Source organism: Providencia sp. PROV032, from assembly GCF_028484875.1.
GTDB lineage: Bacteria > Pseudomonadota > Gammaproteobacteria > Enterobacterales > Enterobacteriaceae > Providencia > Providencia rettgeri_E.
Genome location: NZ_JAMPSX010000002.1, coordinates 57,672 through 115,342, shown reverse-complemented (window position 1 = coordinate 115,342; position 57,671 = coordinate 57,672). Strand labels below are relative to the sequence as shown.

General features: G+C 39.1%; 50 protein-coding genes and 4 tRNA genes (1 of these 54 only partly in view). 35 read left to right on the top strand and 19 right to left on the bottom strand.

Features of this window, described 5'->3' with window-relative positions:
• Together nanR and PSF42_RS01160 are read left to right on the top strand one after the other, a co-directional pair.
• A protein-coding gene (gene nanR, locus PSF42_RS01165; RefSeq protein WP_272679298.1) for a transcriptional regulator NanR crosses the window boundary here: on the top strand, nt 1–493 show its 3' portion. 242 nt of this gene lie to the left of the window's left edge; only the last 493 of its 735 coding nucleotides appear in the window; its start codon lies beyond the left edge, outside the window; the stop codon is at nt 491–493.
• Nucleotides 494–520: 27 nt separating this feature from the next.
• Entirely contained in the window at nt 521–1,447 is a 927-nt protein-coding gene (locus PSF42_RS01160; protein ID WP_272679297.1) for an ROK family protein, read from the top strand.
• Nucleotides 1,448–1,524: 77 nt separating this feature from the next.
• On the opposite strand, the gene PSF42_RS01155 is transcribed toward PSF42_RS01160, so the two are convergent.
• Nucleotides 1,525–2,691: an MFS transporter gene (locus PSF42_RS01155; protein ID WP_272679296.1), complete on the bottom strand. Its 1,167-nt coding sequence runs from the start codon at nt 2,689–2,691 to the stop codon at nt 1,525–1,527.
• A gap of 618 nt (nt 2,692–3,309) precedes the next feature.
• Here PSF42_RS01155 and PSF42_RS01150 point away from each other — a divergent pair.
• Nucleotides 3,310–4,023 (top strand): RNA polymerase sigma factor FliA, encoded by a 714-nt coding sequence (locus tag PSF42_RS01150; RefSeq protein WP_166266941.1) that lies wholly within the window; start codon nt 3,310–3,312, stop codon nt 4,021–4,023.
• A 337-nt stretch (nt 4,024–4,360) separates the two neighbouring features.
• Here the strand turns inward: PSF42_RS01150 and PSF42_RS01145 are convergent, their stop codons facing one another.
• On the bottom strand, nt 4,361–4,810 hold the full coding sequence (locus tag PSF42_RS01145; protein ID WP_272679295.1) for a GNAT family N-acetyltransferase: 450 nt from the start codon (nt 4,808–4,810) through the stop codon (nt 4,361–4,363).
• A 208-nt stretch (nt 4,811–5,018) separates the two neighbouring features.
• Here PSF42_RS01145 and cbpA point away from each other — a divergent pair, with 208 nt between their 5' ends.
• The 4 genes from cbpA to PSF42_RS01130 all read left to right on the top strand — a co-directional run bounded on the left by cbpA (nt 5,019) and on the right by PSF42_RS01130 (nt 7,156).
• Nucleotides 5,019–5,957, top strand: coding sequence for a curved DNA-binding protein (gene cbpA / locus PSF42_RS01140; protein ID WP_125890840.1), 939 nt, complete (start codon nt 5,019–5,021; stop codon nt 5,955–5,957).
• Entirely contained in the window at nt 5,957–6,250 is a 294-nt protein-coding gene (locus tag PSF42_RS01135; RefSeq protein WP_125890841.1) for a chaperone modulator CbpM, read from the top strand. The genes cbpA and PSF42_RS01135 overlap by 1 nt, the downstream gene beginning before the upstream one ends.
• A gap of 90 nt (nt 6,251–6,340) precedes the next feature.
• Entirely contained in the window at nt 6,341–6,643 is a 303-nt protein-coding gene (locus tag PSF42_RS20785; RefSeq protein ID WP_369474591.1) for a hypothetical protein, read from the top strand.
• 9 nt (nt 6,644–6,652) lie between these two features.
• The gene (locus tag PSF42_RS01130) at nt 6,653–7,156 is read left to right on the top strand and encodes a contact-dependent growth inhibition system immunity protein (protein ID WP_272679294.1); all 504 of its coding nucleotides are present in this window, start codon (nt 6,653–6,655) and stop codon (nt 7,154–7,156) included.
• Between the two features lie 298 nt (nt 7,157–7,454).
• On the opposite strand, the gene PSF42_RS01125 is transcribed toward PSF42_RS01130, so the two are convergent.
• Both PSF42_RS01125 and PSF42_RS01120 read right to left on the bottom strand, forming a co-directional pair.
• Entirely contained in the window at nt 7,455–8,072 is a 618-nt protein-coding gene (locus PSF42_RS01125) for a bifunctional 4-hydroxy-2-oxoglutarate aldolase/2-dehydro-3-deoxy-phosphogluconate aldolase (RefSeq protein ID WP_272679293.1), read from the bottom strand.
• 12 nt (nt 8,073–8,084) lie between these two features.
• Nucleotides 8,085–9,044 (bottom strand): sugar kinase, encoded by a 960-nt coding sequence (locus tag PSF42_RS01120; protein ID WP_125890848.1) that lies wholly within the window; start codon nt 9,042–9,044, stop codon nt 8,085–8,087.
• 203 nt (nt 9,045–9,247) lie between these two features.
• Between PSF42_RS01120 and kdgR the strand changes: the two genes are divergently transcribed.
• Nucleotides 9,248–10,030 carry a DNA-binding transcriptional regulator KdgR gene (gene kdgR, locus PSF42_RS01115; protein WP_125890849.1) on the top strand — a complete coding sequence of 261 codons (783 nt, stop codon included), beginning with the start codon at nt 9,248–9,250 and terminating at the stop codon, nt 10,028–10,030.
• A 174-nt stretch (nt 10,031–10,204) separates the two neighbouring features.
• Nucleotides 10,205–10,564, top strand: coding sequence for a hypothetical protein (locus PSF42_RS01110; RefSeq protein WP_248468223.1), 360 nt, complete (start codon nt 10,205–10,207; stop codon nt 10,562–10,564).
• Between the two features lie 52 nt (nt 10,565–10,616).
• Here PSF42_RS01110 and PSF42_RS01105 read toward each other — a convergent pair whose 3' ends face one another.
• Nucleotides 10,617–12,659 (bottom strand): choline transporter, encoded by a 2,043-nt coding sequence (locus PSF42_RS01105; protein WP_004255510.1) that lies wholly within the window; start codon nt 12,657–12,659, stop codon nt 10,617–10,619.
• A gap of 209 nt (nt 12,660–12,868) precedes the next feature.
• On the opposite strand from PSF42_RS01105, the gene betI reads away from it, so the two are divergent.
• The 3 genes from betI to betA are packed head-to-tail and all read left to right on the top strand — an operon-like array spanning nt 12,869 to nt 16,691.
• Nucleotides 12,869–13,471, top strand: a complete 603-nt coding sequence (gene betI, locus PSF42_RS01100) for a transcriptional regulator BetI (RefSeq protein WP_213913323.1) — start codon at nt 12,869–12,871, stop codon at nt 13,469–13,471.
• A gap of 22 nt (nt 13,472–13,493) precedes the next feature.
• The gene (betB, locus tag PSF42_RS01095; RefSeq protein ID WP_125890853.1) at nt 13,494–14,972 is read left to right on the top strand and encodes a betaine-aldehyde dehydrogenase; all 1,479 of its coding nucleotides are present in this window, start codon (nt 13,494–13,496) and stop codon (nt 14,970–14,972) included.
• 39 nt (nt 14,973–15,011) lie between these two features.
• Nucleotides 15,012–16,691 (top strand): choline dehydrogenase, encoded by a 1,680-nt coding sequence (betA, locus tag PSF42_RS01090; RefSeq protein ID WP_125890854.1) that lies wholly within the window; start codon nt 15,012–15,014, stop codon nt 16,689–16,691.
• 262 nt (nt 16,692–16,953) lie between these two features.
• Here betA and cutA read toward each other — a convergent pair whose 3' ends face one another.
• Nucleotides 16,954–17,301, bottom strand: coding sequence for a divalent-cation tolerance protein CutA (cutA, locus tag PSF42_RS01085; RefSeq protein ID WP_125890855.1), 348 nt, complete (start codon nt 17,299–17,301; stop codon nt 16,954–16,956).
• Between the two features lie 639 nt (nt 17,302–17,940).
• On the opposite strand from cutA, the gene PSF42_RS01080 reads away from it, so the two are divergent.
• The 3 genes from PSF42_RS01080 (at nt 17,941) to PSF42_RS01070 (ending at nt 21,475) form a co-directional block, all read left to right on the top strand.
• Nucleotides 17,941–19,413, top strand: a complete 1,473-nt coding sequence (locus PSF42_RS01080) for an anion permease (RefSeq protein WP_102139301.1) — start codon at nt 17,941–17,943, stop codon at nt 19,411–19,413.
• Nucleotides 19,414–20,051: 638 nt separating this feature from the next.
• Nucleotides 20,052–20,924, top strand: coding sequence for a DMT family transporter (locus PSF42_RS01075; protein ID WP_125890857.1), 873 nt, complete (start codon nt 20,052–20,054; stop codon nt 20,922–20,924).
• A gap of 230 nt (nt 20,925–21,154) precedes the next feature.
• Nucleotides 21,155–21,475, top strand: a complete 321-nt coding sequence (locus tag PSF42_RS01070) for a hypothetical protein (RefSeq protein WP_213913320.1) — start codon at nt 21,155–21,157, stop codon at nt 21,473–21,475.
• Nucleotides 21,476–21,528: 53 nt separating this feature from the next.
• Here PSF42_RS01070 and PSF42_RS01065 read toward each other — a convergent pair whose 3' ends face one another.
• Nucleotides 21,529–22,620: an NADH:flavin oxidoreductase/NADH oxidase gene (locus tag PSF42_RS01065; RefSeq protein ID WP_125890859.1), complete on the bottom strand. Its 1,092-nt coding sequence runs from the start codon at nt 22,618–22,620 to the stop codon at nt 21,529–21,531.
• A 541-nt stretch (nt 22,621–23,161) separates the two neighbouring features.
• On the opposite strand from PSF42_RS01065, the gene PSF42_RS01060 reads away from it, so the two are divergent.
• Nucleotides 23,162–24,478: a CitMHS family transporter gene (locus PSF42_RS01060; RefSeq protein ID WP_125890860.1), complete on the top strand. Its 1,317-nt coding sequence runs from the start codon at nt 23,162–23,164 to the stop codon at nt 24,476–24,478.
• Nucleotides 24,479–24,578: 100 nt separating this feature from the next.
• On the opposite strand, the gene PSF42_RS01055 is transcribed toward PSF42_RS01060, so the two are convergent.
• The gene (locus PSF42_RS01055) at nt 24,579–25,358 is read right to left on the bottom strand and encodes an LEM-3-like GIY-YIG domain-containing protein (RefSeq protein WP_272679292.1); all 780 of its coding nucleotides are present in this window, start codon (nt 25,356–25,358) and stop codon (nt 24,579–24,581) included.
• 347 nt (nt 25,359–25,705) lie between these two features.
• On the opposite strand from PSF42_RS01055, the gene PSF42_RS01050 reads away from it, so the two are divergent.
• Both PSF42_RS01050 and PSF42_RS01045 read left to right on the top strand, forming a co-directional pair.
• Nucleotides 25,706–26,416: an RNA ligase family protein gene (locus PSF42_RS01050; RefSeq protein ID WP_272679321.1), complete on the top strand. Its 711-nt coding sequence runs from the start codon at nt 25,706–25,708 to the stop codon at nt 26,414–26,416.
• Complete coding sequence (locus PSF42_RS01045) at nt 26,413–27,552, top strand: AAA family ATPase (RefSeq protein ID WP_125890861.1); 1,140 nt, start codon at nt 26,413–26,415, stop codon at nt 27,550–27,552. The genes PSF42_RS01050 and PSF42_RS01045 overlap by 4 nt, the downstream gene beginning before the upstream one ends.
• A gap of 38 nt (nt 27,553–27,590) precedes the next feature.
• Here the strand turns inward: PSF42_RS01045 and PSF42_RS01040 are convergent, their stop codons facing one another.
• The 8 genes from PSF42_RS01040 to citC all read right to left on the bottom strand — a co-directional run bounded on the left by PSF42_RS01040 (nt 27,591) and on the right by citC (nt 35,723).
• Nucleotides 27,591–28,649, bottom strand: a complete 1,059-nt coding sequence (locus tag PSF42_RS01040) for a 4-oxalomesaconate tautomerase (protein ID WP_272679291.1) — start codon at nt 28,647–28,649, stop codon at nt 27,591–27,593.
• 168 nt (nt 28,650–28,817) lie between these two features.
• On the bottom strand, nt 28,818–30,251 hold the full coding sequence (locus PSF42_RS01035) for an anion permease (RefSeq protein ID WP_125890862.1): 1,434 nt from the start codon (nt 30,249–30,251) through the stop codon (nt 28,818–28,820).
• A 249-nt stretch (nt 30,252–30,500) separates the two neighbouring features.
• Nucleotides 30,501–31,391, bottom strand: a complete 891-nt coding sequence (citG, locus tag PSF42_RS01030) for a triphosphoribosyl-dephospho-CoA synthase CitG (RefSeq protein ID WP_272679290.1) — start codon at nt 31,389–31,391, stop codon at nt 30,501–30,503.
• Nucleotides 31,378–31,917: a citrate lyase holo-[acyl-carrier protein] synthase gene (gene citX / locus PSF42_RS01025; protein WP_125890864.1), complete on the bottom strand. Its 540-nt coding sequence runs from the start codon at nt 31,915–31,917 to the stop codon at nt 31,378–31,380. Before citX ends, citG begins: the two co-directional genes overlap by 14 nt.
• A gap of 3 nt (nt 31,918–31,920) precedes the next feature.
• Nucleotides 31,921–33,447, bottom strand: a complete 1,527-nt coding sequence (citF, locus tag PSF42_RS01020) for a citrate lyase subunit alpha (RefSeq protein ID WP_272679289.1) — start codon at nt 33,445–33,447, stop codon at nt 31,921–31,923.
• A 10-nt stretch (nt 33,448–33,457) separates the two neighbouring features.
• Nucleotides 33,458–34,354, bottom strand: a complete 897-nt coding sequence (gene citE / locus PSF42_RS01015) for a citrate (pro-3S)-lyase subunit beta (RefSeq protein WP_140170675.1) — start codon at nt 34,352–34,354, stop codon at nt 33,458–33,460.
• Entirely contained in the window at nt 34,354–34,650 is a 297-nt protein-coding gene (gene citD, locus PSF42_RS01010; RefSeq protein WP_125890867.1) for a citrate lyase acyl carrier protein, read from the bottom strand. Before citD ends, citE begins: the two co-directional genes overlap by 1 nt.
• Nucleotides 34,647–35,723: a [citrate (pro-3S)-lyase] ligase gene (gene citC, locus PSF42_RS01005; protein WP_185746844.1), complete on the bottom strand. Its 1,077-nt coding sequence runs from the start codon at nt 35,721–35,723 to the stop codon at nt 34,647–34,649. The genes citD and citC overlap by 4 nt, the downstream gene beginning before the upstream one ends.
• 368 nt (nt 35,724–36,091) lie before the next feature.
• On the opposite strand from citC, the gene dpiB reads away from it, so the two are divergent.
• Nucleotides 36,092–37,720 (top strand): sensor histidine kinase DpiB, encoded by a 1,629-nt coding sequence (dpiB, locus tag PSF42_RS01000; protein ID WP_213913314.1) that lies wholly within the window; start codon nt 36,092–36,094, stop codon nt 37,718–37,720.
• 1 nt (nt 37,721) lies between these two features.
• Nucleotides 37,722–38,402, top strand: coding sequence for a two-component response regulator DpiA (gene dpiA, locus PSF42_RS00995; RefSeq protein ID WP_125890870.1), 681 nt, complete (start codon nt 37,722–37,724; stop codon nt 38,400–38,402).
• 113 nt (nt 38,403–38,515) lie between these two features.
• On the opposite strand, the gene PSF42_RS00990 is transcribed toward dpiA, so the two are convergent.
• A complete protein-coding gene (locus PSF42_RS00990; RefSeq protein ID WP_125890871.1) occupies nt 38,516–39,544 on the bottom strand; it encodes an SEL1-like repeat protein in 1,029 nt (342 codons plus the stop codon).
• A gap of 948 nt (nt 39,545–40,492) precedes the next feature.
• Between PSF42_RS00990 and dtpA the strand changes: the two genes are divergently transcribed.
• Nucleotides 40,493–41,959 carry a dipeptide/tripeptide permease DtpA gene (gene dtpA, locus PSF42_RS00985; RefSeq protein ID WP_125890872.1) on the top strand — a complete coding sequence of 489 codons (1,467 nt, stop codon included), beginning with the start codon at nt 40,493–40,495 and terminating at the stop codon, nt 41,957–41,959.
• A gap of 74 nt (nt 41,960–42,033) precedes the next feature.
• Here the strand turns inward: dtpA and glpX are convergent, their stop codons facing one another.
• A complete protein-coding gene (gene glpX, locus PSF42_RS00980) occupies nt 42,034–43,011 on the bottom strand; it encodes a class II fructose-bisphosphatase (RefSeq protein ID WP_185746858.1) in 978 nt (325 codons plus the stop codon).
• A 161-nt stretch (nt 43,012–43,172) separates the two neighbouring features.
• Nucleotides 43,173–44,096 (bottom strand): AEC family transporter, encoded by a 924-nt coding sequence (locus tag PSF42_RS00975; RefSeq protein ID WP_125890874.1) that lies wholly within the window; start codon nt 44,094–44,096, stop codon nt 43,173–43,175.
• Between the two features lie 593 nt (nt 44,097–44,689).
• On the opposite strand from PSF42_RS00975, the gene PSF42_RS00970 reads away from it, so the two are divergent.
• The 14 genes from PSF42_RS00970 to PSF42_RS00905 all read left to right on the top strand — a co-directional run bounded on the left by PSF42_RS00970 (nt 44,690) and on the right by PSF42_RS00905 (nt 57,590).
• The gene (locus tag PSF42_RS00970; protein ID WP_272679288.1) at nt 44,690–47,518 is read left to right on the top strand and encodes a DUF2339 domain-containing protein; all 2,829 of its coding nucleotides are present in this window, start codon (nt 44,690–44,692) and stop codon (nt 47,516–47,518) included.
• On the top strand, nt 47,515–48,999 hold the full coding sequence (locus PSF42_RS00965; protein WP_125890876.1) for a DUF3999 family protein: 1,485 nt from the start codon (nt 47,515–47,517) through the stop codon (nt 48,997–48,999). The genes PSF42_RS00970 and PSF42_RS00965 overlap by 4 nt, the downstream gene beginning before the upstream one ends.
• A 164-nt stretch (nt 49,000–49,163) precedes the next feature.
• On the top strand, nt 49,164–49,427 hold the full coding sequence (locus tag PSF42_RS00960; protein WP_272679287.1) for a hypothetical protein: 264 nt from the start codon (nt 49,164–49,166) through the stop codon (nt 49,425–49,427).
• Between the two features lie 79 nt (nt 49,428–49,506).
• On the top strand, nt 49,507–49,920 hold the full coding sequence (locus PSF42_RS00955; RefSeq protein ID WP_272679286.1) for a GFA family protein: 414 nt from the start codon (nt 49,507–49,509) through the stop codon (nt 49,918–49,920).
• Between the two features lie 184 nt (nt 49,921–50,104).
• A complete protein-coding gene (psiE, locus tag PSF42_RS00950; RefSeq protein WP_172412229.1) occupies nt 50,105–50,512 on the top strand; it encodes a phosphate-starvation-inducible protein PsiE in 408 nt (135 codons plus the stop codon).
• Nucleotides 50,513–50,806: 294 nt separating this feature from the next.
• Complete coding sequence (locus PSF42_RS00945) at nt 50,807–52,360, top strand: AbgT family transporter (protein WP_125890879.1); 1,554 nt, start codon at nt 50,807–50,809, stop codon at nt 52,358–52,360.
• A gap of 71 nt (nt 52,361–52,431) precedes the next feature.
• Nucleotides 52,432–53,664, top strand: a complete 1,233-nt coding sequence (gene pepT, locus PSF42_RS00940) for a peptidase T (RefSeq protein WP_125890880.1) — start codon at nt 52,432–52,434, stop codon at nt 53,662–53,664.
• 196 nt (nt 53,665–53,860) lie between these two features.
• Entirely contained in the window at nt 53,861–54,547 is a 687-nt protein-coding gene (locus PSF42_RS00935) for a LuxR C-terminal-related transcriptional regulator (protein ID WP_272679285.1), read from the top strand.
• Entirely contained in the window at nt 54,514–56,346 is a 1,833-nt protein-coding gene (uvrC, locus tag PSF42_RS00930) for an excinuclease ABC subunit UvrC (RefSeq protein ID WP_125890882.1), read from the top strand. Before PSF42_RS00935 ends, uvrC begins: the two co-directional genes overlap by 34 nt.
• A gap of 57 nt (nt 56,347–56,403) precedes the next feature.
• Nucleotides 56,404–56,952: a CDP-diacylglycerol--glycerol-3-phosphate 3-phosphatidyltransferase gene (gene pgsA, locus PSF42_RS00925; protein ID WP_125890883.1), complete on the top strand. Its 549-nt coding sequence runs from the start codon at nt 56,404–56,406 to the stop codon at nt 56,950–56,952.
• A 165-nt stretch (nt 56,953–57,117) separates the two neighbouring features.
• Nucleotides 57,118–57,193, top strand: a tRNA-Gly gene (locus tag PSF42_RS00920).
• A gap of 23 nt (nt 57,194–57,216) precedes the next feature.
• Nucleotides 57,217–57,290 (top strand) — tRNA-Cys (locus tag PSF42_RS00915).
• Nucleotides 57,291–57,296: 6 nt separating this feature from the next.
• Nucleotides 57,297–57,383, top strand: a tRNA-Leu gene (locus tag PSF42_RS00910).
• A 120-nt stretch (nt 57,384–57,503) separates the two neighbouring features.
• Nucleotides 57,504–57,590, top strand: a tRNA-Leu gene (locus PSF42_RS00905).
• The last annotated feature ends 81 nt before the right edge of the window (nt 57,591–57,671 follow it).

Sequence of the window (57,671 nt, the reverse complement as noted above, 5' to 3'; positions counted from 1 at the left end):
GCCGATAGTCACAACCCCATCAGCAGATACCTTAGTCTCTTTGATGTCTGGTGCTGTTAAGGATTTATTGACTCAACCTGATGGGATTCGATATTTCGAACAGCTAAGAGAGTTATTTGAAATTGGTATTGTTAGGTATGCTGCGGAACATGCAACAGAGGCGCAAATTAATGAGTTATATGATGCTTTAGTTTTAAATAAGAACTCGTTAGAAAATCATGATAAATTTGTTTATACGGATATCGCGTTTCATCGTGTTCTGGCATCAATTCCTAGCAATCCATTATTTTTATCTATTCACTCCGCATTATTAAAATGGCTAATAGAGGCTAGAATTAGGTTTAATAATACAGAAAAAATGATAAAAAATAATACACGAAGCTATCATGAACATGTTGCCATTTATGAAGCGATTAAAAATAAAAATGTTATGGAAGCCGAACGTGCAATTAAGATACACATTGAAAATGTGTTTGAGCACTATTACCCTTAGCCGATAACAAAATTCAGTGAGGAATGTATGTTAAGTATTGGTATCGATATTGGTGGTACTAAAATAGAAGTTATTATAATTGATGAGTGTGGAAATGTTATTCATAAAGAACGGTTTAAAACGATTAAATCGAGTTATGATAACTTTTTAAATTTATTGATTAAAATAATAAAAGATACAGCTTCACTGTATAATGAAGAAATGAGTTTAGGTATTTGCCTCCCTGGGAATTGTGATATTCAGACGGGTAAAATAAGAAACTCAAATATATTAGTTATCAATGGTAGGGTACTGCTTAGTGATTTAGAAAGTCATGTATCTATTCCTATTTCAATAAGTAATGATGCGAATTGCTTTGTACTTTCAGAGCAAGTTGATGGTAGTGCATCAAACTGTCAGTCTGTTTTTGGTGTTATTTTAGGAACTGGATGTGGCGGTGGCTATGTCGTACATGGCAAACTACTCAATGGTATAAATGCATGTGCAGGTGAGTGGGGGCATAACCCTTTACCGAGTTACTCACTAGACGTTGATGGCGAAAGTACGACTTGCTACTGCGGTAGAATAAACTGTATTGAATCGTTTATTTCAGGAACCGGTCTTGAAAGACAGTATTTATCAAGAACAGGGGAACACTTAACATCACATGAGATAATAGAGTTAATGAGAGGGAATGATCCTGACTCGCTAATGACTTGGGATTTATATAAAAATCAATTACACCGATGCCTTGCATCCATTGTTAACATGTTAGACCCCGAAACCATTGTACTGGGAGGCGGTCTGTCAAACGTGCCTGAAATAATGTTGAACATTAACCAATGTGTTGGTCAATATGTATTCGGTGGTGTTTGTAATACCCATTTCGTTACTGCTAAGCACGGGGACTCAAGTGGAATTAGAGGCGCTGCATGGATGGGACGCCAACTATACAAGCAAAAAAGAACACGTTAGATATTAAGAGTGCTAAAACTAATATTGCATCTGAAGACGTCACAGCCCAAAAGCAATTAAAGGGCTGTCATATAATCTCAGCTACATTCCATATGAGCTTTGGCACAGGCGTAAATTAATATATTTGATATCAGAATAAAAATAATAATAACCAGAGGGGTGTTAACCAGAAAACCAGACTCATAAGCATAGGGTAGGGCAATTCCACCAAAGATATCCCCTGTCAAAAATGCGGTTTGTATTAAACCAAAAATATGCTCGGCATTTCCTTTGCGTGCAATCTCCATCTCAACCAAATTAATTAATAGTGAGCAAACGGTTCTAAACATATACATGGCAATAACCGAGATGGCGAAAACAATCGGGGAGCTAAATTTTATTGACCAAAACATACCATAGAGCATCAGCATGCATAAACCAGAAAAAACGAGTAATGAGACAGGTTTATCTTTGTCAGAAAAAATAAACATAAAAAGGTTCTTGAGTACTAGCCCGGTGATCACACCTAATGATAGTACTAGGCCAACATTTGTATCTGAAAAGTGCATGTTTTTTAAATACACCGGAATAATGGGTAAGATCAGTGCCCAACTGGCGCCACTGATAATAAATGCAATAAATAAAATTAAATCTGCTTTACTGAGAAAAGGGAAAAATGAAGTGTTTTTTTGGGAGCCTTTTTTTACTAATGGTTTCTCAGTTTTTGGTATTTTTAATGAAGGAATGGCTACAATGGCGATTAATACCATGACCCCACTAATCAATAAGGCGGAACGATATGGGGTTTGATCGATAATTGATAAAATCGTCACTAGCCCTCCTGCAATAAAAGCCCCAAGGCTTTGTGCAATTGTGCTTAAATTATCGGTGTGTAGCAGGACTTTATTTTGTTCCTGTTTATCAATATTAAAAATCAGTGATTTAAGTGCAATAGCGATAATACTTGCCCCCATCCCTGCCATCAAACCTGACGTGACAGCGATAGCCATGCCTGTGGGATAGGCTCTAAGAACAAGGCCGCCTCCATATAGAAAAAAGCCCACCATTAACCCATGCTTAGTGCCAATTTGGGACAGTCCTTTGGCATAAAGTAGTGAGCAGGCCCCCGCAATTGCCATCATTACGTACGAAATTGAAAATAACGTTAATTGCGCCTGCTGTTCCCAATAGATGGGCTGCAATGTTTTGGATATCCACATTGGGAAAAGATAGAAAAAATAAAAGAAATATATTTTGTATATCATTTTTATTCTTAATTATTTAAGTTTAAATTAAAAGATAATAACCTCAAAATATCTATATGCTATTTTACTTTTTAATTAAACTAATATGCCATTGCATTAGTGAATGTAAAAATACATTATATAAGTTAAATCTGTCAAATAATAAGTTGTTTACCTTGTTAGTTCGAATTAACTTAATGTTTAATTAATATTAATTGTATTTAATAATGATATTATTTATATATAATCCATTAGTCTGATTATTTTCATTGTCATTATTTCCCATATCTAGTGCTATGTTTACTTTGGTTATCATGCTTAGTGTTAAGCTAGCTTGCTGCTTACCGATAACTTTACTTGCTTTAAGAAGGCTAATTTAGTCAATAACAAAGTCTAAAGCCCAAATCTGCAATTTAATGACAACATCACATCTCAACAAAACAACTACTCCCACTTGTATCACCAGTAAAATTCCCTAAAAATTGTGTTAAAACAATCGGTAACATTGCAATCATTCAAATTTTACCTATTTAGGATAAGGCAAATAAAGCTATATTTAGTGCCTTACTCTACGGATTGAATTCAAAACCAACACAGATAATGAATACCTTTTATAGAGCTTGAAGGGTGATTCAGGTTGTGAGTGATTTGTATACTGCCGAAGGTGTGATTAATAAAAATAGCCTATGGGAGCGTTATTACCCTCTAATACGCCATGAAGCCCTGAAACTGCAAGTCAGACTACCCGCCAGTGTTGATATCGACGACTTAATTCAAGCGGGGGGCATCGGTTTACTGCATGCATTGGAACGTTTCGATGTGACCCAAGGGGCGTCATTTGCCACTTATGCGGTGCAAAGAATTCGGGGTTCGATGCTAGATGAACTGCGTAGCCGTGACTGGGTGCCGCGCAGTGTGCGCCGCCAAGCGCGTGAAATGACCAAAGCCATTGGTGCGCTGGAACAATCGTTAGGCCGCAGTGCCACTGAACCGGAAATTGCTAAAGCGCTGGATATCGACCTTGCGGAGTATCGCCAAGCATTACTGGACACCAACAATAGCCAACTGTTTTCTTATGATGAGTGGCATGAAATTCATGGGGAAAGCTGTGAGCCGCAAATGGATGAGGACGATGGCGGTAACCCGTTGAGTCTGTTGCTAGATTCCAGCTTGCGTGACCAAATTGCTGCGGCAATCAATCAGTTGCCAGAACGCGAAAAAATGGTGCTGACGCTGTATTACCAAGAAGAGCTAAATCTGAAGGAGATTGGGGCGGTGCTGGAGGTTGGGGAGTCGAGGGTGAGTCAGCTTCATAGTCAGGCTATTAAGCGTCTCCGCGGCCGCCTCAGATAGATGCTCGTCATACTTCGCATTGTGGGGGTGTCGACTGCGCTCGGCTACTCGGGTCACATACTTATGTATGCTCCCCGAGATATCCTCTCTGGTCTTCTACCCACAATACGAATTATTTAGAGCATCAGCATCGAGGGATTTTTAATAAAACCTAAATTGAAACTGTTTTTTAGATATTTCCAGTGTTTTTCATACTGATGTATGCTATTAGGGCTAAACTAGCTTGCCGCCTAGCTGTAGCACGAATTATTTAGAGCATACGCATAGGGGTATTTTAAAGCTCATTTAAATTTTTTTTTCTACTATATTTTTACGCTTTTAACGATGTTACTTTCTATTATTCATCCAGCTCTGCCGATCTAACCAAATAATTCCCTGCCGTGGTGTGCCAAGCTCTCGGGGATTGGGTGAAGCCCAGTTTTAAATATTCGGTGAGGTTGCTGTCGGTGGCGAAAAATAAAATCTGGCAGTCGGTGGGGAGTTCTTCAGCGACGAGGCGCATTAATTGGCGGTCGATGCCGTGTTTTTGATACTGAGTATCAACGGCCAGTTCGCAGATATAACAACAAGAACTAAAATCCGTTACCGTGCGGACAAAACCGACCACCTGTTCCTCATCCCATGCACTAACCAATAAATCCGCGTTATTTAGCATTGCATCCAATTGAGTAAGGTTATCGGTTGGCACCATTTCCTTAAATGGAGACTGGCGAATTAACCGAATAAAATCCTCGATAGAGATGGCAAAATTGACTTTATAGTTCAGGCGATTGGCGAGAGTATCCATAGAGTTCCCCTATTAATCAAACGACACTCTTATAGGTTTAGCTTGAAATAGCGTAATTTTCCTGTTTTTGTGTAACTTTATCATGGCCTAGCTATTCCAATTAATGCGTAAATGTCCTAAGTTAAATTCAAGGTAATCGTGATGTTTAGCCCAACTGGGTAAATACCATAAGAATTCTATTCAACAGATAAGTGAACGAGATATTACTATGGAACTAAAGGATTATTACAGCATTATGGGTGTTAAGCGCACCGATGATTTAAAAACCATTAAGACCGCGTATCGCCGTTTAGCGCGAAAATATCACCCCGATGTCAGTAAAGAGCCGAATGCTGAAGCGCGATTTAAAGAAATTGCAGAGGCGTGGGCGGTACTCAGCGACAAAGAAAAACGCGCAGAATACGATGAAATGTGGGAGCACAGAAATGACCCCTATTTTAACCAAGCCAATCAAAGCCAACAAAGCCACACATATTCTCAGCAAGGGTTTGATGCAGGTGGTTTTGATGACATTTTTTCATCGATGTTTTCCCAACGTGCACGGGGTGGCACAAGGCAGGCACGCAGCCGTCGCGGGCAGGATTTAGAGGTTGAACTAGCTGTTTTCCTTGAAGAAACCCAAGAACCCCATAAACGTACCATTAGTTATAACTTACCGGTCTATAACGCATTTGGTTTTATCGAAAATGAAATTCCCAAAACACTTAATGTGACTATCCCCGCAGGGGTGATTGATGGGCAACGTATTCGCTTAAAAGGGCAAGGCACTGCGGGGGAGAATGGCGGTGAAAATGGCGATCTATGGATAACCATCCGAATTGCACCGCATCCATTATTCGATATTAAGGGCCATGATCTTGAAGTGGTTGTACCATTAGCCCCTTGGGAAGCCGCTCTAGGGACAAAAGTCACCATTCCAACATTAAAAGACCCGATTGTGATCACCGTTCCTGCTAATAGCCAAGCTGGCCAAAAATTACGCCTTAAAGGTAAAGGGCTGAAACATAAAGGTACAGCAGGGGATCTGTACGCGATTATAAAAATCGTGATGCCGAATAGCAGTAATGCAGAAGCGGATGCACTGTGGCGGAAATTGGCGGAGACTCAACAGAGTTTTGACCCACGTAAAAATTGGGGAGGTAAATAATGGATCAGTTCACATCATTAACCGTTATTGATTTTTGCGTTCATACTGGCATTGCTGAAGATGAATTACAGGAAATCGTCGGCCTTGGGATAATTCAACCCATTGAAACGACTAATGAGTGGTTGTTTGATGACCAAGCGGTGGTCATTATGAGAAGAGCCGTGCGTCTTTACCATGAATTAGAAATTGACTGGCCGGGCATCGCAATGGCAATGAGCCTATTGGATCAAAATGAAATGCTCCGACGCGAAAATGAGATGTTGCGTTTACAGTTAAAACGTTTTATTGGTTAGTTAGCCAATAATTTAATTATTCATCACCACAAGCCTTAATAAGTAAATTAGGTTTGTGGTGGTTATTTATGAGAATGCTATTATTTTCTAATATTTGACTATCTTACAAAAAATAAAGAAGCGATAAGTGTAAAAACATTAGATACGGGAGCTAAAACATATCAAAACCCAGTTAAGATCAGTTCAAAAATCAACGGATATATAAATGATGTGGTTAATTTTAAAGGGATAGACCAATCAAGGTTCACACTATTAAATTCAGATGTCAAACTAAGGACTATAGAAATAGCAATCCCAAGTAAAACAACTTCAGCTCAATGGGTGGAAATTAATAAATCCATAGCTTATTCTATAGAGAATAATATTAATATGAAAATTACAGTAGTAAAATAGGGGGGAGAGATGGAAAACTATGACTCTGGAAATAATATATCCATTCGAGTAAATGATTTTTTTTATTTTATTATGGTTTTGTCTGGGTATCATTTATTTGTAGTAGATGATACGGTTCCTATAGTATCAGTTAATAAAAAAGTCACAAATAGTGAGCTAGGTAAATTATCTAAAGTTGCTCTAAAAAAATGTAGAGTTATAGATCCTCATGTAGATAGCTTTTTTTTTAATAGAGATCGCCTTGCAGAGTGTGAAAAAAAATGGCTCAGTGAAAACTTATCTTCTCTTGGTTTCAAAAATAAAAAAAATTTTTATCAATCAATGATGTTATGTAATATTAGAGAGAAAAATGGTTTTTTAACATTAAGGCCAACACTCCATAAAAAACTAGAAACATGGACGGGGGATGGGTTTACTGAGGATGACTATATTGTTTTGCCGGATAGTGTTTCTGATGAAGAACTCGGTGAAGCCATAAAGGAAGCTATATCTCGTTGCCGAAGTGTTATTTGAATTTTATATTATTAGATAGTTAATAAAATTTTTAATGTGGTATATAAGTAGTATTAATAAAATTAACTTTACTGGTTTTATTCTGCGAAAATAAAATGTATGCAGTTTCATTCAACTCTTATTTATTTGTAAATTATTTAAGTAAATCTATAATTTAAATTATTAGTAAATTGTATTATATTCTTTGACTAATTTGATAAAGATAATAATTAAACAATATTTTAATGAACACGAACAACAAAAAAACCCTTACCATCCAGTAAGGGCGCAATAACAACAACGAAATTTTTATTGTTAATTAAAGAGTTGCGGCTTCGGCAATGAGTTTGCCGAGCTCTTGCCAGTTTTCACTGTCAATAAGGTCATTCGGCACCATCCATGAACCGCCGCACACTAATACAGAAGGTAATGCGGTGTATTCTTTAATGTTTTTCACACCGATCCCGCCAGTTGGCATAAATTTAACCGGGTAAACGGCGCTGAGTGCTTTGAGCATGGCAACTCCGCCAGAGGCTTCGGCTGGGAAGAATTTCAATGTGGTGAGGTTAAATTCAAGGGCTTGCTCCACTAAGCTTGGGTTATTCACCCCAGGAATGATAATTACGTTCTTTTGTTGGCAATAAGCCACAATTTTCGGGTTAAAGCCTGGGCTGACGATAAAATCCACACCCGCTTCAATGGCTTGGTCAACTTGCGCAGTGGTTAATACCGTACCTGCGGCAATCAGTAATTCAGGGTAGGCCGCGCGCATATTTTTAATCGCTTGTACCGCGGCAGGGGTGCGGAAGGTGACCTCTGCACATGGCAGGCCATTTTCCACTAAGGCTTTTGCCAATGGAGCACCATGTTCTGCATTATTAATGGTGATCACAGGAACAACATTGAGTTTCTTAATTCTTTCAACTAATTGATTCATGGTTAAAGCCTCTTAACATTTTACTAAAGCAGTGGTTGGCATGGCCTCGGATGGAATAATCGCTCCCCGGTGTTGGATGACGGTTCCAGCCAGTAAATGACCTGATTTTGCCGCTTCGCATGGGTTGCCACCTAAAATACGGCAAGCAAGGTAGCCGGCACTAAAGGAATCCCCTGCGGCAGTGGTATCTACAACATGGCTTATTTTATTCGCAGGGACTGCAATACGTTCGTTATCAATAACGACGAAGCAAGCCTTAGCACCGCGCTTGATCACGATTTCATTCACGCCATATTGTTGGGTACGTGCAATTGCATCATTTTCATGAATGTCACCATAAAGTAACTGTTCGTCATCAAAGGTCAAAAAAGCGATGTCGGTTAAAGTGAGAATTTGCTGATAAGCCTGTTGAGCGGCTTGTTTGGAAGACCAAAGTGCGGGGCGATAGTTATTATCGAAGACAATTTTGGCACCATGCTGTTTAGCTTGCTGCAACATTTCAAATAACAACTGGCGTGAAGCGTCAGGCAAAATGGCTAAGCTGATGCCACTTAAATAGATAAATTGTTGTGAATTAAGTACTTGCTGTGTGTGGGCTTTGCTATTGCTATCAAGACAGACGGCATCAAGCCAAAATTTTGCCGCGGCATTATCTCGCCAATAGAAAAAGCGACGTTCGCCATCAGCGGAGGTTTCGATTAAATACATCCCGGGCAAATGTTTATCCGAAATAAAGACTTCGTCAGTATTGATGCCTTCTTGTTGCCAACTGCTTAGCATTTGCTGGCTGAATGGGTCCTTTCCTAAACCGGTGATGTAACGGGTTGTCACGCCATGGTCTTTGGTCAAACGAGACAGGTATAGTGCGGTATTGAGTGTATCTCCACCAAAGGTTTGCTTATATAGCTCCCCTGACTTTTGTAATTCAACCATGCATTCGCCAATAACGGCAACTTGCGGATGTGTATTCATTTTCACCACCTGCGTGATTACGACTTAATAAACTATTGCGGACTTAATGATGCTATTAAAACCCATTTCAAATAGAACTTCAATAAAAATGAAACGCTGTTTTAAAAATATTAAATCACCGTTCTTGTTTTTATCATGATAGCCACTTATGCTATCCGCTAGGGTGTAATGTCGATATCAATTTATAGGATGATGGAAAAGTAATGGATAAAACGACTCAAACGGATGCCGTTTCAGCGGTAGTTAAGGTGTTCAGCATTCTTAGTGCCCTTGGTGAGCAAAAAGAGATCGGCGTGTCTGAGCTTTCGCAGCGCTTATTAATGTCAAAAGCCACCACATTTCGTTTTCTGCAAACGATGAAACAGTTAGGTTATGTGGATCAAGAAGGTGAAGCGGATAAATATTCCCTAACATTGAAATTATTCGAGTTGGGAGCGAAGTCCCTTGAGTATGTGGATTTAATTGAAATTGCAGATACAGAAATGCGCCGTATTGGCCAATTGACCCATGAAGCCGTACATTTAGGGGCTTTAGATGAAGATGCTATTATTTATATCCATAAAATCGACTCGAGTTATAATTTACGCATGTATTCACGGGTTGGGCGTCGTAACCCATTGTATTGCACCGCAATCGGTAAGATTTTACTCGCTTGGCAAGATGAAGGATCCATTCGTTTAGCATTGAAAAACGAAACTTTTAGCCAAAAAACGGCAACAACGATTTTAACGTTAGAAGACCTGCTGGTGGAATTAGCCACCGTTCGTGAATGCCATTATGCGCAAGACCGAGAAGAGCAAGAACTAGGCCTGCGCTGTATTGCTGTGCCAGTATATGACCGATTAGGTCATGTGGTTGCAGGGTTATCTATTTCGTTCCCAACCATTCGTTTTGATGAGCAGCGTATTGATGAATACGTCCAATTACTGAAAACAGCGGGGCGCAATATTTCAGAGAAAATGGGTTATCACCAATATCCATTATAGGGGGATATAACAGAATTAAGCCATTTTCAATAATGTATCAATCAATTGATTTAATAACCCAGGTAAATTATTTATTTGAATATTAAGGTTTTATAAATTTCACCTATTATTATTCAACACCATGTGTTGCTGCTGACATATAATATTTGCTTATGGACACAGCAGGAAATAGATATGTTTAAAAAGGTTATTGTTGTTATTTTTCTTTGTTTCACTTCTTATGGCTTTGCCAACGATTTTACATTTAAAGAAAAGTCACCCGCTGATCGCGAGTTTAATCAAGACTACCAAGGAATTAAAAAATTACAGACACAACAAAAGTTTGTCTTTGATCCCAAAAAGAAACTTCCACAAGAAGAACAAAGTTATCAAGCTTTGTTAGAACAGCGAAATGCAGATGAAAATGCGTTTTCAAAACATTTTAATGTGTGTGATGTTAACCCGACGGGAGCGGGGTGCCCTCATTCAATGGCCTGGATGAATGACCGCCAGAAAATGAAGAAAATGCTAGAGCAAGCGGGCCGCCCTTATTGATAAGTTGTTCATTTGTTGACTCTAAGGGAGCATCGCTCCCTTAGAGTTCAAGCTAGACAGATTCAGGGAATGTTAAGGTTGCCCCGGGGGCTTCACGGCTTAAATGAATGAAATTCATATGTTTTTCATATTGGTCTAGAATATCGCTAATCACTTGTTCTTTGGTGTAATCCATTAAATCATTCCCTTGTGAGCCTTCCCATAAGAAGGTTTCTAAGCGGTAATAATGGGATTTCCCTGAACGTGCGCGATAGGTAAAACCGGGAACTGAATAGCGCTGTGGCCACACTTGGTAAATAAAGCTTTGTTCTTCGCCTAGGTCGACCGTTAATTCTAAATGGTCTAATCGCTCATCAGCAATGGGTGGCAAGGTGTTAAATTCCACTTTTGCTCCCCTTAAACTGAGCTCTTTTGCCACTTCTTGCATGGCAGGAATGCAGACCAAATCAAGCATCCGCTGGGTATAAGTCGTTCCCGGGAAATTCATCACTCGTCCCAAACGCTGTTTCCAATTGAGTGTTCCGTTGCCATATAGTGGTGCAGGGGCATTGGTATTTAGCGAACTAACGCGTCTAAAGTCCTCAACTTTTAATGACTTATATAGCCCAGCCATAATAAAAAAGATAACAAAACTAAAGGGCAAGCCCATGATCACCGTCGTATTTTGTAACGCAGCGACGCCATCCGTCATTAACATCCCTAAGGTAAGTAAGCCAATTGCGACAGACCAGAAAATTCGCAACCAATTAGGGGCGTCATTGTTAATATCACTGAGTTTTGAGGTGAAATTGCCTAATACTAATGAACCGGAGTCAGCAGAGGTGACATAGAACAACAGCCCAGTAATGGTTGCAACAGAAGCGGTTAGGCCAAAGCCGGGGTAAAGTTCAAGCAGTGAATAGAAGCCTTTTTCGGGGGCGTCGAGGACGGTTTTTGCAAGTTCACTATTGCCGTGAATGATTTCATATAATGCACTATTACCAAAAATAGATAGCCATAATAGTGTGAAAACAAATGGAATAATTAATGTGCCAATCACAAACTGTCGAATCGTTCGTCCGCGCGAAATACGAGCAAGGAATAACCCAACAAATGGTGACCATGCTACCCACCATGCCCAGAAAAACAGCGTCCAGCTATTCATCCAATCCGTTGGGCGGTCAAAGGCAAAGCTGTTGAGGGTCATACCCATAAAGCGGTTAATATAGTCCCCCACATTCAGCACTAAGGCATTGAGCAGGAACTCAGTATCGCCGACAAATAAGATAAATAAAATCAAACCAAATGCTAAAAGCACATTGAGCTCGGATAACACCCTAATACCTTTATTTACCCCAGATGTGGCGGAAATTACAGCCATAATCACCGATAGCAGGATCAACCCACTTTGCACGGGGAGCCCTTGAGGTAAGTCGAATAAGACTTTGAGACCATAATTCAGCTGAACAACCCCAATCCCCAATGTTGTTGCGATACCGAAAATCGTCCCTAATACCGCAGCAATATCCACAGTATGGCCAATTGGGCCGTCAATCCGCTTGCCAAATATTGGATAAAGTGCGGAGCGAATGGTCAGCGGCAAGTTATAACGATAACTGAAATAACCCAGTGCAATTCCCATTAAGGCATACATAGACCAGCCCGTTAGGCCATAGTGGAACAGTGTCCACACCATCGCCTGACGAGCTGCTTCTAAGGTTTCGCCTTCGCCCGTTGGCGGCAGCATATATTGGGTGACCGGCTCAGCGACGGAGAAAAACATTAAATCGATACCAATTCCTGCGGCAAATAGCATCGCAGACCAACTGAGCACGCTAAATTCAGGTTTAGATTGCTCTGGGCCGAGTTTGATATTACCAAAGCGTGAGGTCGCAACGAAAATGACAAAAACAATATAAAGCGTTGCTGCTAACAGGTAATACCAACCAAAGGTTTTAGATACCCAGCCAAGGGCGGCAACGATCCACTGATTTGCTGTTTCGGTCATCAAGATGGTGAAAAAAGAAAACGCCAGAATAAGACCGGCGGAAGTAAAAAAAACCACAGAATTCAGTTTATCCTTCTGCTTATTTTTTGGACTATTTTGAGTTGTCATTGGACATTCCACATTTTTATTTATTTAACAGGTTAAAATTACTTTCTAAGCTAATTTATTGATTTATCAGCAAAGATTTGGTTTTTGTTATCTTCTCTCTTATGCTAATTGTGAATGGATTGTTGTAAACAATAGTTAATATTGATTGAACATTCAATCAAAAAAACGTTTAATACAAGGGATCAATGTATTTTTTAGGTTCAAATGCCATGCCGAAGATAGGAATGCAGTCGATACGTAAACAACAGTTAATTCAAGCCACATTGGCTGTGATTAATGAAGTTGGAATGCAGGATGCCAGTTTTGTGTTAATTGCCCGTAAAGCCGGGGTTTCTACAGGAATTATTAGTCATTATTTTCGTGATAAAAATGGCTTGCTTGAAGCCGCTATGCGCCATATTCAATACCAACTAGGGTTTGCGGTGGCAATACGTTTGCGGATGTTAACCGGAGCGGAGCCAAAACGACGAATTCAGGCAATTGTTGAAGGCAACTTCGACCCAACGCAAACCAGTGAGGCCGCGATGAAAACGTGGCTAGCCTTTTGGGCTAGTAGTATGCATCAACCGAATTTAAATCGTTTACAGCAGGTTAATGACCGGCGCTTGTATTCAAACTTAAGCTATGAGTTTGGGCGGGTATTAAACAAAGCGGATGCGCGGATGGCCGCGAAGGGGCTGGCGGCGTTAATTGATGGCTTATGGTTACGTAGTGCTTTGAGTAATGAGCAATTTCCTGTTAAGGATGCACTCAAAATCACTAACGAATATATCGATATGCAGCTACAACGTGCTGAGGTTTTAGAAACTTAATAACCAATTCAGAGGAGATAATATGCAACATCCACCGATACATAAGCTTTATATTCATGGTGGTTATGTCGACAGTTCACAACCTGAATGCGGGCAATTTCCTGCAATCAACCCTGCAAATGGCGAAACTATCGCAAATCTGCAATCTGCGACCCTTGAAGATATCCAATGGGCGGTAGAAAGTGCCAAACAAGGCCAAGAAGTCTGGGCGGCAATGACTGCGATAGAACGCTCACGTATTTTACGCCGTGCGGTGGATATTTTACGGGAACGTAACGACGAGCTGGCCTACCTCGAAACTCTTGATACGGGCAAACCACTTTCTGAAACGCGTTATGTGGATATCGTCACAGGGGCTGATGTCCTTGAATACTATGCAGGTTTAATCCCTATGCTGGAAGGGCAACAGATCCCTCTGCGTGACAGCTCGTTTGCTTATACCCGTCGTGAACCGCTGGGGGTTGTCGCTGGAATTGGCGCATGGAATTACCCTATCCAAATCGCATTATGGAAGTCAGCACCTGCTCTGGCTGCAGGTAATGCGATGGTGTTCAAACCCAGTGAAGTCACGTCGTTAACTGCATTAAAGTTAGCTGAAATTTATACTGAAGCGGGGGTGCCTGCCGGGGTGTTTAACGTGGTGACAGGCCAAGGCGGTGAAGTGGGGCAATGGTTAACGGAGCACCCTGATATTGCCAAAGTTTCATTCACTGGGGGGATCGCAACGGGTAAAAAAGTGATGGCGAATGCGTCGGCCTCTTCTTTAAAAGAGGTGACGATGGAACTAGGCGGCAAATCACCTCTAATTATTTTTGATGATGCAGATTTAGATAAAGCTGCAGATATCGCCATGATGGCGAATTTTTATAGTTCCGGCCAAGTGTGTACCAATGGAACACGGGTTTTTGTGCCAGAATCGCTTAAATCACAGTTTGAAGACAAGATCACGGAACGTGTGGCGCGCATTAAAATAGGTTCTCCCATTGACGATAATACTAACTTTGGGCCATTAGTCAGTTTCGCACATATGGAAAATGTGTTGCGTTATATTGAGTTAGGCAAACAACAAGGTGCGAAATTATTGTGCGGAGGTGAACGTTTGATGGATGGCGATTTCGCTCAGGGAGCGTATGTTGCACCAACGGTATTCACTGATTGCCACGATGAGATGCAAATCACACAGGAAGAAATTTTTGGTCCTGTCATGAGTATTTTAAGTTACCAATCAGAAGATGAAGTGATTACCCGTGCAAACAATAGTGTATATGGGCTTGCTGCAGGGGTTGTGACACAGGATCTCACGCGTGCGCATCGTGTTATCCATCAATTAGAGGCTGGGATTTGCTGGATTAATACATGGGGTGAATCACCCGCTCAAATGCCAGTAGGGGGGTATAAGCATTCCGGCGTTGGTCGTGAAAATGGCGTAATGACACTGCAAAATTATACACAAGTGAAATCCATTCAAGTGGAACTGGGGGAATTTGCATCCGTTTTTTAATCACATCATTTTAATTTGACTGAAACAGAGGAGATAACAATGGTCTACGACTATATTATTATCGGTGCTGGTTCAGCCGGTAACGTTCTTGCTACCCGCCTGACAGAAGATCCAGATGTTACTGTGCTGCTCCTTGAAGCAGGAGGACCGGACTACCGGTTCGACTTTCGCACACAAATGCCAGCGGCATTAGCCTACCCATTACAGGGGCGACGTTATAATTGGGCTTATGAAACTGATCCTGAACCACATATGAATAACCGACGAATGGAATGTGGTAGAGGGAAGGGGCTCGGAGGCTCATCATTAATTAATGGGATGTGTTATATCCGAGGGAATGCTCTAGACTTTGACGGCTGGGCTGAGGCGCCTGGCTTAGAAGACTGGCGTTACCTCGATTGCTTACCTTATTTTAGAAAAGCAGAAACGCGTGATATTGGCCCGAATGATTACCATGGTGGAGATGGCCCAGTCAGTGTGACAACACCGAAGAATGGCAATAATGTGCTATTTCATGCGATGGTGGAAGCGGGTGTACAAGCTGGGTATCCACAAACTGATGATTTAAATGGGATCCAACAAGAGGGTTTTGGCCCGATGGATCGCACGGTCACTCCTCAAGGGCGACGAGCAAGTACAGCAAGAGGATATTTGGACCAAGCGAAAAAGCGCCATAACCTGACCATTCGTACCCATGCCACTACGGATACCATTGAGTTTGAAGGGAAAAAAGCGACAGGTGTGAAGTATTATCAAGGTAATAGCACTACGCCAACGGTGGTAAAGGCGCGTAAAGAGGTTCTGTTATGCGCAGGTGCGATTGCATCTCCACAAATTTTGCAGCGCTCTGGGGTTGGGCCTGAAGATGTGCTGACGGAGTTTAATATTCCAGCCGTGCACGTTTTACCCGGTGTAGGGCAAAACTTGCAAGACCACCTTGAAATGTATTTGCAATATGAATGTAAACAACCAGTTTCATTATATCCAGCCTTAAAATGGATAAACCAACCCAAAATAGGCGCTGAATGGCTATTTAAAGGGACTGGAATTGGCGCAAGCAACCAATTTGAAGCGGGTGGGTTTATTCGTACCAGTGAAAAATTTGCTTGGCCAAATATTCAATTCCACTTTTTGCCTGTGGCGATTAACTATAACGGTAGTAATGCCGTTAATCAGCATGGTTTTCAAGCCCATGTAGGCTCAATGCGTTCGCCTAGCCGAGGGCGCGTTCGTTTGAAATCTTTAGACCCAAGGCAGCATCCGAGTATTTTATTTAACTACATGTCATCGGAACAGGATTGGGAAGAGTTTCGTGCTGCTATTCGTATTACCCGTGAAATTATGGCTCAGCCAGCACTTGACCCATATCGTGGGGAAGAAATTAGCCCTGGTAAACAGATTAGTACGGATGACGAGCTAGATGCATTTGTCCGCGAGAGAGCTGAAACTGCTTTTCATCCATGTGGTACATGCAAGATGGGGCACGATGAGATGGCAGTGGTTGATGGTGCAGGACGCGTTCATGGAATTGAAAATTTACGAGTTATCGACGCATCAATTATGCCGCTGATTATTACGGGTAATTTAAATGCAACGACTATCATGATCGCGGAGAAAATCGCCGATAAAATTCGAAACCGACCTCCGTTGCCCACAAGCGATGCTGAATATTATGTCGCTGGTGATAGGCCGGTAAGAAATCAGCCATTAAGAGGCTAACTTTATGCACTAAGGCTTTACGTACAAAGTGATTGATATTTATATCAGTCGCTTTTTTTGTTAGCTAGACAGAATATGTATTGGTGAATTTTAGGCAAAAAAAACCTCCAAATATAAAGGAGGGAAAATAAATATAAAGCGAGCTTATTTATATAGCATTAATTTTCGGTAAACCATAGCCGACCAGTTAAATTTATTTATACAAAACGATTCTAGCTCACAATTTATAACGTTATTGTTATTAAATTCAGATTAATACCTATTATTTAACGGAGCTAATCAGCCATCGTAAGTAATTATCTTCCACTTGGCTTGGGTCTAAGCGAATGAGCTCTGGAGTTTCATATGGGTGTATTTCTTTTATTGCCTTAAACAAATTGAGTTGATTTCCTTGGGTCGTTTTGATCAAAAGCAAAATCTCCTTATCTTGCGTGATATTATCATGCCATAGATAAACTGATGTTATTTCAGGAAGTAGAGAAACGCATGCAGCTAAACGATTGGCTAGTAAATGTTGGGTAATTTTAATTGCGTTTTCATGGCTATTCGTCGTGCATAACACAATACATGGGCTTTTTGCATTTGTGGTATAAATTTCATTAGTGGACATTTCATTTCCTTCTTAGTCATATTTGGATGTGTTTTGTTGCTCATATTTAGATTAGGAATAAAAATTTTATTGAAAAAAGCATAATCACTATAAGTGTTTTTTAGCATGATTAGATTAGATAATAAGTAATGATAATTAAGGATGAAGCATCGTTCCAATGGTGGCTTGTGTGTTTTTTGCTCAGAAACTGCCATTGTTATAATTTTTTATATATTCAATATAATTTAGAGTATTTCTTGATTTTATTTTATTAATTCGATTCAGCAAGCATAAATTGAGGGCAAACTATAAAAATAATTGAAATTTTAGTATATTAAGAAACAAATTAGATTATGAGATAAATGTGAGTGCATGTGCTGCTAGCCGAGTAATAGAACAAATAATAAACCCAACTTTATTTTTACCCTTATTCATTTAAGGGTAGGCTTACCTTTTTATGCAAAAAATATGAAAGATTAATTACTGAAATAATATATTACGTCCCGTTACAAAATAACGTGAATTTGTATTATAAAAGAATCTACGTACTGATAAATATCAAGGTTTTTTAGCTATATATTGTTAACCTAAAGATAAAATTAGAATATATAACTGAAATTACTCTGTATTTCCATCTTTAAACGTGTATGGATAAACCTTATGAATAAACTAACACCTTTAAAACCTGTTCCAACATTAATCGCAGTTGCAATAACATTAATTATTTGGTTCTTAATTCCTGTTCCTGAAGGTGTTAATCCAAATGCGTGGCATCTTTTAGCATTATTTGTAGGCACAATCGCTGCTATTATTGGTAAGGCTTTACCAATAGGCGGAGTTTCTATTGTCGCAATTTCATTAGTTGCAGTTACTGGAGTCACTAATCCTGAATCAACTAAAGGGGCAATTGCGGATGCATTAAGTGGTTTTTCTAATGACTTAATTTGGTTAATTGGTATTTCTATCATGGTTTCCATGAGCTTGAACAAAACAGGTTTAGGGGCAAGGATAGGGTATTATGTCATTTCTTTATTTGGTAAAAAAACATTGGGTATTGCTTATTCATTGGCAATAGCAGAAACAATATTGGCTCCTGTGACACCAAGTAATACCGCTCGAGGTGGGGGAATTATTCACCCAATTATGCGTTCTATCGCTGATAGTTTTGGGTCTAAGGCGGATGATGGTACTGCTGGGAAAATCGGTCGTTATTTGGCTTTGGTCAATTACAATATTAACCCGATTACGTCTGCAATGTTTATTACGGCAACAGCCCCAAACCCACTGATAGTCAGCCTGATTGTCAGTGAGTTAGGGCAAAAAGGGGAGCTAACTTGGGGAATGTGGGCTATTGCCGCATTTGTACCAGCCATTATCTCTTTGATTTTAATGCCGTTGGTCATTTATTTGATGTACAAGCCTGAAATCACCTCTACGCCGGATGCGCCTAATTTTGCCAAAGAACGTTTACAGCAATTAGGGCCAGTTTCATTACCTGAAAAATTAACATTAGCTGTTTTTGGGTTGCTATTACTGATGTGGGCAGGTGTACCAGCAATGATCTTTGGGCCTGCATACAGTGTGAATGCAACTACAGCAGCATTTATTGGCTTAAGTATTTTATTAGCAACAGGTGTCATCAATTGGGATGATGTCTTAAAAAATAAAGGGGCTTGGGATACGGTAGTTTGGTTCTCTGCTTTAGTGATGATGGCATCTTTCTTAGGAAAATTAGGCTTAATTAAATGGATGTCAGTTTCAGTCGAGGGAGCCATTGCGAGTATGGGAATTAGCTGGGTATGGGGGATGTTGATCCTTGTTCTTATCTATGTTTATTCCCACTATTTTTTTGCCAGTACAACAGCGCATATTACCGCAATGTACGCTGCATTTTTAGCCGCGGGATTATCTCTCGGTGCACCACCAATGTTATTAGCATTAACGCTTGCTTTCTCATCATCATTAATGATGTCACTCACTCATTATGGAACAGGTACCGCACCAATTATCTTTGGTTCTGGCTATGCCACATTAGGCGAGTGGTGGAAAACCGGTTTTGTTATGAGTGTCGTTAACTTAGCCATCTGGTTCTTTATTGGTAGCGTTTGGTGGAAGTTCTTAGGTTACTGGTAATTAGCTAAATTAGTGATTAAAGATATTTAATAGAAATCGGGCTATTAGCTCGATTTCTTCTTTTAAAACCCCATGCTATAAATAAGTGGCTATTGTAACAACCAAACCACTAATTATCGAAATCAGCATCACTTTTCCCCAACTGAAGACTGACGACGATTTTAATGCGTGTTGCCATAACAAACTTATTTCATCCGCATGCGCATATTTTCTCTTATTGATCGCAATCTTAATTTTTTTGATTGTATCGTTATCTATCGGTAATGTTTTTTGAATAACCATACTATGACCTTCCCTTAAGCTGAAGATGTAAATTCAATCAGTAAGACTGGTAGTTGTTTGTTTACCTTAATTATCTCAGGTCATATAAAAAGAAAAATTGATGGGCTTGCATGCAAACTTCCTCATTTATCGTATTTGAAATGAGACTTAATCTATTTAGTAAGAAAAAAGCCAGCTTGGAAGAAAAATTACCGTTATTAAGAGGAAATAACGCTTAATTTAAGGTCATATTTATCATTTTTTAACGAGATATTATTATTTGGAACGTTCGGAGTTAAAGGCTATAAATGGGATTGGTTTACATGAAAAAGTAGGTATGATGTAGTAGAGGGTCATTTAATTCGTTCGAGGAACACATGTATTCACAAAGAAAGGCAGAGTTTTTCTTGGTGCTTACCACGATAATTGCGGCTTGGGGATGGGTGTTTTCCCGAGAAGCAGTGCAGGGAATGCCAATATTTGCCTTTCTTGGTAGCCGTTTTTTATTCGCAGCCATCATTTTAGCCCCTTTTTGTGGGGGCGAGAAAAATAGAATAGCGGTAAAGCAATTACCCAAAATATTAATGACTGGCGGTTGGATGTCATTAAATATGGTGCTTTGGATCCACGCAGTTGCGATAACAGACTCAATTGGCGAAGGGGCCTTTATCATGAGTCTGGCGATGTTGTTTGTTCCTCTAGTTGCATGGGTAATTTTAAAAAATAAACCTGTGCGTTATTTCTGGGAGGCTCTCCCTGTCGCTGTTCTGGGGCTGGCATGTTTAACACTATTCAAGGCTCAACTTGAGTTTAAGGCAAGCCAACTATGGTTTCTTGGCGCTGCAATTGTTCAGGCTATCTATTTTTGTTATACCAGTTTATATACTCGCACAATTCCTCTGTTGCCGTTAACGACCATTCAACTTGCTTGTACTGGAGTGACAGGGCTAGTTTTGTCACTCTTTTTGGAAGAATGGCCAAGTAGCATCACAGTACCCACTATAATGTGGTTTATTGCTAGTGTGGTGATAGCAACGAGTTTGCGGTTTGTATTACAGCTGATTGGTCAAAAAAATACCACAGCAGGAAATGCGGCAATTATTATGATCCTTGAACCTGTTATGACTGTATTTGTAGCGGCTATTTGGTACAGTGAAAGAATGCCTTTTATCCAAATTGTTGGCTGTGTGCTAATTTTATCATCATTATTCTATTATCGATGGCGTTGTTCTAACTCATTGCCCAGGTGAAATACACATAATAAAATATGGGACAAGACAGATTTTTTATAAGAAAACAGCTATGATTAATATGAATAGTCAGTGATAGGGATGTTAATCTTAATAAGAGCGTCTTATTTGGTGAATTAAGATTAATGGTATTGAAAACATAAACAAGATATCCAAAATAGCGTGAACTAGGAATAATAGAGGTTTATTATTATCATCTTAGTTAAAGCTAAATAGGAAATGGGCATAAAATGAAAAAATTAGCATTAATATTAGGTATGGCAGGAGCAATGGTTGTGTTGTCTGCATGTTCTGATGAAAAGTCGGAAATTGCTGAATATAAAGAGAATTTTGTGAATACCTGTGTGGTTGCATCAGGAAACCCGCAAGGTGAAACAGCAAATGCAGTCAGTGCAATTTGTGGTTGCGCCTACGATAAAACAATTGAAAAATATGGTTTAGCTGAGTTTAAACGTATGGATGCGGAAATAGAAAAATCAGGTACTGCAGAGCCTGAATTCCAAAAAACCATGATTGAATTTGTGCAACAGTGTTCGACTAGCGCGCGTTAATAATTTATGACTCGCAGCTATTATCAATTAACAATAGCTGCGAGTTTATTACTTTACTTAAATAAGTGCTTAAATTGATGTGGGGCACAGCGCCGGTATTGTGGCGCAACGTCTATTTGTTCATTCAATTCACTCGCAGCTCGCCAAGGCCATCGCGGCTCAAATAAGATCCCCCTACCAATAGCGACAAAATCAGCTTGATGGGTTGCAAGTATCGCTTCGGCTTGCAACGGCTCTGTAATCAGACCTACAGCAATCACGGGCATCATACTTTGTTCATGGATCGCTTGTGCTAATGGTACTTGGTAATTCGGGCTTAATGGAATTTGTTGTTTCGATGAAAGCCCGCCGGAAGAAACATGAATATAATCGCAACCTAAATCTTCTAACCGTTCAGTAAGTTCGATAGATTCAGGAACATCCCAGCCATTATCAATCCAGTCAGTAGCAGAGATTCGCACACCCACAGCGATATTGGGATTAATCGCTTCTCGGATTTCATGGAATATATTGACCAGAAAACGGCTTCGATTCTCAAAATTACCGCCATATTCATCTTGTCGCAAGTTTGATATTGGTGATAAGAATTCATGCAGTAAATATCCGTGAGCAGCATGGATCTCAATAACGTCAAAACCGGCTTTTTCAGCACGAATGGCGGCGTCAATAAATTGCTGTTTGACCTGTAAAATTTCATCAATCGTTAATGCATGTGGGATTGCGTTCTCACCAAAAGCGATTGCTGATGGTGCAACAGTTTGCCAACCATTGGGTTGTGTAGGCTGGATACTGTTACCCCCTAACCAAGGTAACTCGGTTGATGCCTTTCTACCTGCGTGAGCAATTTGTACCCCGAAACGCGCATCTGAAAAATGTCTGATATCGTTGAGCATTTTCTGCATGGCGACCATTTGTTCGTCATTCCATAAGCCTAAGTCTTTGTAGGTAATACGCCCTTCAGGAACAACAGCACTGGCTTCTACAATCACTAAGGAGGCCCCTGATAAAGCAAGGTTCATATAGTGGGCGTTATGCCAAGCGGTTGGCATGCCATTTTCTGCGGAATATTGGCACATCGGGGGAACAATGATTCTATTTTTCAACGAAACTTGGCTTATTGATGCAGGTGAAAAAAGGCGACTCATTGGAACATTCCTTATTAGCAAACTTAAATTATTTTAATATTATACTGAGTTTGCCAAAGTTTTTTTGTGAGATGGTGTGGTATTACGGGGCAAATTTTATTTTTACAGCGGATTGGTAATAGAAAATCAAGCGAATTTTTGAATATTTGACCAAAATCATAAAAAGTATATTTCCCTAGTAACATGATGAAAAAGGAGGGAGGAAATATAAAAAAATAAGAGAAAAAATAAAATATTATAATAATCATTGATTTTTGATTGTTATAATTCTGTAACTTATAAATAAAATAATAACTCCCACGCCAGAGTGGTGTTAATGCTTGTTTATGGTTTTAATGGTTCTAATAGAGAATAAAACTATTTTTTTATTTTAAATGATAATTTAAATAATGATTAATACATTGTTTGTGAAGCAAAAATATAAAATATTCCTTGCGGTTATATTAAATGATTTATATAAGAAATATGCTTATTAAGCTAATGCGAGCCAAGCTGAAATTTGTGTTCACCTGAAAAATATAATTCTAAGAAGGAAGTTGATGTGCTGACAATTATTGGTATTTTAATCATTATATCGATAGTAACATTATTGATGATGGGGAAAGTTAGCCCAATTATCGCAATGTCTTGTATTCCCTTTATTGGTGCTTTATTTGCTGGTTATTCGGTTGCTGAAATTTCAGTATTCTTTGAAAGTGGAATTAATAAAGTTTCAAAAGTCGCAGCGATGTTTTTATTTGCGATTTTATTTTTTAGCTTAATGAAAGACCTGCATATCTTTGATCCATTGATCCGTTTAATGGTTAAAATGACGCGTGGGAATATTATTGTTGTTTGTATTATGACAACGTTAATTGCAGGAGTTGTCCATTTAGATGGTTCAGGCGCTGCGACATTTTTAATTATCATTCCTGCATTATTACCTTTATACCGTCAACTGGGGATGAGCCCATATCTCATGTTGCTGCTGATGTGTGCCAGCATGGGGGTCATGAATATGGTGCCTTGGGGCGGGCCGTTAGGCCGTGCTTCGGCTGTCACTGGCATTGATGCTTCGACCTTATGGCAACATTTGATCCCAGTACAACTCATTGGTATGGGGGGAGCAGTGGTATTTGCTACGTTAATGGGATTTCGTGAGAAAAGACGCATTGCCGCAGCGAGTTTGAAAGGAACAACACCATATGAAATGGATTCTTTGTTACCTGTTAGTGATGACACTGCCGATATAACCGAAACGGTACAAAAACCTAAGAAACCACTTATCAATGGTGGGTTAATTGTCGCCTCTGTTGTCTGTTTAGCATTTGGTTTATTATCTGCACCTTATGTTTTTATGATCGCACTTTCCATTGCCTTGATGGTTAACTTCCCTAACCCTAGGGACCAAATGAAAATTTTGGCAGCCCATGCGCCACAAGCATTGGGAATGGTTGCCATTATCTTAGCGGCAGGAGCATTTTTAGGTATTTTATCTGAAGGTGGCATGCTTGAGTCAATTGCAACAGACTTAACCGCTATTTTACCAACAGAATGGGTTTCTAAAGTCCATATTTTTGTCGGTATTTTAGGCGTGCCGATGGATATTTTTACCAGTACCGATGCTTACTATTTTGCCTTACTACCAATAATTCAACAAATTGCCGCCACAGTTGGTGTTGACCCATCTTCCGTTGTTTATGCGATGGCGATAGGTAACAACGCAGGGACTTTCGTGAGCCCATTCTCTCCAGCAGCATGGTTAGCAATGGGATTAGCTGGAATTGATATGGGGCGCCACTTACGTTATTCGTTTGGTTGGATTTGGTTGTTTAGTTTCTTTTTGTTAGCAGTTGGTTCAGTGATCGGTCTTTACTAGGTTTTTCTGTTTTTAAATACTTGAGAACATTGAAAGATGTTCTCAAGTATTATCCAAAGATGATTATTATTTTTTCATCTTTATAACTATTTATGATAGATTAATATCCAACCTTAACGAAAGGTGTTCCGTAGCTCCTATCTCTATTGATTACCTTTCCTACATAAAGTTTACGCACTGAGTCTTCAGCTTTACGTCCGATAAATTCCCACCTATCACTATCACGTTTAATATTGTCTCGAGTAAAATATTGCTGTGTACCTGCTTTTACCCATCCATGTACTTCATAAACTTCTTTAATGATATTGTTATAAGTTGCATAGGCGTATTTGATATTACTGTCATTTCTTGGGATATTAGCCCAAACCCCACGGGTTACTTCAAATAAAGAAAGTTCATCCATACCTGATTTATAGAGTTTGTTCAAAAGAAAGGCTAAACCGGAATGTTCTTTTTTAATGTCAACTTGTTGTTCAGTATGTAGATCATGTATCTCGTTTAAACTCAATCGTCCTAGTTTAGTTGTTTTGCCTCTCACTTTATTTGTTAAGCTATCGACACCCAGTAGATCGATACAAGTAGCTTCCACAACAAATGCGGTATCTTCATCCATGCCATGTCGTAAAATATCAATGCCTAGTTTATTTTGCTTGTGTAATTTCTCTATTTTTTCTTTTTTCTCATTTAATTCTTCAACTAGGTCTTTATCTATTTCTTTTGAGTTTATATCAATAGCTTGGTATATGTGTTGTAAGCAACGATCATTCACTCCTTTTCCTATATAAAAAGGGCGACGCTCTTCATCTGTTAGCTCGCATAATGCGTATACGTAGTATTTTAACTTTTTCAAGGTTGTTTTATATTTATCAAAATCAGTCATTAAGTTACTCCAATATTTTTGAAAACCACGTTATACAGGTTAACAAGTGGTTTCAATTCACTGATAAACTAAACAAATAGGCTTATTTGGGCTTCTAGATTAATAGGGAGTAGGTGATTTTTGTGTGTAGAGCTAAATTAGGAATAAATTGATAGTCTTCTTCTTGACAATTAGACTAAAATTCAACTGTTTTCCTTCAATTTCGCTAATTTTGACCCTTAGCTAAGTAAAAATGAGGCCGTTACTCGGAATAGATATGTAATACCTACACTTGATTTCTCAACAATTAAAGACGCAAATCTAGCAAAAAGATTTGTGGTTATTTCTATTTCTTTAGAGAAAGCATGATGAATATGCAATCAAGAAAGTATGGTAGAACGTATCACTATCCGTTCTCCCCAGGTACGACGAGTGATGATCGCATCAATAGCGATTGGTGGTCGCACATCCAAAATATAGACAAACTGGTTCATACAGAAAAACTGGATGGTGAAAATAATTGTTTAAACCGTCACGGGGTTTTTGCTCGCTCTCATGGAGCACCAACCCAATCAGCATGGGGCCAGCAAATTCGCCAACGTTGGCAGCTGATTAAAGATGATTTAGGGGATATTGAACTATTCGGTGAGAATCTTTACGCAATACATTCCATTGAATATCAACATATTGAAGATTACTTCTATGTATTTGCGGTGAGGCAGGGGGAGTATTGGCTCAGTTGGGAAGAGGTGCAATTTTATGCAGCTCTATTTGATTTTCCAACCGTCCCTCAATTAGATTTATCACTCAGTAAACACATGAACAAGCAAGAATATGCAAGTTCATTAATTACTGCTGCATCATTAGATAGCCAATTTATTGCGTGTGATACTCATACAGGGGAAGCCTGTAGCATGGAAGGTATTGTGAGCCGCGATAGCCAAGGTTTTCATGTGGATGATTTTATGGCGCATGTTTTCAAATATGTGCGTAAAAACCATGTTAAAACGGATATCCACTGGAAGCGGCATTGGCAGAGAGCCAAGCTGGCCTTTGAATTACAAGGAGAACAGCCATGAGTTGGCAATTAACCCAATGTCGTGATTGGACACAGCTTGAAAAACAGTTCGATTTTGTGCGTGATATGCAGTATGTGCCGCAAGACCGTTTGCACCATGCGGAAGGTAACGTGGCTATTCACACCCAAATGGTGTTAGCGGCTTTAGAAGGTTTGCCTGAATATCAACAGCTTCCTGAGCTTAAACAACAAATCGTTTGGGCGGCAGCCTTGCTGCATGACGTCGAAAAACGCAGTACGACAAAAGAAGATGAAGAGGGGCGGATCCATTCACCTGGACATGCCAAAAAAGGTGAGTTATCTGTACGAAATATATTATTTCGACAAATAGAAACGCCCTTTGCTATTCGTGAACAAATTGCGGCTTTAGTTCGATTCCATGGCTTACCGCTTTGGTTAATGGAAAAGCCAGATCCTGAGCGCACGTTATTTGCCGCATCTTTGCGGGTTGAAATGTCTTTATTATGTCTGTTAGCGAAAGCGGATGCGATGGGCCGTGCGTGTGAAGATAAAGCGGAACTTTTGGTCAGAATCGAGCTATTTGAACTATTCTGTCGTGAGCAGGGTTGTTGGGACCAACCTAAATCATTTGCGTCACCAGCTGGGCGCTTCCAGTATTTTCATCATCAAAAGGGCACTACGGATTACCAGCCTTTTGAAGAAAATGGAAGTGAAGTGATAATGTTATGTGGCTTGCCGGGGATGGGAAAAGACCATTTTATCAAACGGTTTTACCCACAAACGGCAGTCGTGTGTTTAGATGATATTCGCCGAGAACATAAAATCAACCCAGCAGATAAAAATGCACAAGGGTGGGTCGCTCAGCAAGCGAAAGAGCAAGCAAAACGATTGTTACGCACGAAAACCCACTTTATTTGGAATGCGACGTCATTGAGTGCCTCTTTACGGGGAACCATGATCAGCTTATTTGAACGCTATCAAGCCAAAATCCATTTAGTTTACTTGGAAGTGCCATTTAAACAGTGGCGGCAACAAAATCAACAACGTCAATATGCGGTACCGGAGCAAGTTATGGAGAAAATGGCAGGGAAGTTAGAATTGCCGACGCCTGATGAAGCTCATCAAGTTTCCTATTATATTGATGGTAATTTTGAGCCGTTACTTGCCGAAAAATAAAATTCATCACCTGCCTCTAGATAAGAGGCAGGCTAATATTAGTTTGAAGGAACGTATACGTTGCCTTCAAACAGTTTTCTTGCTGTTCGAATAATTGAAGCTTGAAGCCCTTCCGGTGAGTTGCCTTGTTGACTTAATGATACCTCAAATTTACCACTTAAATGCTCAATGGAAATGTTGCTCATATCAACAGACTGAATGTATTGCTGAGTAATACTGTCCGGGAGCATAGTGCTTGTGGCAATGGCGATAGCACCAGTGACGGCAAGTGCGCCATGGCATTTATGCGGCATAAAATAGCGGACATTAATTGTTCCACCGTGAATGGCAGGTGAAATCAATATGGGTTTAGGAATGACTTTTTTACTTACATCACCAAGCCCCATCATTGCCCCTGCTTTTATACGAATAGCCTCTAGCTTTTGCATAAACTCGGCATCGGACTCCAGTTGTTCCGCAGTTTCATAACCTGTTTTGTTGAGTTGAGGGGCATCAATTAACACCACAGGCGTCGCCATATCAATGCAGCTGACATCAATACCTTCAATAGTATCAATTCCATGGCCTGTAGGGAGCAATTTCCCTGTTTTTGTTCCACAAGCATTTAAGAATGTCAGTGCTACAGGCGCTGCACGGCCAGGTACGCTAGCAATTTCGGTATTTCCCTCATAAGTTACATGGTCATCAGGGGTTTGTACCCTAGAGTTGATGAAAGTATTCGTATTGACATTGCGGATCCTGACGGTGGTTGTCTCACCAGAGACCGGCACCAATCCTTTTTCAATAGCAAAAGAACCCACTGCACAAAGAATATTTCCGCAATTCGGTGCGGTATCAACAAGACGTTCAGTAATAGAAACCTGGGCAAATAGGTAATCAATATCGGCATCAGGGTGGGGGGAAGGGCTAATAATAGCGACTTTACTGGTCTGTGGGCTGCCTCCACCAATGCCATCAATTTGCAAAGCATGGCCAGAACCCATAATAGCGAGGATCAGTTCATCACGTTGTTGAATATCAGTTGGAAGGTCATCAGCTAATAGAAAAACGCCTTTTGAAGTTCCGCCACGCATTAGTGTGCAAGGGATTTTTTTCATCTGTTTACCCATCATATTTCGCGCTGTAGCTGTGTTTGCTACACTCAGCCCCTCAAGTCACATACTGAAGTATGCATCCTTGGGATGTCTTTGTTTTGCCGCCTTGTTTTGTTGTTAAATAGGGCACAATCATGATTGTGCCCGTCGTGTCGGTTTATTGACGAAGAATTAAATTAATCCAGTACTGATTAAAATTTCCCACCAACCTAAACCGATAGTCATGTGAACGAATAAGCTAATGAAGGCAACTAACCCACCGATGATCCACCAAGAACGGATATCGTTATAACCTGCACCGAATACGATAGGTGCTGCCGCGCCGCCATAGTGAGTCACGCTGCCGCCGTAGGCATTCGAAAACAACAATCCCAGTGCGAGTAACATCGGAGGAGCCCCAGCAACCATACCCACAGTGGCAAATACTGGAACCATGGCTGCAACGTAGGCACCACCGGAGGCGAATAAGTAGCGAATGGCAACACTGATAAACATGATGACAAAGAACGCTAACATTGCTTGATCACCGAAGGAAAGGTATTGGCTCATGGTATCGGCGAGCCACTTGAAGAAACCTGCTTTTGTGAGTACGCCTGACATGCTGATAATACCACCGTACCAAATCAGGGTATTCCAACCGCCTTTATTCTTCAGCACGTCATCCCAAGTTACAACACCAAGGATCAGGGTCAATGCCATAACTGCAATCGCGACGCTAGAGGCGCTGACGCCGATAAGGTCAGAGAAAATCCAGCCGCACAGCGCGATAACAAAGACAATCCCCAGCAACTTTTCACGCATAGTCATTGGGCCTAAATCTTCAAGGCCTTTGGCTGCGATCTCTTTATTGTTCACCTTTTTCAACTCAGGTGGGTACAGTTTGTAGATCATTAATGGCGTCAAAATCAGCATAATTAAACCTGGCACGGAGGCTGCAAGTGCCCATCCGCCCCAACTTAAATGGATGCCCATAATGTCACTCATCATGGCAAGGGCGAGTGCATTCGGCGCCATTGCAGTTAAGAACATATAGCTGGTGGTTTTGGTCACCATATAGACGTTGACGAGGAGGTAGTGGCCTGCTTTACGTGGGCTTTTTTCTGGATCAGATCCTAAAGCAACGGCCACACTATTGATGATTGGGAAAACAATTCCCCCAGCACGCGCGGTATTCGATGGGGTTGCAGGCGCGATAATTAAATCAAGGATTGCGGTCACATAACCGAGCCCTAATGTTGTACCGCCTAACTTGCCAATCAAAATATAAGAAAGACGTTTACCTAAACCAGTAATAACAAAGGCAGCACTCAGAGTAAATGCAGCAAATACAAGCCATGTCGTACCGGATGCATATCCGCTTAAAACTTCACTTGCTTTGACATCTTTAGTCCCTGTTACCCCAATAATTACCGCACTCGCAGCAATAGTGGCTAATAGAATAACAGGCTCTGAATAGGGTTTAAGTACCAATCCAACAATAGCGGCAAGGTAAAGACCAAATAGCAACCATGCAATATGTGGTAGCCCCGCAGGTGTTGGTATTAAAGCAATAATAATTGGAATGGCTATTAAAACTAATAGCTTCCATATTTTTTCTTTTTGCATAAGCCAATTTCCTTGATTAAATCAATATTAAATTTATTTAATATTAAATTGAATGAACTTTAATATTAGGAATTTGTTAAAGTGACAATGTTTTTAATATGGCTGTATCTTGAATGAATATAATGAATCTTATTTTCATTACTCATTCACTCTAAGGTATATAATTTATTTAAATAATTAATTGGTTTTTATTTGGTTAATTCGTTTTAATTTTTTAAATTATCCCTGTGTTAATTAATATTAAAATAGTTACTTTATGTTAATTAAAGACTGGTTGGGTAATCGGGCAAAAAACCAAGTCAAAATTAATAAATCCGCACTTCCTCCTGGACTCATGTTTAGTTGAATACATTCACTGTCGAATTGTTTAACCTTAACTAAATCATCATGGGTATTAATACCTGAGATTAATAGCTGTTTTGCGCGTTGCTTTACCCATGTTAATCCTTTGACGCCACCGCGATTGACAATGTTTGTATCGTCATTCAGGCTCATGAGGAGAATTAAAGTATCAAGTAGGGCGATATCCGCGAGTTTGCCCTTGGTGAGTTGCTGCAAATAATAGGGAAGTGAATGTTTGATTACTAACGAATAACCGCCTTCCGCTTCACCTCTTGCGCCTGTTAACCCATGTTCCTGATATAAGCGGCGGCCTGCGGTAGGGTTTTCGGTTTTTTGTTTAAGTTCATTGGTAATTCCCTTACACATACTGGCAACCAATAAGCTCACACTTTCAGGTGAAACAAATTGTTGTTGTGCAATCAAACGGCCTATTGCGGTTAAAACTAAACCTAAGGAAAAGATACTGCCTTTATGGGTATTAACCCCTTTAGTCGCACGGAACATCGATTTTTCGCAATCTATGCCGATAGGGCGAATGAAGGGTAATAGTTGTTCGATAGGACAATCTCTATATTGAGCACCTGCCTGCAAGAACCGAGGAAAATGTATTGCGATGGCATTGGCACTTAAATGAAAGTCAGTAAGGGCCATATCTTTATGGGCACCAGTATTGTGTCTGTCGACTAACCCAGGCTTAGGAGTCAAATTCACTTCGGCTAACATCGCATGCCATGCTAATTGGCTGTAATAGCTAGCTAATTTCTCATTTATATGGCTGAGCTGTTTAGTAGGTTGCATTCGCTAGCGCCTCAATACGATTAAGTATCTCAACCAATGAATGTGTTCGCTGACGAGCACAAATTTTCGCTTCATTTTCACAAATTAAGCATTGCCTTGGTGGTAAATTTAACTGGGAGCGCGAATATTGCTGCCCATTCGCATCAAATACATCAAAATCCCATAATCGACCAGCAGGAGACGACTCTTCTAGGTAAATTAACGCTTTTTTAATCTCGATAGCATCGCCGTCAACAGCGACCAAACACTCTGGTCCAGTTTTTAACGCCCACGATTGTTGTGATAAAAACACCCACTGCCCGCATGAAGCAATTTGTTTAAGCGCATTTAGGCCCTGATTAAACACATGTCTAACAAGAGAGTTGTCTTTGACAGCTCCAGGAAAAACGACAGTAAATGAAATCAAGGTTACCTGATGGAGACCAATCCATGCTTGTTGACGAGCCAGACGGGCATCTCGGCTATCCAACAGTTCAGGTAAAGAAATTTCAAATTGCTCTTGAGTATCAGGCAGTGGGCAAAACATAGTTTACTCCTTCACTTGATGAACAACATCAATGACTGAGCCATCACGATAACGCACAACAGCAACGACTTTATCTGTAAATTCAATTGGGTTAGGCGTTCCAGTGAGTAATTGTGCTCGTTCTCTTAACCAGCTCATTGAAACGGTTTTGATACCTTGGTTTTCAAGTTGCTGTTTTAATTCAGGACGAGCAGGGTTAACGGTGATCCCATGGTCAGTGACCAAAATATCTACACTTGACCCCGGCGTTACACAAGTGAGCACCTCGTCCACTAAAGTTGGAATGCGTCCACGCACCAGAGGAGCAACAATGATAGACAGTTTAGAGGCAACGGCAGTATCGCTATGGCCACCAGAAGCACCACGAATAACCCCATCAGAACCCGTTAACACATTGACATTAAAGCGTGTATCGATTTCTAGCGCACTCAGCACAACCACATCAAGCATATCAACAGAGGCACCTTTTGAGTCAAAACAAGCGTATTGATTTGCACTGATTTCAATGTGATTTGGGTTGCGAGCGAGCGACTCAGCCGCTGCTTTATCGAAGCTTTGAACGTCTAATAATTTGCGAATTAAGCCTTTTTCATGCAAGTCGACAATGGTTGATGTAATGCCACCTAAAGCAAATCCCGCAGTAATATTATGGCGTCTCATTTTATCTTCAAGGAAACGAGTCACGGCAAGAGAAGCACCACCCGTGCCGGTTTGTAGTGAAAAACCCTCTTTGAAGTAGCCCGACTTTTCGATCACATCAGCGGCAGTACGTGCGATCAGAAGTTCACGAGGGTTTGATGTCATGCGAGTCGCATCTGCCCCGATTTTATCTGCATCACCCACGCGTTTAACTTTGACGATATAATCGACTTCATCTTGTTTAATACTGGAAGGGTTATGAGGGTAATCTAATACTTCTTCAGTCAGCATCACCACTTTTTTTGCGGTTTCAGCATCAATTTTGGCGTAACCTAACGAACCACAGCAGGCTGTTCCTGTATATCCGTTTGCATTACCGTATTCATCACATGATGGGACGCCAATAAAGGCCACATCAATAACGAGTTCACCATTATGAATTAGATTGGCTCTTCCTCCATGTGAATGGATTTGTACAGGTTCTTCTAATTCACCCCGTGAAACAGCTTCAGCGAGTGGACCCCGGATACCTGAAGTATAAATTTTACGAATAACGCCATGACGAATATGATCAACAAGAGGTGAGTGGCAAGCACTTAATGAACTGGATGCAAGTGTTAAGTTGCGAAAGCCCATTTCTGCAATAACTTGCATCACCATGTTGACGGTAAGATCGCCGCCACGGAAGGCGTGATGGAAAGAAATTGTCATGCCGTCTTTAAGGCCAGAACGACGAATAGCGACTTGTAAATCATCACACAATTTGCGGTTTCTCGGTTTTTGCACTTGCTGCTGCACTTTACCGATATCTTTGAATTCACGTAGTACATCATCAGTACTTGGTTGTAAATAGGCTGATACGCGAGCCTGGCGCTGAGTATTATTTGTCATTTTTATTGCCTCACTCTTCCCTAATTCCTGATAATGCTGCTCGTGATAACACGAGACGAGCTCTGTCAATAACTGGGCCATCGACCATTTTTCCGTTCAATGAAACTACGCCTTTACCTTCAAGGGCTGCGGCATCAGCAGCTTCTACAACACGCTGCGCATGGTCGACTTCTTTTTGAGTTGGTGCATATAAATTATGAAGTAACTCAATCTGTCTTGGGTTAATTAATGATTTGCCATCAAAGCCGAGTTGTTTAATGTGAGCGGCTTCGCGTAGGAAACCTTCTTCATTATTCGCATCAGAATAAACAGTATCAAATGCTTGAATACCGGCTGAACGAGCGGCTTGTAAAATGGCGCACCGAGCATAGAGGAGTTCTACGCCGTCTGGAGACCGCTCGGTGCGCAAATTGCGGACATAGTCCTCGGCACCTAATGCGATGCCTATAAGTCTTGGTGATGAATGAGCAATATTCACTGCTTGAGTGATACCCATTGGTGATTCGATAGCCGCTAACAACCCTGTACTACCTTCTTCACGGCCACAACTTCTTTCTATACGTAAGATTTCACTTTCAATATCAATTACATCTTGCGCAGTATCTGTTTTAGGAAGACGGACGACTTTCGCACCACCACGAACAACGGCTTCAAGGTCAGCAACACCAAAGGCGGAATCTAATGCATTGACCCGTACAATGGTTTCAATATCTTGATAAAGTGGATGTTGCAATGCATGGTAAACCAAGCGACGAGCCGTGTCTTTTTCGCGTAAAGTGACCGAGTCCTCAAGGTCAAACATTAAAGCATCGGCTTTATAAATAAAGGAATTACTCAACATCGCTGCATTGGAACCGGGAACAAACAGCATACTTCTGCGTGTACGTGATTTTTGTTCTGGAGTCATTATTTATCCTCCCAAGGCAGATAGTCGATATCACAGGCGCGAGCCAATAAGGCTTCTAAACGCGCTTTAAGTACGCATTCCAGTGCACCTTTATCATCTACAATGATTTGTGCCCCTTGAATATCATGCAGCTGAATCATTTCTTGTACGATTTTTGCGATAGCATCTCCAAACTGTTTTTCAACGCTACTGGTAATTTGTATTGAGACCTCTTGAGTGTCTTCTAGCGGCTCTATGCGAACCATGACATCACTTGATTCAAGTGTGCCAGCTACTGCTGCGTGTTTTATCTTCATATTTCACCTATGACTAATTCAGAACTTTCGGTGTGGCTTTGAGCTGATGCGATTTGGTTAGCAACCATTTCTTGCAAATATTGATAGGTTGCCTCAGGCACAATCGGCTTAATTGCCACAAGATCTTTTTTAGCGAGCAATCGTCTAACTTGTGAGGCAGAAACTGCCGTTCCATTGATGATTGTTCGCGGAAATTCAACGAGTTCTATAGGTGGAAAATTCATAGCATCGGTTTTTAACCAAAAGCGCATGTCTTGGTTATATTGGTTGGTGACTTGGCAAAAAGGTTCCGAACCTACGAATCGATGGGTTATCCCCAGAGCAGGGGCGATATATTGGCGAAATATCTTAATGTCTATTTCGGTGTAACAGTTATTGGCAACCGTTTTGTCTTTAATAAAGTAGCAAGGAAACGTCGCTCGAGAAATAATGTATTCGGAGCCTTTATGAATAGTGAGGTTTTCTATTCCTTTTGTCCCTGCTTCGATTAAATTTAATCTCACTTTATAAGGAAAACGCGATGTATCTTCTTTGACAACAAATAGGTGTAGCCAGTCACAGGCCTTCGCTGCTTGCTCGATTAAATAGCGATGGCCAAGGGTGAAGGGATTGGCATTCATGACGATTGCACCAATCTTTTTGCCTTCTTTACGTTGTGCTTTTAAACTTTCGATATAACGCTTTAGATAACAACAACTGTTCTCCATCAACACCATAATATCAGGAACGGTGGCAATGGTATGAAAACCACATTGTTGAAATAAGCTTTCATTTTGGAATTTGGTATAAATAAATAAATGCGTTGTATTATTTTCGTAAGCAAGATTAACCAGTTCTGTTGCTAATTTTAATGCAAGCCCTTCACCTCGAGCATCATCACTGATAGCAACGCATTTAATAACATTTTTTGCTAAACCACCACACGCAATTAATTTTTCATTGCGAGAAATCGTAATAAAAACGTCAATGCTTGAATCAAGCTCTAAGTCGTTTTCCTTTAAAAACTGAGTTATTTCAGCAAGTTTCCTGTTCTCATGACGTTTTACTTGGTTAAACGTTATGTTTTCGAACATAATAGTATCCTGCATCTCATTTAGAGATGTTTTTAAAATGTTGCTAATGTTAAAGTTAATTAAATAAATTCTCTTTCGTTATTCTTATAATAATAAATAGATTTTTTTATTTAATTACCCTCTTTGATATTTATATTAAAGGTACTGTATTTAATATATTTGACCTATTTCATGTTTCTCAAATGAGATTGTATTTGTTTAATGGTTTTAAAGTTTTTAATTATTTGATAAGTTTTTTATTGCTTGGTTTTAATGTGTTTAATTATTAATATGTGTATTATAACTTTGGCTTGAATCCGATTTATCGGTTATCCTACCATTTCTGAGTTAACAAAATTTTTACTTTTCAGCCAGTAACGAGATATAACATGAAAAAAGAATATGCACTCTCTTCATTGAAAAAAGTAAATTCAGTTTCATTTTCAGTACGAGTATTTTTTCTGTTATTGATAGTTTCTGTTTTTTTAACTCTCGGGTTGGGTAAGTACTTTACAGATACAGCTGAAAATCGATTAATTGCGAACATTCAATCATTGGCGATGAGCCAAGCAAAGTTAATTGCTTCTATTGATGGTGTTGTGCAATCAGTAAAGAATAGAGATATTCCTAGGCTGAAAGTTATTGCCGATAAACTAAACCAAGATTCTAACTACGATTATGTGGTTATTGGTGATGAAAAATCAATTCGCCTATATCACCCAAATAGCCAAAAAATTGGTTTTCAAATGCAATGGAACAAGCCTGGAGCTTTAGAGAAAGGGGAAAGCTATTTCATTAATGGTGAAGGATCAATGGGAAATGCGGTTAGAGCAAAGACACCTATTTTTGATGAACAAGGCAAAGTGATTGGTGTTGTGTCCATTGGCTATCTATCCAACAAAATAGATACATCACTCAGTGAGTTGTTTGTACAGACTGGCGCTACTTTTTTGGGAATACTGGTTATATTGCTCTTCTTATCGTGGGCATTTTCACGTTTAATTCAAAAGCAAATGTTGGGTATGGAGCCTGAAGAAATAACCCAATTAGTTTTAGTGCAAAAAGGGATATTTGACGCTGTTTTTGAAGGTATTATTGCAGTAAATACTCAAGGGCAAATAATTAATATTAATTCTAACGCTCGGAAAATGTTATCTCTAAGTAAGCCATTGGGCCAGTTAACGGGAAGCTTTGTGTCGGAGCATATTTCGCCAACTGATTTTTTTATGACCGATATTGAAACGACCAAGCATGACGTAATCTGTGAGTTTAATGGCCTAAATGTGATTGCAAGCCGTGTGGCGATTCGTGATGAAGAACATCTTGTGGGAGCGGTTATTAGCTTCCGTAGCCAAAATGATATTGAATCGCTAAACTCACAGTTGACTCAAGTTCGTCAATATATAGAGAGTTTACGGACTTTACGACACGAACACCTTAATTGGATGTCAACACTTAGTGGGTTATTGCAAATGAAAGAATATGACCAAGCATTGGCACTGATTAAAGGCGAATCAGAATCTCAGCAGCAATTAATTGATACACTTCGTGGGCAGTTTTTTGATAAGCAAGTTGCGGGTTTATTATTTGGTAAGTACCACCGAGCCAAAGAATTAGGGTTAAAATTAAAATTTACTGAGGGTAGTCAGTTACATGAACTGCCTGATTCCTTAAATGGTACTGAATTTTGTGCCATATTGGGTAATCTACTCGATAATGCGTTTGAAGCAAGCTTGAAAAATAATCAGGGTAATAAACAAGTGGAATTATACCTTTCTGACGAAGGAAAGGAGATTGTTATTGAAGTTGCGGATCAGGGGTGTGGTTTCCCGTCAGAAATTCAAAGTAAATGGTTCGAGCGCGGTGTGACAACCAAAACAGATGTAACTGATGACCATGGTATCGGGCTCTATCTTGTTGCGTCTTATGTTAAACGCTGTAATGGTGCGGTTCTTATTGAAGAAAATCAACCGCATGGTACAGTATTTTCAATATTTATTCCGAAAGTGAAGATATAAAATGATTAAGATAAAAATCCTCATTGTGGAAGATGAGTTGCTGCTTGCCGAAATGCACAGTGAATATATAAAAGCCTATCCTGCATGTGACAAAGTTTGGCTTGCAGGTAATCTTGCCGAAGCAAGAAAAATGGTTGAATACATGAAACCAGACCTGATCTTGCTAGATAATTATCTACCTGATGGAAAAGGCATTGATTTGGTTCACGAATTAATACAAGAAAGAAATAATGCAGACATCGTATTTACTACAGCTGCAAGTGATATGGATACCGTCTCTGAAGCGATCCGTTTAGGCGTTTTTGATTATTTGGTGAAGCCGATTGCTTACGAGCGCTTAGGACAAACATTAGATAGATATATTCAACGTAAATCTGTTGTACAGGAAAATAGCAAAACGAATCAAAGTAAAATTGATGATATGTTTAATACTTATGCACGTGGGGAATCTAAGGAAGAACTTCCAACAGGTATTGATATTATTACACTTGAAAAAATACTCGCGTTGTTTACTGAACCTGATGTGCAATATACGGCGGAAAGTATTGCTGAAACAATCAAACTTAGTCGCACTACAGCAAGACGTTATTTGGAATATTGTTTAGCGAAAGATAAAATTGAAGCCGAAATTGAGTATGGTAAAGTTGGCCGACCGCAACGGATTTACCGTGCCAAGTTGTGAGCGATTGAATTAATAGTATATGTCGACAGACACCCTGCATTGGTTATAAACAATGCAGATTTTCTTTATCTTACTTATATCAGTGCTACAACAGTAAGTTGGAAAAATAGCGTTTATTGTTGCTGATTTTCTAAAATTAACACTTTCTTTTCAGCTCTCTCATGGCCTTTGGCCGCTGCGAGCTGGTACCAACGTAGGGCTTTTTTATTGTCAGGTTCAACACCCATGCCATATTGATAGCAAGCCCCGGCGGCATATTGTGCATCGACACTGTTTTGCTGTGCGGCTTTTATAAACCAATGACAGGCTTTCGCTTGGTCAGCCTTGATACCATCGCCGCGCGCATAGATAAGCGCGACATTAAATTGAGCCGACACTTCACCTTGTTCAGCCGCTTGGGTTAGCCACTTTATGGCGGATTGGATATCTTTTTTAGTGCCCTGTCCAGTTAAGTACAACATACCTAAGCTATTCTGGGCGGGAGAAAATCCTAATTCTGCGGCGCGGGTAAAATATTGAAAGGCGAGAGGGTAGTTTATTTTATCATACATGCCTACTGCAGCTTGATAGCCTAATAGATAGAGTGCTTGAGGGTGGTTTTTCTCAGCGAGAGTAAGGTATATTGTTTGTGCCTTTTGCGGGTCTTTTGTGACGGCTTTTCCCTCTTCATACCAATAGGCTAGAGTGAGCATCGCAGGTTGGAAATGTTGTTCAGCCGCTTTTTTTAGCCATTGCTCAGCTTCTTCTGGGTTTTTCTCTAATAAATTATCAAGGCCGTGTAGGGTGTATTCGGCCATATTCATCTGGCCAATAGGGTCGCCATTTTCGGCAGCGGTTTTCATCCAATACAACATTTGTTTTTCATCGAGCGTAACGCCAGTTCCTTGCTGGTACATCAAACCAAGGTTAATTTGAGCTTTTGTAAACCCTTGATCAGCAGAGAGAAGGTACCAGTGTAACGCTTGGTCAAATTGATGATGCGACTGATAAAACATGCCTAAGTTAAATTGAGCTTCAGCTTGCCCTTGTTCTGCAAGTGTGATTAACGCTTTTTCATTGATGAGTGGCGTGGCCTCTTCTGCGAAAGCCTGGGGGAGAAATACGTTAATAAAGATAAAAAATAATAAAAATATTTTTTTCACATGACATCCTTTCGACTGAGCGCTCAATGGCTAAGTTATCTTGTTAGGTAAGTTCCTGCAACGATAGATAGATATTTTATATTAATTCTACTAAATCAAATGGTTAATTATTGCTATTAGCACATTGGGCAAAAAGACATAAAAAATTTTTAAAAAAGAGGAACTTTTCCCGTTATAACCACTCTTATTAATATCTATATACTGTTTGCTTGCGTAAACATTCATATATTTACCCTCATCATTCATTTCTTTACACGAAGTAATGTAATAATGCACCTACGTAGTGATAGTTTGAATTTAGCAAAAGATCCTTGAGTAGAATGCATTATGCCCAGTTTGTTACTGGGCTTTTTTTTATCCAAAATTCCCGTTTGAATGCTTCTTCAGCGACATCATCTAACGTCTTTCCTACCAATAAAAGTAAAAAATAGAATTACCTTGAAATGGATATTTTTAGCTTTCCATAACCTATACAGCAATAAATCATAGTGTGATAAATAGCGGCATTATAATTTCAATACAGTACAATATTCTTAACATTTAACGAACAAATGATTAATTAGTAATCGATGATAATTTGGTGGTTTTGTAAAAAATTGAAGTAAATCACGATTAAATTTAATTGATGTAGTAATTAATACTAGCTAATTCTTTAATTTTGGTGCATAAATAACGTATATGGCTTAATTGATTATTGGGTTCTTTGCGGGTTATCTGCCAGTTAATGTTGAATAAATAATCAAATATGCTTTAACTCATTGAATTTATGTTTGAGATCCATAAACAAGTCTACACACAGTTTTGTTTGTTTTGAGGTCAGGGAATGATACTCCTCCTACCAAAAGTGAATCTTTTCAACTTTGAATTCTTGAGACCATAACAATGCGAGAGCGCATAGAGCGTTCCGTGGTTTTTTTGCATATGTACAGGTTGTACTAGAGGTAACTTGTGTCCACAACAAATAACAAAGAGGAAGTTAGTCTTAACGCGTTTAAGCAACCTCGCTCATTCTATCTTATTTTTTCTATCGAACTCTGGGAGCGTTTTGGTTACTACGGTCTTCAAGGGATCCTTCCAATATACCTAAGCCAAGTGCTGGGTATGTCAGAAAAAGAATCAATTACACTTTTCTCAGCGTTCGCAGCATTAGTTTATGGCTTTGTTGCCGTAGGCGGCTGGTTAGGGGATAAAGTCCTCGGAACAAAACGAGTCATTGTTCTTGGAACAATCACTCTGATTGCAGGGTACGCATTTGTTGCTTTCTCAGGGCACGATGTGTCGATGGTCTATGTTGGCTTGGCAACCATTGCGGTAGGTAATGGTTTATTTAAAGCGAATCCATCATCACTTTTATCAACCTGTTATGAAAAAGATGACCCACGGTTAGACGGCGCATTTACCATGTACTACATGGCCGTTAATATTGGTTCATTCTTCTCAATGATTGCAACGCCATGGTTAGCAAAACATTATGGTTGGGATGTTGCGTTCTCTCTTAGTGTTGTGGGCCTGATTATCACATTGATTAACTTCTATATGTGTAAGAAATGGGTTTCTCAGCATGGTTCAAAGCCTGACTTTGCTCCTGTTGTTATTTCAAGGTTAGTTGCTACCGTTGCGGGTGTTATTGCATTAATCGCGATTTCTACATGGTTATTGCATAACCTTGGTATTGCACGTGCAGCATTAGCGATTATTTCTTTGGGTATTTTAGTTATCTTTATCAAAGAAACATTAGCGCTAAAAGGTACGGCTCGTCGTCGCATGATTGTTGCATTGATTCTAATGCTTGAAGCGATAGTATTCTTCGTTCTTTATAGCCAAATGCCAACCTCACTAAACTTCTTTGCACTACATAACGTAGAACATGAAGTTCTTGGTTTTGCTATTGAACCTGCGCAATATCAAGCTCTGAACCCATTATGGATTATGATTGGAAGCCCAATTTTAGCCGCGATTTATAATAAAATGGGTGATAACTTACCAATGCCACATAAGTTTGCGATTGGTATGTTGCTATGTTCCGCTGCATTCTTAGTTTTACCTCTAGGCGCTAAGTTTGCCAATGAAGCAGGTATTGTTTCCGTTGAATGGCTGATTATTTGTTACGGTTTCCAAAGTATTGGTGAACTGATGATCTCTGGCCTTGGACTTGCGATGGTGGCTCAGTTAGTCCCGCAACGTTTAATGGGCTTTATTATGGGGGCATGGTTCCTAACCAACTCAGCAGCTGCATTTATTGCGGGGTATGTCGCCTCAATGGCAGCGGCACCTGAAGGTGAACTGACCAGTAAAATCGAATCTTTGGCCGTGTACAGTGATGTATTCTTGAAGATTGGTGTAGTGACCGGTGTGATTGCAATTTTGATGGTTTTAACCGCGCCGATGTTAAATCGTATGACACTTGAGCGTTAATTTTTATCTTAAGTTGCAGTAATCAAAAGGGCTAATAAGCCCTTTTGATATCGGTGACATACAGTATTGGTGTATTAATTAAAATAGCGATTATTAATCAGTTTTAGCGAGCGGTCACGGCCGTTAACTAAAATGGTATTCGAAATACGGCTGTACGCATCTATTGATACGCCATCCATCAAGATGGTTGGTGTGATAGCGGTGGCGGCAAAGATGACATCAGAAGTACTGACCATCTGGTCTAAAGATAAAACCTCACCAATTTCTAACCCCATTTGCTGACAACGCAAAACTTCTTGTACCGCGAGTTGTTTGTTTTCTTCGCTATCTCCTTTTGCTTTATCTCGAGAAACGAGTCTTGCTTGCATGTCACCACCTAAAGCGCGCGCGATGGCTGCACTAATAATGCCTTCAGGGGCACCGCCAGTTCCATACATCATATCAATTGGGTGCTCAGGGAGGATAGTGAGTAATGAGGCGAGTACATCGCCATCAGGGATGGTAATCACATTTGCACCGAAATTGCGGATAGTCTTAATAATATGTTGATGGCGAGGTTTATCAAGTACCGCGATTGACAGACTTGAGATTGGTTTATTCAATGCAGAGGAAAGAAATTCTAAATTTTTCTCTAGGGGATTAGCAAGGTGAACAGCCCCTTTCGCTGCGGCGCTAACAACAAGTTTTTCCATATACATATCAGGTGCTTGAAGTAGAGTTCCTGTTGGTGCTGCCGCAAGTACGGCAATAGCATTTTTTTCATTGCAAGCGACCATACGAGTTCCATCGATAGGATCTACAGCAATATCTAGTCCAACAGAACCAGATTGTTTGCCAACTTGTTCACCAATATATAGCATGGGAGCATCGTCAATTTCACCTTCACCAATGACAATTTTACCATGGAAATCAATTTCATTTAGGCGATTTCTCATCGCTTCTACCGCGGCTTTATCTGCCGCATTTTTATCTTGTTTACCCACCCAATCGAAGGCAGCGACTGCAGCGACCTCGGTAACGGAAGCGATAGCAGAGGCTAACTCATCACTAATTTTCATTTTTTGTTTGTGTCCCAGATGTATAAAAGAAAAGTATTTATACTATGATACGTTTTTTGTGATCTATCTGGCAAATAATGGGTGATTAAATCGACAGGAAATTTGATGTTAGAATCGAATGGTAGCCTAAACATCGGCTACCATTAATTTGAAAATTAAAGCATTTCGACGATAGTAATACCGGCGATAATCGAAATTAAGGCAGCTAATGTACTTAATAACACGGTTCCTGCTGAGGTTTCAGTATAGGCTTGGTTGCTAATGGCTAATGCGGGAACTGCGGTTGCGGTGGGTAATACGCCAATAATAAATGCCGCTTTCAGTAAATCATCTTGTAAACCTAAAGCGAGTCCAGTTCCTAAAATTAGGGCTGCTTGAACAAAGTTTTTAATAAAAACGTTAAATACAATTTCCTTACTAATTGTCAGTTTGATCCCAGAAAGGAGCAATCCAAGGAAGAATAGGGCGACTCCACCTGCTGTTTTTCCTAATTCATTGACTGAATTTTGTAATATCTCCGGTAATTTAACGCCCAAAATAGCCAGTATTGCCCCTAGAATAGGAAGAAAAACTAAGGGTTGGGCAATGGCTTTACCAACAGATTTTAAGATACTGTTTCCTTGTTGTGACCCGCTGATCATTAAGAGAGTAAATGGAATAATAATAACGGTATAAATGAGGTTACCTAACACCATCGCTATTAAGCCTGATGAGCCTACAGTTGCGAGCAATACAGGTGGCCCACAGTAAGCCATATCAGGAAAAGAGACCGATAAGGCTTGCATGGCTGCATCTTTTTTATTATGGCGAAAAATAAATTTACCAAAAATAAAGCCAATCACGTATGTTGCGATTAATCCTACGGCCAATGCTAATAAATAGTCAATATTGAGCAATACCGAGGGTGGGGCTTGTGCTGCAGCAAGGAATAATGCAAACGGTAATGCTATTTTAACCACAAAGTCAGCAAAGGCTTGGGAATACTCTCGTTTGATGAACCCATATTTCCCTGATAGCCAACCAACGGCTAACCCAAGAACAATAGGCCCTAAAGCAGCAAGTATAATGTGAGTGAGCATTAAAAATTCTCCCGATAATATGCGGTAAGCCTTGTTTCATAAAAAAGTCAATGAAATGACAGTTAACACTTTCCCTTGTGGTTAATCTCATTCTAATTAAAACATTTATATTTTTATCAACGTGTAATAAAGAAAACAATTAATATTATTTTAAATGGATACAGTCATTAAAGGACTAATAAATATTAGTGTAATGTATTGAAGATAAAAGTATTATATAGATAGCATAATAAAAATAATTGTACTAATAAAATTTTCATTATTAATTCGTTGTGTGTCTGAAAATGGATATCGGAAAATAGACAATCAATCCATTATCTGTTTTTTTGAATTAAACTATCATTAAATGATGATTAAGGGTTTTCTTAGTTACTAAAATACCGAATGGGAGTATTACTAAGTCATAAAAAAGAGGGAAAGGTGCCGCTTACTTTTTGTTCGTAGTATAGCTAATAGTAGAGTGTAATGAATTATTTTGTAACAGTTTATTACATTTAGTTGGCAAGGAGATCAATGCTATCTACACTAGCAGAAAGCGTGCTCTTTATTTTCCAGATTCTAAATTGTGAATTTTATTATGAGGAAACCTATTTGTGGATACTTGGATACTAGTAGGACTCGTATTCGTTTTTCTGCTAGTGCTAGCTCCGATACTTGCTATCATTGCCATCAATCGAACTGGTCGGTTGCAGTACCAAATTTCGCTGTTAAATCAGAAGGTTTCCTCATTAGAAACTCGACTTTCTAACTCTGAACCCTCACAAAGTGTATCTGTTGATGGTGTAACGGCTCCCCAACCAAGCTTCGATGATAAGCAAAGTGCCTCCTCGATGAGCCATATTGTTTATCAGAAGGCTGAAAAAGAGCCTGTTTTATCTGACCATGTTTTATCTAGTAATGTGAGCTCGGTTCCTATTACGGAACAAACTCTTCATAAAGACCCTCTCGATTGCTCCCTAACTAATGAAAACATCAATCCAAATAGGTTTGATAACTCGGCAGCATCGCAAGTAGATCCAAATCGGTTTAATCATAATAAACGTGAAGAAAATCAAAATAATCAAAACACGGCGAGTCATGATAAATCAATATTTAGCCATTTCTTTAGCTGGCTAATGAAAGGAAACCCTGTTGCGAAAATAGGTATTCTGCTGTTATTCCTAGGTGTAGCCTATTTACTGAATTACAGCGTGCAAAATGACATTGTTTCCCCGCAAATGCGTTTGATTTTTAGCGCAGTAGGGTGCTTAGGCTTACTTGGAGTAGGTTGGTGGTTACGGAATAAAAAGGCATTATTTGGGTTGATTTTACAAGGGGGGGCAATAGGTTGCTTGTATATCACTATTTTTGCTGCCTTTAAATTATATACGATGGTGCCATATGGAATGGCATTTGCCTTTATGTTGCTTATTTGTGCTGCAAGTATTGCTTTGGCATTATTGCAGCGAACAATTAGCTTAGCGGTTTTGGCATCAATAGGCGGGTATTTAGCACCTTTATTACTATCTACTGGTGGTGGAAGCCATGTTGTTTTATTTTCTTATTACTTGATGCTATCAATCGGTATTTTAGTTATTAGTGTGTGGCAGGCTTGGCGCCCTTTAAATTTAGTCGGTATGGTGATGACTTATGGCGTTGCCGTTTTATGGGGGGTAGATAATTACCAGCCAGATTATTATTTATCCTGCCAACTCTTTATTATTGCTAATTTAGTCGTATTTAATGCTTTAACTCAACTATTTTCACTACGTTTTGAACATAGCAAGCAACTTATCGTTGATAATACGCTTTTGTTTGTTCCGCCTTTTATCAGTATTGCTCTTCAATTCTTTATTTCACAAGGGGAAGGTTTGCTGCCGGCCTTTATTTCTCTGATGATAGGCTTGCTATATCTGGTTACGGGTTTACAAGTGCATAAACGCTATAAATCTGCTGGCAAGAATATGGCATTAGCAAATATTATTATTGGTGCTGGATTTATCACGTTAGCTATTCCACTGGCATTAACATTTGAGTGGACCTCGATTATTTGGTCATTAGAAGGCCTGTTAATTCTTTGGTTTGGTTTACAGCAAAGCCAGAAAAAAATGGCGACGATAGGCTCTTTATTGATAGTTATTAGCGCAATGACTTTATTAAGTGATTATCCTTATCTATATTGGAGTCGCAGTAGTACTTATATGGTTCCAGTACTATTAGTCGCATGCTTTATGGCGGGAGGGCTTTTCCATACACGTCGTAAAGAAGATGGTAACTTTACTTTATTTAGTTACGGTTTCTTAATTATTGGTTTGGTGACTTGGTTCTGCTGGCTACCTTTATTCACCGACATTTTGTCATGGAGTCGTGAATCTGAAGGCTTTATTATTTTAGTCTTGGTTGTTATTTCTGTTTGGCTTTGGCGTTTATACGCTATCCATATTAATTGGGTACCGTTATTACTATGCCAGTCTATCTTGTGGATTGCGGGGTATTATTATCTTAGCCTAGATTTCTTTAACGACCAAAACCCGATGGGGCGTGGTGAAGGTTCTCTTATATGGCCAGTTGTTTTGGGCAGTTCTGTTTTATTTGTTATTCATGCATATAAGCTTCGCGATCCCTGGATGCAAAGATGTCTCCATAGCGCTAATTTATGGTTAATTCTTGCGTTTATTGGTACTCAAGTAAATTGGTTCGTTTCTATTTTACCTTGGGGAATGCATGAAGTCGGGTATTTTATGTATATCATGGCCATAACGCTAACCATTATTGTTCTGTATTGGCTACAAAAAAATAGAATGCCACCGATGAAACGCAATGGACTGATTTATTGGTATTCGATGCTTCCTGTCGCTGTCGGACTAATTATATTGTCTGGCTATGCTAATTTAGAAGATGGCAAACTGACGTTTTGGAATTACATACCTTTAATCAATCCATTAGATGAAGCTGGGTTATTTAGCATTGCTGCTCTAGTTTTAATACGTAGAGGGTTCATACAAAAAATACGTAAAGTGACAGTCGTTAATTTCTGGGTTCTGCGTAGTTTATTCGTAGTCATAATTGCACTTTCTGCTTATTGGTTTAATGGCATTTTAATTCGTGCAACAGCAGATTTTGCCGCGCTGAGCTGGAATTATGAAACCCTCTATGATTCGCGCTTAGTACAAACTGTACTTTCTATCAGTTGGGCACTGGCTGCATTAGCCTGCATTATTATTGCCACTATCAAGAAAAATCGTATTTGGTGGTTTATGGGGGCAGGTATTTTTGCGTGTGTTATTGCCAAGTTATTCTTAATTGATATTTATGGGCAAGGTGGTATTTCTCGTGCAATTTCCTTTATTGGTGTTGCATTGTTAATTTTAATTGTTGGGTATTTTTCGCCATTACCACCAAAAGAAGCAAAAGGGAAAGTCGAACAGGAGATACAACCATGAGTTTAATAAAAAATACAAGACTAGGTAAGTTTATTACTGTCCTCTCTTTATCATTGTTTTCTAGTTATATGAATGCAGAGACAGTGGAAGAGACGACACCTTATAGTTTTTATCAAGGCTCAGAAATAAATGTGCTTGATACATCGACCCCTTTTTATTGGTTAGAGCTTCCCGTCAATGCGTATATTAATTCAGCGTACCCTAAAACGTTGCAAGATGTTCGAGTTTTTAATGGTACTGGTAATGAAATGCCTTCCGTATTATTTTCTGATACTGAAAAATCCGTCTCTAATGAAAAAGTAGTTTTTACACCACAACGTTTAGTGACCCAAGTTGACAGCGTTAATTCCGATGATGATGTGCGTAGAGAAAGGCAACATCTACTCGTCGAATCTATCCCTGGTAAAGTGAATAGAATTGAGTTGCCTAGTATGCAAGCGAAAGATAACGTTGCTTATCAGGCTTATTTATTAACGAGAAATCAAAACCAAACTAAAGATGCACCCGTTAAGAGCCTGACATTAAACTGGGCTAAAAGTGAGAAAGAGTGGCAGGCAAAGGTATCTATTTTTGCTAGCGATGATAAAGAAAATTGGTTAAATGTAGCATCGAACCAGCCAATTATGAATTTAAAATTAAATTCTGAAACTATTGCAAGTAACAATATTGAATTATTGAATGGTAATTCAAAAGCATTAAATGCGCCGTATCTTATGGCTGTAATTGTAAGTGCTCCAGATATTGTTATACCCGATTTATTAAAAGTAGATGCCAATTCTAGCATATTTAATTCAACTGACCGCCAAGAACTATTTCATTTTGAGATGACGAACGATGGCGTTTCAAAAGATCATATAATCTATCAGTTACCTAGAGCACTGCCGTTAAGTGAATTACAAATACAGTTGCAACAACCAAACCGCGTGATCCCCTTAAAAATAGAGTATTCATCTGATCGCGGTGAAAGTTGGAAATTACTCACTAATATTGTAGCCTATAATCAAACAATAAATGGTGATTTAGTCAGTAATCCAAGCACTGCACTTTATGGCGAAATGGTAGGGAAAGTAAAAATTTCTGCGCTCAAAGGCAGTTGGGAGGATCAACCGCCAAGGTTAACGGGAAAACGAGATGCTTATAACCTTATTTTTAATTTACAAGGTCCCGCGCCGTATTTACTTGTTTGGGGAAATAAACAAGCAAGTTTTGATAAATTAACCACAAGTCAGCTTGTAGGTAAACCAGATAACATTGATGAATTAATGACGAATTACCCCCAGTTATTTCTTGATAACACGATCATTGAGTTGGGAGGGGTAGATAGATTAACTTCAGTAGAAGAGGCTGATGATAATTTTAACTGGTTGACAATGACGTTATGGATACTGTTATTTATTGGTATCTTAGCATTAATCTATTTTTGCTGGTATTTACTAAAAGAAGTCAATTCTTCAGATAAAGCTAATCATGAAGAGTTATAACTAGACATTTTTATTAACCAAATAGGGAATTGTACTCTATTTGGTTCCAAATTACGTCTTTGACAATTCTGACATCTCTTTACTCAAGCATGAGCACACTTACCTTTAGTCTGTTTTTTCTGACAAGGATTTGCGCTAAAACAGTCATAACGAAATAGGAGATAATGATGGAAAGAACATTACTGGCTCGTATATTTATTATGATTGTTATTTTGACCGGCTTTTCAATAACAGCCCAAGCTGCAAGTAATACAGTATTAACAGAAATTGTAGCACATAATCAAGTGAGATATGAGTATGTATTACAAAATACAAACCAAAGTGAAGCAGACATAGAGTTTGAACGAGAAACAAAAGAACGTGATAGTTCCCAATTGCGTAGTATTATTAATGATAAACGTTTTACAGGTCGGCAGTTTAGAATATAGACAAATAAATAATAACTAAATTTTTACTATATACACTAATGTTGATTATTAAGTGAACGTTCTAAATAAAGGAAATTCTATGCATCAAGGCGAATGTTTATGTGGTTCAGTAAAAATCACAACAGCAAAAGATATTAGTCATGTCAGTGTATGCCATTGTGGAATGTGTCAAAAATGGAATGGCGGCCCAGGCTTTAGTGTTGATTGTGGTAACGATTTAATGGTAGAGGGACAAGACTCGGTGACAATCTTTGCATCATCCCAATGGGGCGAGCGTGCATTTTGTAATAATTGTGGTTCACACCTTTTTTACCATTTACTTTCACCTTCAACATACTATGCATCAGCAGCTTTATTTGAAGAGAGTAAAGATGCGCAATTGAGTATGCAAATTTACATAGATAGTAAGCCCCAATATTATAATTTTGTAGAAAAAACGTCCATGCTGACAGAGAAAGACATTATGGAAATGATGTCCCCGTCATCGGATTAAAATTTCTAATTATTACTTTAATAGTAAGCAGTAAGGGGGGGAGTAGTAGCCACCTAAACTGTATTTTTTTGATGCTATTGGTTAAATTAATTTCTTGTTTGTCATGCGAGTAATTTAAATTTGTTTTACAATTAAGAAAATGACTAGGTTTAAACGTTGTTCAGAAGGATAACAAATGAATAGTATGAAAGGAATGCGTCATGCGAGTAATATTGCGTGGGTACTACAATGGATACTAAATATTGGCTTGATCTCACTCGCTGCTGTACTTGTATTCTTTTTAGCTAAAGAAACGGTAACAATGGCTTCATTAATGTTTGGTAGCTCAAAAGGGGCAACGGCCTATGAATTATTAGAAGGCATTGTCATTTATTTTCTGTATTTTGAGTTTATTGCCTTGATTATAAAGTATTTTATGTCAGGGTATCACTTCCCATTAAGATATTTCATCTATATAGGTATTACAGCAATAATTCGTTTAATTATTGTTGACCATAGTGATCCAATGACAACGCTTTTGCATGCAGGGGCAATTTTAGTATTAGTTGTTGCACTTTATATTGCAAACACTGAAAAATTAAAGCGTGAATAACATACATTAGTATAATTTACTAGCATACAAAAAATGTGTAATTATTATTCCTTTTTTTGTATGCGTAACCTCCTAGTAAAACACTTAAGTAATATATTCTGTATCTAAATCTATAAATTAATAAAATTTAAGATATGGTATATGTGGCAATTAAAATTAACATAAAAATTTCTAATATTTTATTTTGAAACTGGTTTATCCTGTTAAAACTAATCGCAAAAGTATTTTACTTTTATATATAGGTTATTTACTGTTATAAAGTTTCTATTCTAATAACATAAGTAGCTTGTAAATATGACAACTAAAACACTCCCCAAGAAGAAAGGGTTCTTAAACCGTGTTGAGCGCATTGGTAATGTTATGCCTGATGTGACTATGCTGTTTGTTTATGCCCTGATTATATGTTGGTTTTTATCTTATCTACTTTCTTTTGTAGATTTTAGTTATTACCATCCTATTTCAAAAGATAAAATCGCTATAGTTAATATGTTTCAGTATGAGGAAATAATATTATTTATTACTGCGGCAGTTAAAAACTTCATTAATTTCCCTCCTCTTGGTATAACGATAGTGGCAACATTAGGTATTGGTATTGCTGAAAGCAGTGGTTTTATTAATACCGCATTGAAAAAAATGCTGTCGTTTATTTCACCTAGAATGCTAACGCCTACAGTGGTATTTGTGGGGATCGTTTCTCATATTGCTTCGGATTCTGCCTATGTCATTTTAATGCCAGTTGCAGCGATGATGTTTTATGCAAGTGGTCGTCACCCGTTAGCTGGAATTGCTGCTGCATTTGCAGGTTTAGCGGGGGGATTTACTGCAAGTTATACACCTTCAATTATTGACCCAATAATGCAAAGTTTTACGCAAGATGCTGCGCAAATGCTAGCACCAGGTTATAGCGTAAATGTTTTATGTAACTATTTCTTTAGTTTGGGCGGTACATTTGGCGTTATTTTCACTTGTTGGTTTATCACTGAAAAAATTGTTGAGCCATGGTTAAATAAAAACTGTCCGATCAGTGTAAACGACGTTGATACTGATTCTGAAAAAGATTTAGGTAAAATCACGGTTGCTGAAAATCGTGCATTTCGAATTGCAGGTTTAGTGCTAATTGCTTTAGGTATCGGATTATTTGCATTGTTATGGCCAGAAAATTCGCCATTACGTGGGCCTGACGGTAGCTTAACTAGCCCGAAAGCACCTATTATGCAAATCGTTGTGCCTTTACTATTTATTTTCTTTGCTTTACCAGGCATTGTTTATGGCTACATGACGAAATCTTTTACATCAACAAAAGATGTTGTTAAAGCAATGGAAAATATTACTAAATCACTTATCCCATTTATTGTTTTTGCTTTTTTTGCTGCCCAATTTTTATATTCATTTCAACATTCTAATTTAGGCACATTATTAGCGCTTTCAGGGGCTGAACTATTACGTACACTCGATATGCCATCTGGAATGACTGTTTTTGGCGTAATTATATTAACGGCTATTTTAAATATTATGATTACTTCAGCGACATCAAAATGGGCAATTATGGCACCTGTATTGGTACCGATGCTAATGGCTGTAGGAATTTCACCTGAATTAACCCAAGCGGCATTTCGTGTTAGTGACTCAGCAATGAACGTGAGCACACCGATGTTTCCGTTTTATCCGTTAATTCTAATGTATTGTCAAAAATATTATAAAAATGCAGGAATAGGAACATTGTGCTCAATGATGATCCCATTCACTGTTGGGTTATTAATTATTTTGACTTCAACATTATATTTATTCTGGGCTTTTGATATCCCAATTGGTTTCGATAGCGGTTACACGTGGCATCCTGCACAATAAGTAGAGCCTATACCCTATCTATTTATTAAATTAATAGATAGGGTAAATATAGTCAATGCAAGGAATATAAAATGAACGAATTAGGTAAACAATTAGAGCAGCGTTTTTACCGCTATCTCGCTATTGAAAGCCAAAGTGACGCAGCAAGCACGATTGTTCCAAGTACAGAGGGACAACGTGAGCTAGCAAAATTACTAGCGCAAGAGCTTGAAAGCTATGGTCTTAAGGATGTTTATATTGATGACCATGCCATCTTATATGCAATGCGACCAGGAAATAAACCTTCCGCACCCAAAATAGGTTTTGTCACTCATCTAGATACGGTCGATGTTGGTTTATCTCCCATCATTAAGCCTCAAACCTTGAAGTACGAAGGTAATGACTTATGTTTAAATGAAAAAGAAAATATTTGGTTTAAGGCAGCAGAGCATCCAGAAGCCGCACCTTATGTGGGTGATGATATTATTTTTAGTGATGGTACTAGCGTACTGGGCGCTGATAATAAAGCCGCTGTAACGGTTGTTATGGAATTAATGAATAAGCTGCAATATGCCGATTTTGATTGTGGCGATATCTACGTTGCGTTTGTACCGGATGAAGAAATTGGCCTGCGCGGCTCTAAAATTATGGATTTATCCCGCTTTAACGTTGATTTTGCTTATACGATTGATTGCTGTGCACTTGGTGAAGTTGTGTATGAAACGTTTAATGCTGCTTCTATCGAGGTTTCAATTAAAGGTATTACCGCTCATCCCATGTCAGCCAAGAATGTATTATTGAATCCTATTCGTGTTGCCCATGATTTTATTGGGTGCTTTGACCGCTTTGATACTCCAGAACATACAGAGCATCGCGAAGGCTATTTTTATGTGACAGATTTAATCGCAAACCCAGATAACGCTAAAATTAAAATGGCGATCCGTGATTTTGACCGCCATAGTTTTGCAGCACGAAAACGTTTTATAGAACAATCGATTGATTTAATAAAAGCTCGTCATCCGCGAGCAAAAATTGAATGTAATATTGTTGATGTGTATAGCAATATTAGCGATTCATTAGGGGATGACCGTACAGCGATCGATTTAATTTTTGATGCATTGAAAATCCAAGAGGTTGAACCTAAAGTAATTCCGATGCGTGGCGGTACGGATGGTTCTGCTCTGTCGGCAAGAGGCATTTTAACCCCCAATTATTTTACGGGTGCACTGAACTTCCACTCATGTTTTGAGTTTCTACCAATACGCTCTTTTGAGAAAAGTTATTTAGTCTCAGAAACTATTTGTCGTTTAGTTGGAAAAAAATAATCTATCATTTTATTTTTAATATAAAGACCACCCGATAAGGTGGTCTTTAATTATTAATAACAATGAATCATTCTTTTAAATTATAATTTAATGTTATTTTTAATGAAACAAAGTTAAATAAAAAAGTGTATATAAATTTTTTATTTATTCATTTATTATTTTTGCAATTAATTTTAAAGTCCAATAGGTGAATTAATTGATTAATATAATAATAATTGATGATAATAAAATTGCAATTCGTGGTTTTGAGGCATTTTTTTCACGTCACATACGCTATAAAGTTGTTGCTTCTTTTCCATTAGTAGAGCATGTGGTTACATGGAATCGATGCCAAAAAGCAAATATGATTTTAATCAGTAGTGATAGTTTTCGTTATGACTCACTAAAAACCATACAAACACTTCGCCGAACTCAACCGGATGTCGGGATCATTATTTACAATGTCAGAAATAATCCTTCGTTTTTTTTAAAAGCGTTAGATATCGGTATTTTCGGTTTACTTAGCATCAATGTGACAGAAGAGGACATCATTGAAGCTATCCAAATAGTGAGTGCTAAGCGGCGGATAATATCTCCAGATATTGCCCAAGATCTTGCTCTTCAGCGGTTAACTTGTAGTAATCAACAAGATTTATATGATTTATTATCGGGACGTGAGTTAGAAATTATGTTGATGATCACTCAGGGAATTCCTATCAAACAGGTGGCAGAGTCACTTTCCTTAAGCCCTAAAACAGTCAATACCTATCGATATCGAATGTTTAGTAAACTTAATATCTGTAGTGATGTAGAATTAACTCATATAGCCATCAGTTATGGTTTAATTACAGCAAAACAGGGTTTATTCGCGTGTCAGAACAGTTCGAACCAAAAGCTTTCTTAAAAACAGTGACTAATCAACCTGGTGTATACCGCATGTATGACGCTGGGGAAACGGTTATTTATGTAGGAAAAGCAAAGGATCTCAAAAAGCGCTTATCAAGTTATTTTCGTGAAAATGTGGGGAGCCGCAAAACAGAGCAGTTGGTTAAGCAAATCGCCTCTATTGATGTGACGGTGACTCATACTGAAACAGAAGCGCTATTACTTGAACACAACTATATTAAGTTGTACCAACCACGTTATAACGTATTGTTACGCGACGATAAATCGTATCCTTATCTATTTTTAAGCAGTGAAGCACACCCTAGAATTTCGATGCATCGAGGGGCTAAACATGCGAAAGGTGAGTACTTTGGCCCCTTCCCAAGCTCTTATGCGGTGAGGGAAACATTAGCATTAATGCAGAAGTTATTTCCGATACGTCAATGTGAAGATAGCATGTATCGAAATCGCTCAAGGCCTTGTTTACAATATCAAATTGGCCGTTGCTTAGGCCCCTGTGTTAACGGTTTAGTTTCTGATGAAGACTATAATCAACAAGTTGAATATGTTCGTTTATTTTTAACTGGAAAAGACAAACAAGTTTTAGCTGGTTTAGTTGAACGTATGGAAAAGGCGAGTTTAGAGCTACGTTTTGAAGATGCAGCCCGCTTTAGAGATCAAATTCAAGCAGTCAGGGCAGTTACCGAGGAGCAATATGTATCGGGTGACAGCGATGATCTGGACGTTATTGGTGTTTCTTTTGAATCGGGCCTTGCTTGTGTGCATGTACTTTTCATTCGCCAAGGAAAAGTACTTGGAAGTCGCAGTTATTTCCCCAAAATTCCAACAGATACACAGCTTGAGGAAGTGGTTCAAACCTTTTTAGGTCAGTTTTATTTGCAAGGAAGTGAAAATAGAACGTTACCTGGCGAAATATTATTAGATTTTGCATTAACAGAAAAAGAATTATTAGCTGAGTCTCTTTCTGAGGTCGCTGGGCGTAAAATTAATATTCAAAGTCAGCCTCGTGGTGTGAGAGCTCGTTACTTAAAATTAGCGAGAACAAATGCATCAATTGCACTTTCAACTAAATTAGCACAACACTCGACAGTACAACAGCGCATGGAAGCACTTGCTAAAGTGGTTCATTTAGAAAATATCAACCGTATGGAGTGTTTTGATATTTCACATACGATGGGGGAGCAAACCGTCGCTTCTTGTGTTGTATTTGATAAATCGGGTCCAGTTAAATCTGAATATCGTCGTTATAACATTACTGGTATCACTCCTGGTGATGATTACGCGGCTATGCACCAAGTTTTAACGCGTCGATATGGTAAACATATTGATGAAAGCAAAGTTCCTGACATTATCTTTATCGATGGAGGAAAAGGCCAATTAGGGCAGGCAACGGATGTATTTAATTCACTTGACGTTGATTGGGATAAAAAACACCCATTGTTAATTGGTGTTGCTAAAGGTAGTGACCGGAAAGCGGGGCTTGAAACGTTATTTTTAAAGCCTGAAGGAGAAGGTTTTTCATTGCCACCTGATTCGCCAGCTTTGCATGTAATACAGCACATCCGAGATGAGTCGCATAATCATGCGATTACGGGACATCGACAACGACGAGCAAAAGTCAAAAATACGAGTGCATTAGAGTCAATTGAGGGGGTTGGCCCGAAACGTCGGCAGATGTTGCTAAAATATATGGGCGGATTACAACCTTTACGTAATGCAAGTATAGAAGAAATCGCAAAGGTGCCCTCGATCTCATACGCCCTTGCAGAAAAGATTTATAATGCATTGAAACAGTGAGTGTCTTAGGGCAACATATTCATAATATCCAACTTGGTCAAAAAGTTAGTGAGCGTGATGAAATTAAACATACCAACGTGGTTGACATTATTTCGCGTCATCCTAATACCGTTTTTTGTATTAGCCTTTTATCTCCCTACCGCTTGGGGGCCGTTTGCATGTGCGCTTATTTTTGTTATTGCAGCGGTAACTGATTGGTTTGATGGGTTTTTAGCAAGGTTGTGGAAGCAAACTACAAAGTTTGGTGCTTTTTTAGATCCTGTTGCTGATAAAGTTATGGTCGCAACAGCGCTAGTGTTAGTCACAGAAAGTTATGATGTTTGGTATGTAACGTTACCTGCAGCAACTATGATTGCACGTGAAATCATTATTTCGTCTTTACGTGAATGGATGGCAGAGATAGGTAAACGCAGCAGTGTGGCAGTTTCTTGGATTGGTAAATTTAAAACAACGGCTCAAATGATGTCATTAGTCGGTTTATTGTGGCGTCCAACACCATTAATTGAAAACCTTTCAATTGCACTAATGTATGTTGCGGCTATCTTAACATTTTGGTCAATGTTCCAATATTTAAAGGCAGCATGGGGCGATTTGAGCGAAGCGTGATCGAAATGATTGAAAAAACAGCGAACGATCCAATTATTTCAATATTTGTATTGACTCGATAGGTGAAATCAGTAGAATGCAACGCATCGAACGGCAACATGGTTTACGAAAATAAATAAGTAAATCAGCCAGTTTGAAAGCATAAGCTGAAAAGTGAAGCTTAATGCGGGAATAGCTCAGTTGGTAGAGCACGACCTTGCCAAGGTCGGGGTCGCGAGTTCGAGTCTCGTTTCCCGCTCCAAATTTCGAAAGAAATTCGGACAAGGCGCGTTAGCAAAGCGGTTATGCACCGGATTGCAAATCCGTGTAGCTCGGTTCGACTCCGGGACGCGCCTCCAAATTTAGCCCAGGTGGTGAAATCGGTAGACACAAGGGATTTAAAATCCCTCGGCCTTTAGGCTGTGCGGGTTCAAGTCCCGCCCTGGGCACCAATTTAAAGTAATTAAACGCTATTAAGTGTTTAAGTTTGCTAATCACAGTGTATTTTATAGAATGCATGGGTTAGCTGGGTAAGTTAATAATTTGCCCAAATTTTAGAGAAAGACAATTTAGCCCAGGTGGTGAAATCGGTAGACACAAGGGATTTAAAATCCCTCGGCCTTTAGGCTGTGCGGGTTCAAGTCCCGCCCTGGGCACCACTTAAATTTCCAATCAGCTATGATTTGAAATTAGCAATTAACCACCTAAAGGTGGTTTTTTTGTACCTAATTTCCTTAAAG

Coding starts and splice junctions, on each gene's coding strand:
- cutA (WP_125890855.1), bottom strand. CDS start 17,301: ATGTCCACTAATGAAATTTATACCACAAATGCAAAAAGCCCATGTATT.
- betA (WP_125890854.1), top strand. CDS start 15,012: ATGGTCTACGACTATATTATTATCGGTGCTGGTTCAGCCGGTAACGTT.
- psiE (WP_172412229.1), top strand. CDS start 50,105: ATGAAAGGAATGCGTCATGCGAGTAATATTGCGTGGGTACTACAATGG.
- PSF42_RS00975 (WP_125890874.1), bottom strand. CDS start 44,096: ATGCTCACTCACATTATACTTGCTGCTTTAGGGCCTATTGTTCTTGGG.
- PSF42_RS01035 (WP_125890862.1), bottom strand. CDS start 30,251: ATGCAAAAAGAAAAAATATGGAAGCTATTAGTTTTAATAGCCATTCCA.
- betB (WP_125890853.1), top strand. CDS start 13,494: ATGCAACATCCACCGATACATAAGCTTTATATTCATGGTGGTTATGTC.
- PSF42_RS00955 (WP_272679286.1), top strand. CDS start 49,507: ATGCATCAAGGCGAATGTTTATGTGGTTCAGTAAAAATCACAACAGCA.
- PSF42_RS01045 (WP_125890861.1), top strand. CDS start 26,413: ATGAGTTGGCAATTAACCCAATGTCGTGATTGGACACAGCTTGAAAAA.
- PSF42_RS01130 (WP_272679294.1), top strand. CDS start 6,653: ATGGAAAACTATGACTCTGGAAATAATATATCCATTCGAGTAAATGAT.
- citE (WP_140170675.1), bottom strand. CDS start 34,354: ATGACTCCAGAACAAAAATCACGTACACGCAGAAGTATGCTGTTTGTT.
- pgsA (WP_125890883.1), top strand. CDS start 56,404: ATGAAATTAAACATACCAACGTGGTTGACATTATTTCGCGTCATCCTA.
- PSF42_RS01135 (WP_125890841.1), top strand. CDS start 5,957: ATGGATCAGTTCACATCATTAACCGTTATTGATTTTTGCGTTCATACT.
- PSF42_RS01050 (WP_272679321.1), top strand. CDS start 25,706: ATGAATATGCAATCAAGAAAGTATGGTAGAACGTATCACTATCCGTTC.
- PSF42_RS01040 (WP_272679291.1), bottom strand. CDS start 28,649: ATGAAAAAAATCCCTTGCACACTAATGCGTGGCGGAACTTCAAAAGGC.
- citG (WP_272679290.1), bottom strand. CDS start 31,391: ATGCAACCTACTAAACAGCTCAGCCATATAAATGAGAAATTAGCTAGC.
- PSF42_RS01105 (WP_004255510.1), bottom strand. CDS start 12,659: ATGACAACTCAAAATAGTCCAAAAAATAAGCAGAAGGATAAACTGAAT.
- citX (WP_125890864.1), bottom strand. CDS start 31,917: ATGTTTTGCCCACTGCCTGATACTCAAGAGCAATTTGAAATTTCTTTA.
- PSF42_RS01065 (WP_125890859.1), bottom strand. CDS start 22,620: ATGAGTCGCCTTTTTTCACCTGCATCAATAAGCCAAGTTTCGTTGAAA.
- PSF42_RS01145 (WP_272679295.1), bottom strand. CDS start 4,810: ATGGATACTCTCGCCAATCGCCTGAACTATAAAGTCAATTTTGCCATC.
- PSF42_RS01080 (WP_102139301.1), top strand. CDS start 17,941: ATGAATAAACTAACACCTTTAAAACCTGTTCCAACATTAATCGCAGTT.
- citC (WP_185746844.1), bottom strand. CDS start 35,723: ATGTTCGAAAACATAACGTTTAACCAAGTAAAACGTCATGAGAACAGG.
- PSF42_RS01160 (WP_272679297.1), top strand. CDS start 521: ATGTTAAGTATTGGTATCGATATTGGTGGTACTAAAATAGAAGTTATT.
- PSF42_RS01155 (WP_272679296.1), bottom strand. CDS start 2,691: ATGATATACAAAATATATTTCTTTTATTTTTTCTATCTTTTCCCAATG.
- PSF42_RS01075 (WP_125890857.1), top strand. CDS start 20,052: ATGTATTCACAAAGAAAGGCAGAGTTTTTCTTGGTGCTTACCACGATA.
- kdgR (WP_125890849.1), top strand. CDS start 9,248: ATGGATAAAACGACTCAAACGGATGCCGTTTCAGCGGTAGTTAAGGTG.
- PSF42_RS00965 (WP_125890876.1), top strand. CDS start 47,515: ATGAGTTTAATAAAAAATACAAGACTAGGTAAGTTTATTACTGTCCTC.
- PSF42_RS01120 (WP_125890848.1), bottom strand. CDS start 9,044: ATGAATACACATCCGCAAGTTGCCGTTATTGGCGAATGCATGGTTGAA.
- PSF42_RS01125 (WP_272679293.1), bottom strand. CDS start 8,072: ATGAATCAATTAGTTGAAAGAATTAAGAAACTCAATGTTGTTCCTGTG.
- PSF42_RS01110 (WP_248468223.1), top strand. CDS start 10,205: ATGTTTAAAAAGGTTATTGTTGTTATTTTTCTTTGTTTCACTTCTTAT.
- pepT (WP_125890880.1), top strand. CDS start 52,432: ATGAACGAATTAGGTAAACAATTAGAGCAGCGTTTTTACCGCTATCTC.
- cbpA (WP_125890840.1), top strand. CDS start 5,019: ATGGAACTAAAGGATTATTACAGCATTATGGGTGTTAAGCGCACCGAT.
- PSF42_RS00945 (WP_125890879.1), top strand. CDS start 50,807: ATGACAACTAAAACACTCCCCAAGAAGAAAGGGTTCTTAAACCGTGTT.
- citD (WP_125890867.1), bottom strand. CDS start 34,650: ATGAAGATAAAACACGCAGCAGTAGCTGGCACACTTGAATCAAGTGAT.
- dpiA (WP_125890870.1), top strand. CDS start 37,722: ATGATTAAGATAAAAATCCTCATTGTGGAAGATGAGTTGCTGCTTGCC.
- betI (WP_213913323.1), top strand. CDS start 12,869: ATGCCGAAGATAGGAATGCAGTCGATACGTAAACAACAGTTAATTCAA.
- dpiB (WP_213913314.1), top strand. CDS start 36,092: ATGAAAAAAGAATATGCACTCTCTTCATTGAAAAAAGTAAATTCAGTT.
- PSF42_RS01070 (WP_213913320.1), top strand. CDS start 21,155: ATGAAAAAATTAGCATTAATATTAGGTATGGCAGGAGCAATGGTTGTG.
- PSF42_RS00960 (WP_272679287.1), top strand. CDS start 49,164: ATGATGGAAAGAACATTACTGGCTCGTATATTTATTATGATTGTTATT.
- PSF42_RS01055 (WP_272679292.1), bottom strand. CDS start 25,358: ATGACTGATTTTGATAAATATAAAACAACCTTGAAAAAGTTAAAATAC.
- citF (WP_272679289.1), bottom strand. CDS start 33,447: ATGACAAATAATACTCAGCGCCAGGCTCGCGTATCAGCCTATTTACAA.